General features: G+C 68.8%; 48 protein-coding genes and 1 pseudogene (2 of these 49 only partly in view). 19 read left to right on the top strand and 30 right to left on the bottom strand.

Annotated features, from left to right (window positions below; genetic code table 11):
• The 3 genes from ACAV_RS15115 to nirB form a co-directional block, all read right to left on the bottom strand.
• Positions 1-2,247: the 5' portion of a nitrate reductase gene (locus ACAV_RS15115; protein WP_013595442.1), read on the bottom strand. Its footprint begins 711 nt before the window's first position; 2,247 of the gene's 2,958 nt are visible here — the first part of the coding sequence; its start codon is at positions 2,245-2,247; its stop codon lies beyond the left edge, outside the window.
• 754 nt (positions 2,248-3,001) lie between these two features.
• Positions 3,002-3,391, bottom strand: a complete 390-nt coding sequence (gene nirD / locus ACAV_RS15110) for a nitrite reductase small subunit NirD (protein ID WP_013595441.1) — start codon at positions 3,389-3,391, stop codon at positions 3,002-3,004.
• A gap of 48 nt (positions 3,392-3,439) precedes the next feature.
• On the bottom strand, positions 3,440-5,911 hold the full coding sequence (nirB, locus tag ACAV_RS15105; RefSeq protein ID WP_013595440.1) for a nitrite reductase large subunit NirB: 2,472 nt from the start codon (positions 5,909-5,911) through the stop codon (positions 3,440-3,442).
• Positions 5,912-6,377: 466 nt separating this feature from the next.
• On the opposite strand from nirB, the gene ACAV_RS15100 reads away from it, so the two are divergent.
• The 5 genes from ACAV_RS15100 (at position 6,378) to ACAV_RS15080 (ending at position 11,513) form a co-directional block, all read left to right on the top strand.
• A complete protein-coding gene (locus tag ACAV_RS15100) occupies positions 6,378-6,815 on the top strand; it encodes a GNAT family N-acetyltransferase (protein ID WP_013595439.1) in 438 nt (145 codons plus the stop codon).
• Positions 6,816-7,007: 192 nt separating this feature from the next.
• Entirely contained in the window at positions 7,008-8,669 is a 1,662-nt protein-coding gene (locus tag ACAV_RS24985) for a methyl-accepting chemotaxis protein (RefSeq protein ID WP_013595438.1), read from the top strand.
• A gap of 24 nt (positions 8,670-8,693) precedes the next feature.
• Entirely contained in the window at positions 8,694-10,217 is a 1,524-nt protein-coding gene (locus ACAV_RS15090) for a chemotaxis protein CheW (protein WP_013595437.1), read from the top strand.
• Complete coding sequence (locus ACAV_RS15085; protein WP_013595436.1) at positions 10,210-11,037, top strand: CheR family methyltransferase; 828 nt, start codon at positions 10,210-10,212, stop codon at positions 11,035-11,037. The genes ACAV_RS15090 and ACAV_RS15085 overlap by 8 nt, the downstream gene beginning before the upstream one ends.
• The gene (locus tag ACAV_RS15080) at positions 11,034-11,513 is read left to right on the top strand and encodes a chemotaxis protein CheD (RefSeq protein WP_013595435.1); all 480 of its coding nucleotides are present in this window, start codon (positions 11,034-11,036) and stop codon (positions 11,511-11,513) included. Before ACAV_RS15085 ends, ACAV_RS15080 begins: the two co-directional genes overlap by 4 nt.
• 10 nt (positions 11,514-11,523) lie before the next feature.
• On the opposite strand, the gene ACAV_RS15075 is transcribed toward ACAV_RS15080, so the two are convergent.
• Genes ACAV_RS15075 through ACAV_RS15065 form a run of 3 tightly spaced genes read right to left on the bottom strand, consistent with a single transcriptional unit; the run spans position 11,524 to position 17,667 of the window.
• Complete coding sequence (locus ACAV_RS15075) at positions 11,524-13,098, bottom strand: TolC family protein (protein ID WP_013595434.1); 1,575 nt, start codon at positions 13,096-13,098, stop codon at positions 11,524-11,526.
• Entirely contained in the window at positions 13,095-16,304 is a 3,210-nt protein-coding gene (locus ACAV_RS15070) for an efflux RND transporter permease subunit (protein WP_013595433.1), read from the bottom strand. The genes ACAV_RS15075 and ACAV_RS15070 overlap by 4 nt, the downstream gene beginning before the upstream one ends.
• Before the next feature lie 16 nt (positions 16,305-16,320).
• Positions 16,321-17,667, bottom strand: coding sequence for an efflux RND transporter periplasmic adaptor subunit (locus ACAV_RS15065; RefSeq protein ID WP_013595432.1), 1,347 nt, complete (start codon positions 17,665-17,667; stop codon positions 16,321-16,323).
• A gap of 473 nt (positions 17,668-18,140) precedes the next feature.
• On the opposite strand from ACAV_RS15065, the gene ACAV_RS15060 reads away from it, so the two are divergent.
• On the top strand, positions 18,141-19,793 hold the full coding sequence (locus ACAV_RS15060) for a methyl-accepting chemotaxis protein (RefSeq protein WP_013595431.1): 1,653 nt from the start codon (positions 18,141-18,143) through the stop codon (positions 19,791-19,793).
• A 143-nt stretch (positions 19,794-19,936) separates the two neighbouring features.
• Entirely contained in the window at positions 19,937-20,386 is a 450-nt protein-coding gene (locus ACAV_RS15055) for a CBS domain-containing protein (RefSeq protein ID WP_013595430.1), read from the top strand.
• 39 nt (positions 20,387-20,425) lie between these two features.
• On the opposite strand, the gene ACAV_RS15050 is transcribed toward ACAV_RS15055, so the two are convergent.
• A complete protein-coding gene (locus ACAV_RS15050; protein ID WP_013595429.1) occupies positions 20,426-21,421 on the bottom strand; it encodes an LLM class flavin-dependent oxidoreductase in 996 nt (331 codons plus the stop codon).
• A gap of 61 nt (positions 21,422-21,482) precedes the next feature.
• The gene (locus ACAV_RS15045; RefSeq protein ID WP_013595428.1) at positions 21,483-22,949 is read right to left on the bottom strand and encodes a carboxyl transferase domain-containing protein; all 1,467 of its coding nucleotides are present in this window, start codon (positions 22,947-22,949) and stop codon (positions 21,483-21,485) included.
• A gap of 180 nt (positions 22,950-23,129) precedes the next feature.
• Between ACAV_RS15045 and treF the strand changes: the two genes are divergently transcribed.
• Both treF and ACAV_RS15035 read left to right on the top strand, forming a co-directional pair.
• Positions 23,130-24,890 carry an alpha,alpha-trehalase TreF gene (gene treF / locus ACAV_RS15040; protein WP_041828790.1) on the top strand — a complete coding sequence of 587 codons (1,761 nt, stop codon included), beginning with the start codon at positions 23,130-23,132 and terminating at the stop codon, positions 24,888-24,890.
• Between the two features lie 67 nt (positions 24,891-24,957).
• Positions 24,958-25,161 (top strand): hypothetical protein, encoded by a 204-nt coding sequence (locus tag ACAV_RS15035; protein ID WP_013595426.1) that lies wholly within the window; start codon positions 24,958-24,960, stop codon positions 25,159-25,161.
• A 22-nt stretch (positions 25,162-25,183) separates the two neighbouring features.
• Here the strand turns inward: ACAV_RS15035 and ACAV_RS15030 are convergent, their stop codons facing one another.
• Positions 25,184-26,083 (bottom strand): LysR family transcriptional regulator, encoded by a 900-nt coding sequence (locus ACAV_RS15030; RefSeq protein WP_013595425.1) that lies wholly within the window; start codon positions 26,081-26,083, stop codon positions 25,184-25,186.
• Between the two features lie 132 nt (positions 26,084-26,215).
• Between ACAV_RS15030 and ACAV_RS15025 the strand changes: the two genes are divergently transcribed.
• The 7 genes from ACAV_RS15025 (at position 26,216) to xth (ending at position 33,256) form a co-directional block, all read left to right on the top strand.
• Entirely contained in the window at positions 26,216-26,953 is a 738-nt protein-coding gene (locus tag ACAV_RS15025) for an SDR family oxidoreductase (RefSeq protein ID WP_013595424.1), read from the top strand.
• Positions 26,954-27,079: 126 nt separating this feature from the next.
• Positions 27,080-29,416 (top strand): ATP-binding protein, encoded by a 2,337-nt coding sequence (locus tag ACAV_RS15020; protein WP_013595423.1) that lies wholly within the window; start codon positions 27,080-27,082, stop codon positions 29,414-29,416.
• Positions 29,413-30,210: a methyl-accepting chemotaxis protein gene (locus ACAV_RS15015; protein ID WP_013595422.1), complete on the top strand. Its 798-nt coding sequence runs from the start codon at positions 29,413-29,415 to the stop codon at positions 30,208-30,210. Before ACAV_RS15020 ends, ACAV_RS15015 begins: the two co-directional genes overlap by 4 nt.
• Complete coding sequence (locus ACAV_RS15010) at positions 30,207-30,797, top strand: hypothetical protein (protein ID WP_013595421.1); 591 nt, start codon at positions 30,207-30,209, stop codon at positions 30,795-30,797. The genes ACAV_RS15015 and ACAV_RS15010 overlap by 4 nt, the downstream gene beginning before the upstream one ends.
• Positions 30,798-30,815: 18 nt before the next feature.
• Positions 30,816-31,802 carry a chemotaxis protein CheX gene (locus ACAV_RS15005; protein ID WP_013595420.1) on the top strand — a complete coding sequence of 329 codons (987 nt, stop codon included), beginning with the start codon at positions 30,816-30,818 and terminating at the stop codon, positions 31,800-31,802.
• A 64-nt stretch (positions 31,803-31,866) separates the two neighbouring features.
• Entirely contained in the window at positions 31,867-32,232 is a 366-nt protein-coding gene (locus ACAV_RS15000; protein ID WP_013595419.1) for a response regulator, read from the top strand.
• 115 nt (positions 32,233-32,347) lie between these two features.
• Complete coding sequence (gene xth / locus ACAV_RS14995) at positions 32,348-33,256, top strand: exodeoxyribonuclease III (protein ID WP_013595418.1); 909 nt, start codon at positions 32,348-32,350, stop codon at positions 33,254-33,256.
• On the opposite strand, the gene ACAV_RS14990 is transcribed toward xth, so the two are convergent.
• The 7 genes from ACAV_RS14990 to ACAV_RS25240 all read right to left on the bottom strand — a co-directional run bounded on the left by ACAV_RS14990 (position 33,253) and on the right by ACAV_RS25240 (position 38,695).
• Positions 33,253-34,722 carry a carboxylesterase/lipase family protein gene (locus tag ACAV_RS14990; protein WP_013595417.1) on the bottom strand — a complete coding sequence of 490 codons (1,470 nt, stop codon included), beginning with the start codon at positions 34,720-34,722 and terminating at the stop codon, positions 33,253-33,255. The two genes, xth and ACAV_RS14990, sit on opposite strands and share 4 nt — an antisense overlap.
• A gap of 64 nt (positions 34,723-34,786) precedes the next feature.
• Positions 34,787-35,176 carry a nuclear transport factor 2 family protein gene (locus ACAV_RS14985; RefSeq protein ID WP_013595416.1) on the bottom strand — a complete coding sequence of 130 codons (390 nt, stop codon included), beginning with the start codon at positions 35,174-35,176 and terminating at the stop codon, positions 34,787-34,789.
• Between the two features lie 75 nt (positions 35,177-35,251).
• Entirely contained in the window at positions 35,252-35,893 is a 642-nt protein-coding gene (locus ACAV_RS14980) for a DoxX family protein (RefSeq protein WP_013595415.1), read from the bottom strand.
• A gap of 27 nt (positions 35,894-35,920) precedes the next feature.
• Positions 35,921-37,033: an ABC transporter substrate-binding protein gene (locus tag ACAV_RS14975; protein WP_013595414.1), complete on the bottom strand. Its 1,113-nt coding sequence runs from the start codon at positions 37,031-37,033 to the stop codon at positions 35,921-35,923.
• A gap of 78 nt (positions 37,034-37,111) precedes the next feature.
• Positions 37,112-38,011, bottom strand: coding sequence for an MBL fold metallo-hydrolase (locus tag ACAV_RS14970; RefSeq protein ID WP_013595413.1), 900 nt, complete (start codon positions 38,009-38,011; stop codon positions 37,112-37,114).
• Between the two features lie 46 nt (positions 38,012-38,057).
• Complete coding sequence (locus ACAV_RS25245) at positions 38,058-38,456, bottom strand: DsbA family protein (protein ID WP_353611302.1); 399 nt, start codon at positions 38,454-38,456, stop codon at positions 38,058-38,060.
• A complete protein-coding gene (locus tag ACAV_RS25240; RefSeq protein ID WP_353611301.1) occupies positions 38,402-38,695 on the bottom strand; it encodes a hypothetical protein in 294 nt (97 codons plus the stop codon). The genes ACAV_RS25245 and ACAV_RS25240 overlap by 55 nt, the downstream gene beginning before the upstream one ends.
• A 100-nt stretch (positions 38,696-38,795) precedes the next feature.
• On the opposite strand from ACAV_RS25240, the gene ACAV_RS14960 reads away from it, so the two are divergent.
• The gene (locus tag ACAV_RS14960) at positions 38,796-39,764 is read left to right on the top strand and encodes a LysR family transcriptional regulator (RefSeq protein WP_049791115.1); all 969 of its coding nucleotides are present in this window, start codon (positions 38,796-38,798) and stop codon (positions 39,762-39,764) included.
• A gap of 10 nt (positions 39,765-39,774) precedes the next feature.
• Here ACAV_RS14960 and ACAV_RS14955 read toward each other — a convergent pair whose 3' ends face one another.
• From ACAV_RS14955 to hpaH, 9 genes and pseudogenes are all read right to left on the bottom strand, one after another.
• Positions 39,775-40,830, bottom strand: coding sequence for an MBL fold metallo-hydrolase (locus tag ACAV_RS14955; RefSeq protein ID WP_013595411.1), 1,056 nt, complete (start codon positions 40,828-40,830; stop codon positions 39,775-39,777).
• A 70-nt stretch (positions 40,831-40,900) separates the two neighbouring features.
• Positions 40,901-41,902 (bottom strand): ketopantoate reductase family protein, encoded by a 1,002-nt coding sequence (locus tag ACAV_RS14950; protein WP_013595410.1) that lies wholly within the window; start codon positions 41,900-41,902, stop codon positions 40,901-40,903.
• Positions 41,899-42,843 (bottom strand): fumarylacetoacetate hydrolase family protein, encoded by a 945-nt coding sequence (locus ACAV_RS14945; RefSeq protein WP_013595409.1) that lies wholly within the window; start codon positions 42,841-42,843, stop codon positions 41,899-41,901. The genes ACAV_RS14950 and ACAV_RS14945 overlap by 4 nt, the downstream gene beginning before the upstream one ends.
• A gap of 37 nt (positions 42,844-42,880) precedes the next feature.
• Positions 42,881-44,218, bottom strand: a complete 1,338-nt coding sequence (locus ACAV_RS14940; protein WP_013595408.1) for an MFS transporter — start codon at positions 44,216-44,218, stop codon at positions 42,881-42,883.
• A 44-nt stretch (positions 44,219-44,262) separates the two neighbouring features.
• A complete protein-coding gene (locus ACAV_RS14935) occupies positions 44,263-45,129 on the bottom strand; it encodes a DODA-type extradiol aromatic ring-opening family dioxygenase (protein WP_013595407.1) in 867 nt (288 codons plus the stop codon).
• Between the two features lie 32 nt (positions 45,130-45,161).
• Positions 45,162-46,637 carry an aldehyde dehydrogenase gene (locus ACAV_RS14930; RefSeq protein ID WP_013595406.1) on the bottom strand — a complete coding sequence of 492 codons (1,476 nt, stop codon included), beginning with the start codon at positions 46,635-46,637 and terminating at the stop codon, positions 45,162-45,164.
• Complete coding sequence (locus tag ACAV_RS14925; protein ID WP_013595405.1) at positions 46,634-48,073, bottom strand: FAD-binding oxidoreductase; 1,440 nt, start codon at positions 48,071-48,073, stop codon at positions 46,634-46,636. The genes ACAV_RS14930 and ACAV_RS14925 overlap by 4 nt, the downstream gene beginning before the upstream one ends.
• A 2-nt stretch (positions 48,074-48,075) precedes the next feature.
• Positions 48,076-48,879 (bottom strand): annotated as a pseudogene (hpaI, locus tag ACAV_RS14920) (4-hydroxy-2-oxoheptanedioate aldolase).
• The gene (gene hpaH / locus ACAV_RS14915) at positions 48,879-49,685 is read right to left on the bottom strand and encodes a 2-oxo-hept-4-ene-1,7-dioate hydratase (protein ID WP_013595404.1); all 807 of its coding nucleotides are present in this window, start codon (positions 49,683-49,685) and stop codon (positions 48,879-48,881) included. Before hpaH ends, hpaI begins: the two are co-directional and overlap by 1 nt.
• Before the next feature lie 132 nt (positions 49,686-49,817).
• Between hpaH and ACAV_RS14910 the strand changes: the two genes are divergently transcribed.
• Positions 49,818-50,741 (top strand): LysR family transcriptional regulator, encoded by a 924-nt coding sequence (locus ACAV_RS14910; RefSeq protein ID WP_013595403.1) that lies wholly within the window; start codon positions 49,818-49,820, stop codon positions 50,739-50,741.
• Positions 50,742-50,789: 48 nt separating this feature from the next.
• Here ACAV_RS14910 and ACAV_RS14905 read toward each other — a convergent pair whose 3' ends face one another.
• Entirely contained in the window at positions 50,790-52,058 is a 1,269-nt protein-coding gene (locus ACAV_RS14905; protein ID WP_013595402.1) for an MFS transporter, read from the bottom strand.
• A gap of 426 nt (positions 52,059-52,484) precedes the next feature.
• On the opposite strand from ACAV_RS14905, the gene ACAV_RS14900 reads away from it, so the two are divergent.
• Complete coding sequence (locus ACAV_RS14900) at positions 52,485-54,149, top strand: hypothetical protein (RefSeq protein WP_157768775.1); 1,665 nt, start codon at positions 52,485-52,487, stop codon at positions 54,147-54,149.
• A gap of 28 nt (positions 54,150-54,177) precedes the next feature.
• Here ACAV_RS14900 and ACAV_RS14895 read toward each other — a convergent pair whose 3' ends face one another.
• The 4 genes from ACAV_RS14895 to ntrB form a co-directional block, all read right to left on the bottom strand.
• Positions 54,178-54,813: a TetR/AcrR family transcriptional regulator gene (locus ACAV_RS14895; RefSeq protein ID WP_013595399.1), complete on the bottom strand. Its 636-nt coding sequence runs from the start codon at positions 54,811-54,813 to the stop codon at positions 54,178-54,180.
• Positions 54,810-55,352, bottom strand: coding sequence for a dihydrofolate reductase family protein (locus tag ACAV_RS14890; RefSeq protein ID WP_013595398.1), 543 nt, complete (start codon positions 55,350-55,352; stop codon positions 54,810-54,812). The genes ACAV_RS14895 and ACAV_RS14890 overlap by 4 nt, the downstream gene beginning before the upstream one ends.
• Positions 55,353-55,485: 133 nt before the next feature.
• Entirely contained in the window at positions 55,486-56,298 is an 813-nt protein-coding gene (locus tag ACAV_RS14885; RefSeq protein ID WP_013595397.1) for an ABC transporter ATP-binding protein, read from the bottom strand.
• Between the two features lie 38 nt (positions 56,299-56,336).
• A protein-coding gene (gene ntrB, locus ACAV_RS14880; protein ID WP_013595396.1) for a nitrate ABC transporter permease crosses the window boundary here: on the bottom strand, positions 56,337-56,896 show its 3' portion. 388 nt of this gene lie beyond the right edge of the window; 560 of the gene's 948 nt are visible here — the last part of the coding sequence; the start codon falls outside the window, past its right edge; its stop codon occupies positions 56,337-56,339.

Below are 56,896 nucleotides of genomic sequence, written 5' to 3'. Positions count from 1 at the left end.
GAGCCGCCAGGGCAGGGCGGCCCGCTCGATGTGGACGGCCGCATGCTTGAGCTCGGGCTGCTTCGACGCCGGGCAGAAGGCCGGCGAGGTGACGGCGTTCACGCCCAGGGCGGGAGGCGGTGCATCCGTGCCGTCTGCGGTGCCATCCTGCGAACCGGCATGGCCGCAGAGCATTTCGCCGCCCCAGTGCATGGCGATGAAGGCCTGGGAGAGACCCACGTCGGTGCTGGCCTGCACGGGCACGATGACCGCGCCCCGCCGGCTTTCCACCCGCACCAGCTCGCCTTCGGCGAGCCGGCGGCGCTCCATGTCCTGCGGGTGCAGTTGCACGCAGGGTTCGGGGGTGTGGCCGAAGAGGCGGCCCAGGGTGCCGGTGCGGCTCATGCCGTGCCACTGGTCGCGCAGGCGGCCGGTGGTGAGGCTGAACGGATAGCGGGCGCTGCGCGGCTCGGCGACGGGCTTCCAGGCCGCGGCGGCGAAGCGCGCGCGGCCGTCCGGCGTGGGGAAGACTCCATCTTCATAGAGACGTGCGCGTCCCTGGGCGGCCCCTTCCGGAAACGGCCAGTGCTGTGGCCCCTGGCGGTCGATCAGCGCCCACGACAGGCCCGTGATGTCCAGGTCGCGCCCGCGCGTCGTCTCCCGGTGCTCGTTCCAGACCGCCTCGGCCCCGGCCTCGGCGCAGCCGGTGTCGTAAGGGAACAGGCTGGCGCCTTCCGGGCGCAGCCGATCTTGCAGCCGGCGCGCGAATTCCACCGCGATCGCCCAGTCGTGCCGGGCCTGCCCTGGCGCCGGCACGGCCGGCCGCACCCGCGAAATCCGGCGCTCGCTGTTGGTGACGGTGCCCGTCTTCTCGCCCCAGGTGGTGGCGGGCAGCAGCAGGTCGGCGTAGGCGCAGGTGGCTGTCGTGGAGAAGGCTTCCTGCACCACGACGAACTCCGCGCGCTCCAGTGCGCGGCGCACCGTGGCCTGGTCCGGCAGGCTCTGCGCGGGATTGGTGCAGGCGATCCACAGCGCACGGATCTCTCCGTCGGCGGCGGCCTGGAACATCTCCACCGCCGTCCTGCCCGGCGTGGCGGGCACCTGGGGCACGCCCCAGAGCGCGGCCACCTCGGCGCGGTGCGCGGGGTTCGCCAGGTCGCGGTGGGCGGAGAGCAGGTTGGCCAGTCCCCCCACCTCCCGCCCGCCCATGGCGTTGGGCTGGCCGGTGAGCGAGAACGGGCCCGCGCCAGGACGCCCGATCTGCCCGCAGGCCAGGTGCAGGTTGATGAGGGCCGCGTTCTTGTCGGTGCCGCTGCTGCTCTGGTTGAGGCCCTGGCAGTAGAGGCTCAGTGTCGGGGCACGGGCTCCGGCGCTGCCGACGGGTGCATCGGCACCACCGAGCGCAAACCAGCGCGCGGCCGTGGCGAGCTGCGCCTCGGTGATGCCGCAGACCTCGGCCACCCGCGCGGGCGTGCAGTCGCGCACCGTGGCCTTGAGCGCCTCGAAGCCCGTGGTGTGCGCCGCGATGTAGCCGGCATCCACCCAGCCCTCCCAGAGCATGAGGTGCAGCATGCCGTGGCAGAGCATGACGTCGGTGCCGGGCAGGATGGGCAGGTGCAGGTCGGCCATCGCCGCCGTTTCGGTGCGGCGCGGGTCGGCCACGATGATCTTCAGGCCCGGGTTCGCGGCCCGCGCGTCCTCGATCCGCCGGAAGAGGATGGGGTGCGCCCAGGCCGTGTTGCTGCCCGTGATGAACAGGCACTGCGCCAGCGCGAGGTCTTCATAGCAGGCCGGGGGGGCGTCCGCGCCCAGCGTGGCCTTGTAGCCTGCCACGGCGCTGCTCATGCACAGGCGGGAATTGGTGTCGATGTTGTTGGTGCCGATCAGTCCCTTGGCCAGCTTGTTGAAGACGTAGTAGTCCTCGGTGAGCAACTGGCCCGACACATAGAACCCGACCGCATCGGGGCCGTGTGCCTGGATGATGCCGGCGAACTTCCCGGCGGTCATGTCCAGCGCGGCATCCCAGCCGATGGGGGCCGGCGCCTGGCCGCGCTGTGTGCGGTGCAGGGGCGTGAGCAGGCGGGTCTGCAGGGTGACGGGCTGCGTGGCGGTGAGGTGCAGCGTGGATCCCTTGGTGCAGAGGCGGCCGAAATTGGCGGGGTGGGTGGGGTCGCCGCGCACGCCGGTGATCCGGTCGCCGGTGGATTCGATGATGACGCCGCAGCCGGTGCCGCAGTAGGGGCAGGTGGATTTTGTTTCTTTGTGCATGGCGGGGGGGCTGCTGGTTGGTTGGTTCCCGGGGCCGGGGTGTGCGCCCGGCGGCGCACCTACTTTCTTTTGCTTCGCCAAAAGAAAGTAGGCAAAGAAAAGGCGAGCCCTGGTGTCTGCGTCCCCCTTCGCCCCGGAGGGGCGAAGGGGGCAGCCTGCGGTGCTCGGACGCGGGGCGGCGCCGTGGAACTCGCTTCGCGCACTTTGTGCGCTGCGCTCGGACAACCACGGCGAGTCAGATCACGAAGCAGGCGTGTCCTGCGGCACGCCTGCCCGCCCCGCGCCCTGCGCTCCTCGGCGCAGCCACGAGGGCGGGGTGCAGCATACGGGCCATTGCTTCGCTCGGCCTGTGGTGCGCGAGTGCGTTGCACCGCGCACGGTGTTTTTGGAAGGCCGAGCGCAGCGACGGCCCGGATCACCCCTTCTGGATGCGCCTGGGGCGCGCAGGGGGTGGGGTGGCGGGCGTGCCGCAGGACACGCCCGCATCGTGAACTGACTTGCCGTGGTTGTCCGAGCGGAGCGCACGGAGTGCGCGCAGCGAGTTCCACGGCACACCCCACCCCCGAGCACCCCAGGTTGCCCCGTTCGCCCTGCGGGCGAACGGGGTCGCATCCAGCAGGGTCGCCCTTTCTTTGGTTACTTTCTTTCGGCGAAGCGAAAGAAAGTGACTCGCCCGCCGGGGCGAAATCCCGGCTCCGGGAGGAAAACACAACACAACGGCTCATGGCGCCACCAGGCAGACGAGGCCGAGGCCCTAGGCCCCCGCCGCCACTCCCCGCCTCGCCGGCCCCGCCACCGGCCTGGTCTCCCCCACCGCATGCCCCGCGAGCTCTCCCGCATCCAGGAACACCTCCCCGTCCTCCACCTTCACCGCGAACCGCGGCGTGCAGCCTTCGTCCGGCGCGGCGGCCTGTCCATCGCACAGGCCGATGCTCCAGTTGTGCAGGGGGCAGGCGACGCTGCGGCCGAAGACGATGCCTTGCGAGAGCGGGCCGCCCTTGTGCGGGCAGCGGTCGAGGAGGGCGAAGACTTCTCCGGCGTCGTTGCGGAACACCGCGACGTCAAGTCCGTGCGGCCGGGCGACGCGGCGCGCGCCGAGCACGGGGATGTCGTCCACGCGGCAGATCGGGATCCATTGGGTCATCGGGGGCCTCTCGTGGGTATGGGGGAAAGGATCGGGACGTTCACGGAATCAACGGGGGGTTGCCGTTGCGGCCGCGGCAGGCGCCAGCGGGACGAACTGCCGCGTGTCCACCGCGGCCTTGTCGAACTCGAACCAGGGGTCCGGTTCGCCGTCGAGCGCGAACTGCAGCTGGGCCCAGAGCGCCTTGCGGCCTTCGTGGTCTTCGAGGATGCGCTTCTTCACGTAGTCCAGGCCCACGCGGTTCACGTAGTGCACGGTGCGCTCCAGGTACCAGCCCTCCTGGCGGTAGAGCTCGCAGAAGGCGCCGGTGTATTCGAGCACTTCCTCGGCGGTCTTGAGCTTGGTGAAGAAGTGGGCCACTTCGGTCTTGATGCCGCCGTTGCCGGCGATGTACATCTCCCAGCCGGAGTCCACGCCGATGATGCCCACGTCCTTGATGCCGGCTTCGGCGCAGTTGCGCGGGCAGCCGCTCACGGCGAACTTGACCTTGTGCGGGGCGTACATGCGCCACATCGCGCGCTCCAGGTCCTTGCCCATCTGGGTGCTGTCCTGCGTGCCCATGCGGCACCATTCGCTGCCCACGCAGGTCTTCACCGTGCGCAGCGCCTTGGCGTAGGCGTGGCCGCTGGGCATGCCGATGTCCTTCCAGACGTTGACGAGGTCTTCCTTCTTCACGCCGAGCAGGTCGATGCGCTGGCCGCCCGTGACCTTCACGGTGGGGATGTTGTATTTGTCCACCGCGTCGGCGATGCGGCGCAGTTCGTCGGCGGTGGTCTCGCCGCCCCACATGCGCGGAATCACGCTGTACGTGCCGTCCTTCTGGATGTTGGCGTGCGAGCGCTCGTTGATGGCGCGGCTCTGCGGGTCGTCCTTCGCCTCCTTGGGCCAGGTGCTGATCAGGTAGTAGTTCACGGCCGGCCGGCATGTGGGGCAGCCGTTGGGGGTCTTCCATTCCAGGAAGTGGAAGACGTCCTGGATGGTGAGCAGCCGGTGCGTGCGGATCGCGTCGCGCACGGCCTGGTGGCCGTGGTCGGTGCAGCCGCAGACGGCCTTGGTCCGGGGCGTGGCGGAGTAGTCGCCGCCGGCGGTGAACATGATGATCTGCTCCACGAGGCCGGTGCAGGAGCCGCAGCTCGCGCTGGCCTTGGTGTGCTTGCGCACGTCCTCCAGCGTGAACAGGCCCTTGTCCTTGATTGCCTTGCAGATCGCGCCCTTGGTCACGCCGTTGCAGCCGCAGACCTCGTCGGCGTCCTGCATGGCGGCGGCCTTGCTCTGGCCCTGGTGGCCGGTGTCGCCGAGGTGGGATTCGCCGAACATCAGCTTGTCGCGGATGTCGCCGATGGAGCGGCCCTCGCGCAGCAGCTTGAAGTACCAGCTGCCGTCCACGGTATCGCCGTAGAGGCAGGCGCCCACCAGCTGGTCGTCGCGGATCACCAGCTTCTTGTACACGCCGCCGAAGGGATCGCTCATCACGATTTCCTCGGTGCCTTCGCCGCCCTGGAAGTTGCCGGCGGAGAACAGGTCGATGCCCGTCACCTTGAGCTTGGTGGAGGTGAGCGAGCCCTGGTAGCGCGCGATGCCGTACTCGGCCAGGTGGTTGGCCAGCACCTTGCCCTGCTCGAAGAGCGGCGCCACGAGGCCGTAGGCGATGCCGCGGTGCGCGGCGCATTCGCCCACGGCGTAGATGCGCGCGTCGGTCACCGTCTGCAGCGTGTCGCTCACCACGATGCCGCGGTTCACGTGCAGGCGCATGCTCTCGGCGAGCTGCGTGCTCGGGCGGATGCCCACGGCCATGACGACGAGCTGCGCGGGCACCTCCGTGCCGTCCTTGAAGCGCACGGCGGCCACGCGGCCCGAGGCGTCGCCCACCAGTTCCTGGGTCTGCGCCTTCATGAGGAAGCCCATGCCGCGCTCCACCAGCGACTTCTGCAGCATCCGGCCGGCCACGTCGTCGAGCTGGCGCTCCATGAGCCATTCGCTCGCATGCACCACGGTGACGCGCATGCCGCGCTTCATGAGGCCATTGGCGGCCTCCAGGCCGAGCAGCCCGCCGCCGATCACGACCGCGTCGCGGTAGGTGGCGGCCGCGTCGATCATGGCCTGCGTGTCGGCGATGTCGCGGTAGGCCAGCACGCCCTGCAAGTCCTTGCCGGGAATGGGCAGGATGAAGGGGTTGGAGCCGGTGGCGAGGATCAGCCGGTCGTAGGGCGCCTCGATGGTGCGGCCCGCGGCGTCCGTGCCGCGCACGATGCGCCGCGTGCGGTCCACTTCCTGCACGGTGCAGCCCGCGTGCAGCGTGATGCCGTTGTCCTCATACCAGGACCAGTCGTTGAGGACGATCTCCTCCAGCGTCTGCTCGCCGGCCAGGACGGGCGACAGCAGGATGCGGTTGTAGTTGGGGTGCGGCTCGGCGCCGAAGACGGTGATCTCGTACAGATCGGGCGCGATCTTCAGCAGCTCCTCGAGCGCGCGCACGCCGGCCATGCCGTTGCCCACCATCACCAATCTGGATTTCTTCATCGTGACCCCCACGGGCGGTTCGGAAAACAAAAAAGGCGTCCGCACCCTGCATGCGCCGCAACAGCGGGCCGCTCGCACGGGTGGGGACGCCTTCGTCCTGGGCCCGTTCCGCCTGCGCCATTGCAGGAGGGACGGACCACGTGGCCAGCCTTGGCCACGCGAAGCCTGTTGCAATGCGCGTGCCAGGATGCGGGCACCATCGGCGTGCGGGTACGGTCGGGAGGGCGTCCAGCGAATCTACTGCGCGGGCTACTGCAATTTGCATGGTTTTCGTTATGGAATCCATAACGCTTGATTGCGACGTGGCATGCGGGCGTGAACCGCTTCGGTGCACCGCCCCGCACTGGTGCATGCGGGCAGGCCGCACGGGGCCGTTCGCGTGCCGGCACGGCACTTCGGAGCGGGGCGTGCGAACGCCATGGCGGGGGGCGATGCTGCGCGGCATCGATATTTCCTGGAGCTCCCCATGGGCCTGCAGAACGCCACCGCGCAAATGGGCATGCTGCCCGCCCACCCGCCGCGCTTCGATACCGAGCGCTTCGTCGTCGTGCCCCTGCAGCCCGCCAAGGCTCGCGAACTGCTGGAGGTACTGCTGTGCGATCCCCGGTTGGCGGGGCAACTGCCCTGGCTGGCGGACAAGTCCGCCGACGGAGCGCGGTCCGAGGCGCTGCTGGCCAGCATGCAGTGCGCAGCCGGCACGGCCATCGTCTGGGGCATCGTGGAGCGGGCGCGAGCGGCCTGCATCGGCGCGGTGATCGCCCGCCACAGCCTGGAGGGCATCGACGTGGAGGTGCTCTGCGCGTCGCAGTTCTTCGGACAGGGGGTGGCCGACGAAGCCGGCGAACCCGTCATGGCATGGCTGGACGATGCGATGGAAGTGACGCTGCTGCCCCTGGATACCTGAGCACCATCGGCACTGGCCGCTGGGGGGCGCTTGGCGGGGGTGTAGGACAAATACCCATTCTGCAATCACTTGTAGCAATTTGTGAGATATTGCCGGCTCTTCCCGTCGCGGGAAGCGTGCCATGCAGGTCAATGTCGCAAAAATGACAAACCTTTGCGTGGGAATTTGTCAATACCCGATCACGAAAATTCCATGTCCGATCTGCCCACGACCGCCGCCAACTCCTCGCAGCCGCCTTCCACGCTCGAGCAGGAACTGGCTGAAGCCCTCACCCGTTTCGATCTGGTGAACCAGAGCGCCAGTGAAGGCCTCTGGGACATGCGCTACCCGGCCAATGGCAATGTGGAGCCGAGCACGCCGTTCTGGTGGTCGGATCAGTTTCGCAAGCTGCTGGGCTACCAGAACGAGACCGACTTCCCGAACGTGCTCGACAGCTGGGGATCGCTGCTGCACCCCGAGGACAGCGGCCCGACCTTCGACGCCTTCGCTGCCCACCTGACGGACAAGACGGGCAAGACGCCCTATGACCTCGAGTACCGCTGCAAGGTGCGCTCGGGCGAGTACCGCTGGTTCCGCGCCCGCGGCACGACGCTGCGCGATGCGGAAGGCAACCCGCTGCGCGTGGCCGGGTCCCTCAAGGACATCACCGAAGAAAAGAAGCAGAAGGAAGAACTGGACAGCGCGCTGATCCGCTTCGACCTGGTGAACCAGAGCGCCAGCGAAGGCCTGTGGGACATGGCGTACCCGGCCGACGGCAATGTGCAGCCGCAGACGCCGTTCTGGTGGTCCGACCAGTTCCGCAAGCTGCTGGGCTACCAGGACGAGACCGACTTCCCGAACGTGCTCGACAGCTGGGGCTCGCTGCTGCACCCCGACGACAAGGACCCGACGTTCGAGGCCTTCGCTGCCCACCTGATGGACAAGACGGGCAAGACGCCTTACGACCTCGAGTACCGCTGCAAGGTGCGCTCGGGCGAATACCGCTGGTTCCGCGCCCGCGGCACCACGCTGCGCGATGCGGAAGGCAACCCGCTGCGCGTGGCCGGGTCGCTCAAGGACATCCATGAAGAGAAGCGGCGGGCCGAGGACCTCGACAAGTCCATCGGCTCCCTGGTCGGAAGCCTGTCGGAGCAGACCCGCGGCATCCTCGGCAAGTCGGGCGCGGTGGCGACCGGTGCCCAGGCCCTGTGCGCGACCACCGAGGAAATGAATGCCTCGATCGAGGAGCTCACGGCGTCGATCCACTCCATCGCCCAGAACGCGAAGGGCACGGATGCCGTCGCGCGCCATACGCAGGAAGAGGCGGAGCAGGGCGCCCAGGCGATCAACAAGGCGATCGAGTCGATGGAAGTGCTCGGCCGCTCATCGGAAGACATGTCGGAGATCGTCAAGGTCATCAGCGAGATCGCGAGCCAGACGAACATGCTGGCGTTCAACGCGGCCATCGAGGCCGCCCGCGCGGGCGAGCACGGGCTCGGCTTTTCCGTGGTGGCCGACGAGGTGCGCAAGCTGGCCGAGCGCTCGTCGCAGGCGACGAAGGAAATCTCCAAGCTCATCAACGGCTCGGTGAAGCTCATCGTCCAGGGCAGCGACGTATCCAGGCAGGCCGGCGATGCCTTCACGAAGATCGTCAAGAGCATCCGCCAGACCGGCCAGGCGATTTCCGAAGTGTCCAGTGCCGCGGAGGAGCAGCTCGGCGCGGTCAAGATGATCGGCGACGCCATCCAGCACATCGCCGAGGAAACCGAGAAGTCGGCCTCCGCTTCCGAAGGGATCGACATGGCGTGCCGCGATCTCGACGGCGGCGCGCAGCAGCTGGCCGCGGCCTTCGCCGACTTCAAGGCCAAGGGCTGATCCGCCCGGCACAGGAGAGCCGCCTTGAGCCATCCGCAAGCCACCGCGCCTGTGCTGCCGGCCCCCGCCGGGCAGGCCGCGGTCTATGCCTCCTTCACGCTGGGCGACGAAGAGTTCGCCATCGACGTCCGGCACGTGCAGGAGGCCGTCAACCTGCCCGGCAGGATCGTCGCCATGCCGCTGGCGCCCGACTTCGTGGTGGGCGTCTTCAACCTGCGCGGCACCATCGTGCCCATGCTCGACATGCGCCGCCTGCTGGGGCTGGGCGCTGCCGATGACCCCGCGGCTGCCAAGGTGGTGATCGTCCAGCACCGCGGAGTCCGCCTGGGGCTGCTATTCGACGACACCCGGCGCGTGATGCGCCCCCGCGGCGACGAGCAGGCACTGTTCGGCTACCAGGACCAATCCACCCACCGCGTGGTGGCAGGCGTGCTCAAGATCGGTGGCGATCTGGTGCGCGTGCTCGATCTCGACCGGCTGGTGGCGATCGAGAACGTGCCCCGTGCCGGCATGGCCGCGGGAGAGGGTGACGCTTCCCGGGCCAAGCGCAACCGCACCCGCTGCATCACCTTCCGGGTGGGGGACCTGCTGCTGGGCTTCGGCATCCACGGGGTGCACGAGATCGTGCAGGCCCGGGGCATCGAACGCTCCCCGGTGCAGGACGCGCTGTGCGCGGGCGTGATGCACATCCGGGACAACGTGGTCCCGGTGGTGCGCTTCGGGGACCTGCTGCAGACCGGTGCCGGCACGGAGGGTGAAGATACCGCCGAGCAGCGGATCGTCGTGCTCCAGGCCGGAGCGATGCACGTGGGGCTGCTGGTGGACAGCGTCGAGGCGATCGTCGCCTATTCCGAGGACGACGTGATGCACGTGCCCGTGCTGACGCGCCACCGCGCCAGCATGTTCGCCGGGTGCCTGGACCTGGGCGAGCGGGGCCACGTGTTCCTGCTCGACAGCCAGGGGGTGCTGGACCACGGCGAGATCGGCCGCATCTCCGGCCAGCACAGCAGCCTGTTCGCTTCGCGGGACCGCAAGGCGCATGCTTCCTCGCGGCAGGCGGGCGTGCGCCAGACCTTCCTGTGGTTCGACTCCCGGCAGGCGTTCGGCCTGCCGATGCAGGACGTGCGGGAAATCATCGATTGCGGCGACGGGCTGATCCCCGTGCCGGGCGCGCCGGAATTCGTCTCGGGCATGTACAACCTGCGCGGCAAGCTGGTGACGGTGGTGGACATCCGCCGCTATTACCAGCTGGGCGAGCCCGGACCCGACGATGTGCTCGAGCCGAAGGTGGTGGTGCTCCAGCAGGGCGACACCCTGCTGGGGCTGCAGGTGGACCGGGTACGCAGCATCGTGCACATCGACGCCGCGGGCAAGTACCCCATTCCCTCGCTGATGCGCAATGCCCTGACGCCCCGGACGCGCCACCACGTCTCCGAGGTGCTCGAAACCCAGGGCGAGGGCAGCACGCCCACGCATGTGCTGACGCTGGATGCGGCCCGCATCTTCGCGTCCATCGGCGAGCTGGAGGCCGAGATGGCCGATGCCTGAGTTCGGCGACATGGACGGCGCGACCCTGCTGCGGCTGCTGCAGCGGGTGCGCGGGCACACCGGCATCCACATGGTCGAGGCCAAGAAGACCATGCTGCAGGCCCGGCTGCGCCCGCGCATGCGCCACCTGGGCATCGATTCCTATGCCGGGTACGTGGAGCACCTGGACCGCAACGAGGACGAGCGCCAGCCCTTCGTCGATGCGGTGACGACCCACCAGACCTCCTTCTTCCGCACGCCCAAGGTCTGGCAGTACTTCCGCGACGTGTTCCTGCCAGGGTGGGCCCGGGAGGAGCGGGAACGGCCGCTGCGGGTGTGGTCGGCCGCGGCCTCCACCGGCGAGGAGGCCTGCACGATCGCGATCTGCTGCGAGGAGGTGCGCCGCCAGCAGCCCGGGTTCTCCTACGAGATCCTGGGCACGGACATCAGCACCGACGTGCTGGCGCATGCGCGCGCGGGCCGGTACTCCGGGTCTTCCGTGGCGGCGTTCCGGGCGGGCCACCCCGAGATCTTCGAGCGCTACGACGCCGCCCGGCGGCCCGGGCAGTTCATGCTGGAAGACGCCGTGCGGCGCTGCATCGCCTTCGAGCCGCACAACCTGATGGAGCCGGTACCGTGGCAGGACCGCTTCGACGTGGTGTTCCTGCGCAACGTGCTGATCTACTTCACTGCCGACGACATCCGCCGCGTTGTCCACCACCTCGCGCCGTCGCTGCGCCGGCAGGGGAAGCTGGTGATCGGCGAGTCGGAATCGCTGACGTCCTTGAACGTGCCGTTCCAGTTCGTGCAGCCGCAGATCTACGAGAGAGCAGCGGCATGACGTATCGCGCCGAGCAGGTCCATGTGCGCATGGGCGAGCTGGCCCTGGGGCGCAGCCCCGAGCTGCTCAAGGCCACGCTGGGTTCGTGCGTCGGCATCGCGCTGCTCTGGAAGTCCCGTGGCCTCTACGCCATGGCGCACTGCCTGCTGCCCTGCGCGCCCGCACCATACCCGCCGGGCGGGGCGCGCTATGTGGACCAGGCCGTGGAGGCGATGCTGCAGCGCCTGCAGGCCGGGCCAGGGGATTGCGTGCAGATCGAGGCCCACCTGGCGGGCGGCGCCAGCATGCGGGAGGGCGCTGCCGGCGCCGGGCGCGTACCGCCGGTCGGGGCGCTCAATACCGAGGCCGCGCTGCGCCTGCTGGAGGCCCGGGGCATCGCCGTGCGTTCGAGCGACACCGGCGGCACGTGCGCCCGCCAGATGCGCCTGGACTGCGCCGCGGCGATCGTCAGCGTCATCCGCGTCGCGGCACCTTGAAAGGGCGCCGTCACGGCTTGCCGGCGTCCGGCTCCCCGCCCCATCCGCCGAGTACCTTGTAGAGCGTGACCCGGTTGGACTGGTCGGCCAGTTGCACGCCGATCAGCCCCTGCTGCGCGGTGTAGAGCGAGCGCTGCGCATCCAGCACGGCCAGGTAGCTGTCGGCGCCCAGCCGCCACCGCGCGAGGGTCAGGTCGAGCGCGCGCTGGCTGGAGTCCACGAGGGATTGCTGCGCCTGCAGGCGCTCCTGCAGCGTGGCGCGCTCGGCCAGTGCATCCGCCGCCTCGCGGAAGGCCGCCTGCACGGTCTTCTCGTACTGGGCGAGGGCGGTTTCCTGCGCGACCTCGGCCACGCGCAGGTTGGCCTGGTTGCGTCCGCCGTCGAAGATCGGCAGGCGGATCTGCGGCGCGAAGCTCCAGATGCCGTTGCCCGCGCCGAAGAGGCCCGATAGCTCATTGCTCGCCGTGCCCACGCTGGTGGTGAGCGTGATGGAGGGGAAGAACGCGGCGCGCGCCGCGCCGATATTGGCGAACGAACCCCGCAGCGAGCGCTCGGCCGCCTGCACATCCGGGCGGCGCAGCAGTGCCGAGGACGGCAGCGAGCCCGCGGGCACCGCCAGGGCCTGCGCCACCGACACCGTGGGCCGCTGCCAGCGCGCCGGATCGGGGCTGCCGGCGCGGTCGCCGCCCGGCGCGGAGGCCCCGGTCTCTGCAGGCGGCGGCGCCAGCGCCTCCACGGCTGCGGGCGGCAGCAGGGCATCGTCCACGGGGCGTCCTGCCAGCAGGTGGAGCGCGTTGCGGTCCTTGGCGAGCTGGGTGGCGGCGCTGGCGAGGTCGGCGCGCGCCGTATCGACCGTCGCCTGCGTCTGCGTGAGCGTGAGGCCCGAGGTGGCGCCCTGTTCATAGCTGCGCCGCGCGAGGGCGAGCGACTGCGATCGGGTGCGCAGCGTCTCGCGCGCGAGCAGCAGGCGGCGCGCGTCGGCGTCGAGCGTGAGCCAGGCGCCGGCCACGTCGGACACCAGGCTCAGGCGCACGCTGCGTGCGTTGTCGCCCACGCGCAGGAACTCCTGCAGCGCGGCATCGTTGAGGTTGCGGATCCGCCCGAAGAAGTCGATCTCGTAGCTCGTGAACCCGATCTGGGCGCTGTACTGCGAGGTGGTGTTGGCGCGGCCGGCGGCGGTGAGGTCGTCGGCCGTGCGCGCACGCGTGCCCGCACCCGTGGCGGCCACGGTGGGGAAGAGGTCCGCGCGGCTCACGCCGTACTGGGCCCGGGCGCGCTCGATGGCCAGCACCGCCATGCGCAGGTCGCGGTTGGCTTCGAGCGATTGCGTGATCACGCCGCGCAGCCGCGGCTCCGTGATGAACGACTCCCAGGGGCCCAGGCCGATGTCCACCACGCCTGTCATCGTCACGCTGTCGGTGCCGCGGGTGGACGGGGTGCCGACCTCCTCCGGCACGGGCAGCGCGGGCTTCCAGAAGGGTGGCGCGAGGTTGGTGCAGCCCGCCGCGAGCAGCGCGGCGGCCAGGGCCGCCCCGATGGCGAGGCGCGGGCGGGGAAGGAGGGGGGCGAAGGGCACGCGCGTCATGCGGAGGCTCCGGGGGCAGGGCTGGAGGGCGGGGTGCCGCCGGTGCCCGCAGGCGGATGCTCCGCGGCGGGCGCGGCCTGCGCACCACGCCGGGCGAAGAAGCCGCGGATCAGCACGAAGAACACGGGAACGAAGAATACGCCGAGCACGGTGGCCGCCACCATGCCGCCCAGCACCGCGGTGCCGATGGCCTGGCGGCCCCCCGCGCCCGCACCGGTGCCGATGGCCAGCGGCAGCACGCCGAAGCCGAAGGCCAGCGAGGTCATCAGGATGGGGCGCAGCCGCAGCCGCACGGCCTCGAGCGTGGCGTCGATCACGCTGCGCCCGGCCGCCTGCAGCTGGGTGGCGAATTCCACGATCAGGATGGCGTTCTTGGAGGCGAGCCCCACGGTGGTCAGCAGCCCCACCTGGAAGTACACGTCGTTCGACATTCCGCGGATGCCGATGCCCAGCAGGGCCCCGACGATGCCCAGGGGCACCACCAGGATCACCGAGAACGGCACCGACCAGCTCTCGTACAGCGCGGCCAGGCACAGGAACACGAACAGGATGGAGATCGCGTACAGCAGCGGCGCCTGCGAGCCCGATAGCCGCTCCTGGTAGGAGGCGCCCGTCCATTCGTAGCCGATGCCCGGGGGCATCTGCTTCATGATCTCGTCGATCGCGCCCATGGCCGCGCCGGAGCTGACGCCCGGCGCCGCATCGCCCACGAACTCATAGCTGGGGCTGCCGTTGTAGCGTTGCAGCTGGGGCGAGCCGTAGGTCCAGTAGGTGCTGGAGAAGGCCGAGAAGGGCACCATCTGGCCCTGGTTGTTGCGCACCGTCCAGGGGCCGATGTCCTGCGGCAGCATGCGGAAGGGCGCGTCGCCCTGCATGTACACGCGCTTGACGCGGCCCTTGTTCAGGAAGTCGTTCACGTAGGTGCCGCCGATGGCGCTGGAGAGCGTGCTGTTGATGTCCGCGGTGGCCAGGCCCAGGGCCCCGGCCTTGGCATCGTCGATGGTCACGCCCAGCTGGGAGGTGTCGTCGGGGTTGTTGGCGCGCAGGTTGGAGACCTCGTGGCGGTCGCGGGCGAGCTGCAGCACCTTGTCGCGCGCCGCCACCAGCGCCTCGTGCCCCAGGCCGTTCAGGTCCTTGAGCTGGAAGTTGAAGCCCGCGTTGGCCCCCAGGCCGCGCACAGCCGGCGGCAGCACCACGAAGATGCGCGCATCGCGGATCCGGCGCAGGTCGCGCGTGGCCTTGCGGGCGATCGCATCGGCGCTCTGCTCGGGCCGCGGGCGCTCGCTCCAGTCCTTCAGCCGCACGAAGCCGCGCGCGGAACTCTGGTCGCCGTTGGCGCCGGTGATGGAGTTGAAGCTCACCACGTCGGGCTGTGCCGCGAAGTACTTCTGCACCTCGGCCATCACGGCCTGCAGGCGCGTGTTGGACGAGCCCGCCGGCAGCGTGATCTGCACCTGCACCGCGCCCTGGTCCTCATTGGGCAGGAAGGAGGTGGGCAGGCGCATGAACAGCACCGCCATGCCGCCCACGATGAGCGCGTAGACCAGCATCATGCGGCCGCCCCGGCGCACGATGCGGCCCACGCCGCGCTGGTAGCCGTCGGCCGTGCGGTCGAAGCGGTGGTTGAAGCCCGTGAAGAACCGGTCCACCCAGCCCAGCGGGCCGCGCCGCGGTGCGCCGCCGTGCGGGCTGTGCGCGCCTTTCGGTATCGGCTTGAGCAGCGTGGCGCACAGGGCGGGCGTGAGCGTCAGGGCCACCAGCACCGACAGCACCATGGCCGAGACGATGGTGATGGAGAACTGCCGGTAGATCACGCCCGTGGAGCCGCCGAAGAAGGCCATGGGAATGAACACCGCCGACAGCGTGAGCGCGATGCCCACCAGGGCCGGCGTGATCTCGGCCATGGACTTGCGGGTGGCTTCCTTGGGCGGCAGGCCTTCCTCGCTCATCACGCGCTCGACGTTCTCCACCACCACGATGGCGTCGTCCACCAGCAGGCCGATGGCCAGCACCATGCCGAACATGGTGAGCGTGTTGATGGAGTAGCCCGCGGCCGACAGCACGCCGAACGTACCCAGCAGCACCACCGGCACGGCGATGGCCGGGATCAGCGTGGCGCGGAAGTTCTGCAGGAAGAGGTACATCACCAGCACCACGAGCGCCATGGCCTCCACCAGCGCCTTGATGACCTCTTCGATGGAGGCTTCCACGAAGGGGGTGGTGTCGTAGCTCGTGAAGGGCTTGAGCTGGTAGGGGAAGAAGGGCCGCAGCTCGGCGACCTTGGCGTTCACCGCCTCGGCCACCGCCATGGCGTTGGCGCCGTCCGCCAGCACCACGCCCATGCCCGCACCGGGCTGGCCGTTCAGGCGCGAGGTGATGGTGAGGTTGTCCGCGCCCAGCTCGATGCGGGCCACGTCCTTCAGGCGCACGATCGAGCCGTCGGTGGCGACCTTCAGCACGATGTTCTCGAACTCCTCGCGGCTCTGCAGCTTGCTGCGCGCGGTGATGGTGGCGTTGAGCTGCTGCTGGCCCACGGCGGGCAGGGCGCCCAGCTGCCCGGCCGAGACCTGCGCGTTCTGCGCGTTCAGCGCGTTGCCCACGTCGGAGGGCATGAGCGCGTATTTCTCGAGCCTGGCCGGGTCCATCCACACGCGCATGGCATAGCCCGTGCCCAGCGTGGCCACGTCGCCCACGCCGTCGATGCGGCTGATGACGTCCACCAGGTTGCTGGAGATGTAGTCGCCGATGTCCACCTGCGTCACCGACGGGTCGGGCGAGGTGAAGGTGACGATCATCAGGTAGTCGTTGCCGCCCTTGGTAACGGTGACGCCGCGGCTCTGTACTGCCGGGGGCAGGCGCGACATGGCCTGCTGCAGCTTGTTCTGCACCTGCACCTGGGCCACGTCGATGTTGGTGCCGGCATTGAAGGTGAGCGTGGTGCGCGAGTTGCCCGAGGCATCGCTGGTCGAGCCCATGTAGATGAGGTTGTCCAGCCCCTTGAGCTGCTGCTCGATCACCTGCGTGACCGATTCCTCCACCGTCTTGGCCGAGGCGCCGGTGTAGGTGGCGCTGATGGACACGCGCGGCGGCGCGATGTCGGGGTACTGCTCCAGCGGCAGGTTGCGGATCGACATCGCGCCCGCGAGCATGATGACGATGGCGATGACCCACGCGAAGATGGGCCGGTTGATGAAGAACTGGGCCATGGAGGGGGCTCCTGCGTCAGCGCGAGGCCGCCGGAGCCTGGGCCGAAGCCGGGGCCGCGGGCGCGGAGGCCCTGGCCGCAGCGGCGGCCGCGCCCTGTTGCGGGATCTTCACCTCCACGGCGTGGATGGCGTCGCCCGGCTGGATGCGCTGCAGGCCGTCCACGATGATGCGGTCGCCGGCGGCGAGGCCCACCGTGGCCACCCAGCGGTTGCCCACGGCCGCGCCCACCTGGATGCCGCGGCGCTCCACCTTGTCCTGCGCGTTGGCCACCAGCACGCTGGCATTGCCGGCTGCGTCGCGCGCCACCCCCTGCTGGGGCACGAGCAGGGCCTGCTCGTTCACGCCGGTCTCCAGTACCGCGCGCACGTACATGCCGGGCATCAGCAGGCCGTCCGGGTTGGGCACCACGCCGCGCAGCGTGACCGCGCCGGTCGTGGGGTTGACGGTGATGCCGCTGAACTGCAGCCGGCCCGCGTGGGCGTAGGTGCTGCCGTCCTCGAGCTTGAGCCGCATGCGCGCCTGCCCCTCGCCGGCACGCTGCAGGCGGCCCTGCGCCAGTTCGGTCTTCCAGCGCAGCACATCGGTGCTCGACTGGGTGACGTCCACGTAGAGCGGATCGACCTGCGACACGGTGGTGAGGGCCGTGGTCTGGTTGGCCGTGACCAGCGCGCCGGGCGTGACGCTCGACGTGGTCGTGCGGCCGGAGATCGGCGACTGGATGCGCGCATAGCCCAGGTTGATGCGCGCGGTGGCCACCGCGGCGCGGGCCACGGACACGTCCGAGCGCGACTGCTGCGCCGCCGCCTGGCTGTCGTCCGCCACCTGTCGGCTCACGGCCTCGATCTTCGCCAGTTCGGCGTTGCGGCGCGCGTTCGATTCCGCCGATGCGGCCGTGGCCTGGGCGCGGCTGAGCGAAGCCTCGGCACTGGCGAGGGCGGCCTCCAGCGGCGCCGGATCGAGCTGGTAGAGGGCCTGGCCCGCCTTCACCTCCGCGCCTTCCGTGAACAGGCGCTTCTGCACGATGCCGCCCACCTGCGGCCGGATCTCGGCCACGAGGTAGGCACTGGTGCGCCCGGGCAGTTCGGTGGTGACCGACTGGCGCTCGGGCTGCAGCGTGACCACGCCTACCTCCACCGGGCCGCGTGGCGCGGGGGGCGGTGCCTTGTCCGAGCAGCCGGCCAGGGCCGCAGCCAGGCCGATGCCCAGCCCGAGCCACAGCGTGCGGGCCCGGCGGCCGGGCGCCTGGCAGGCACCGCCGGGGGCGGCACCGGGAGCGTCTGCGCACCCTGCCGGCGGGGGCGGGCAGGCGGAATCGGGCGGGGCGGGAAGTCGGCGAGCGGAGCGGAAGGGCGTGGGATTCATGGCAGGCGCTGCGGGGAGAGCCGTGCATTCTCACCGCCGATTGAAAACGGCTTGTGAAGCGGGCCCCTCCGCGCGGGCGCATTCCGTTTCCGGAGAGCCGGACCGCCCCGTCTCGTGGGGGCGCAGCGACATCTATCGCCGGGAGCTTTCAGCAGGCTTGCACCGTGGAGGCGGCGCGACTCGGCCGTGGCGATCTCTCGGGATTCCACAGGCCGGTCCACCGCTACCTTGCCGGAACTTGACCAAGGGACTTCAAGAAAAACCTGTGGCGGAGCGGGTTTATGGCCGGTATGGTGTGCAGGAGCCTCGCATGGCCGAGCCAGGCATTGGATGTGCATGCAGGTTTTGACGGTTGCAGGGATGTGTTAAATTGCATCAAATTTGCCATATCGCCGTAGTATTTTTTCAGGGCGCCGTCCGGAGGGGCCGGACGGGCCCGGTTCGCGAAGAAACCACCCAGCCGAGGAGAACCCATGCGCGTCAACCTTCCCGTCACCGCCCAGGAATACCCTTTCCCGCGGGGCGAGACACTCGTTTCCACCACCGATCTGCAGGGGCGCATCCTCTACTGCAATCCCATGTTCGTGGAGGTGAGCGGCTACGAGCGCGCCGAGCTGCTGGGCCAGCCGCACAACATGATCCGCCATCCGGACATGCCGGAAGAGGCGTTCCGCGACATGTGGGAAACCATCGCCGCCGGGTGGCCATGGTCCGCTGCGGTGAAGAACCGCCGCAAGGACGGGACTTACTACTGGGTCATGGCCAACGTCACGCCGCTGATGGAGGACGGGCGCCCGGTGGGCTACATGTCGGTGCGCACCGAAGCCTCGCGCGAGCAGATCGCGGGCGCCGAGGCGCTCTATGGCCGCATGCGCGCCGAGAAGCAGGCCGGCCGCATGGTGCATGCACTGCAGCGCGGACGGGTCGTGCGCAGGACGCTTTCGGGGCGCATCCGCCAGGCGCTGGACATCGGCCTGGGCGGGCAGGTGGCCATGGCCTTCGCGTCGGTATGGCTGGCGGCGTTCCTCGCGGGGCTTGTGGACCAGGAATCGGGCGTGTTCTCCGCGCTGGCGTGGCTGGCCGTCGCGGCGGTGGCTGTCGGGGGATTCGCATGGGTGCGCCGGGCCGCCGTGCTGCCGCTGGCCGCCATGGTGGGCGCGGCCAACCGCATGGCGGCCGGCGACCTGACGCAGAGCGTCACCGTGACGCGCACCGGCCTGACCGGAGAACTGCAGCGCGCGCTCGCGCAGCTCAATGTCAACCTGCTGTCGATCGTGCGCGATGCTCGCCAGGAGAGCGACAAGATGCGCATGTCGAGCCGCGAGATCGCCCAGGGCAACCAGGAACTGTCCTCGCGCACCGAGAACCAGGCGAGCAATTTGCAGCAGACGGCTGCCTCGATGGAGGAGATCACCGGCACCGTCAAGCAGACCGCAGACTCCGCACGCCAGGCCAGCGAACTCGCCCAGCAGGCCACGGGCGTGGCCGAGCGCACCAGCGGCGCGGTGGACGAGGTGGCCGCGACCATGCGGGAGATCCAGACCTCGTCCGGCCGCATCGGCGAGATCACCGGGCTGATCGACTCCATCGCCTTCCAGACCAACATCCTCGCGCTGAACGCGGCCGTGGAGGCGGCGCGCGCCGGCGAGCACGGCCGCGGCTTCGCCGTGGTGGCCGCGGAAGTGCGCAGCCTGTCGCAGCGCACCCAGTCCGCCGCCAAGGAAATCCGCCAGCTGATCGAGGAATCCGCGGCGCGGGTGGGGGAGGGCCACGCGCGCACCGACGGTGCCCGCCGGACCATGCAGGAATCGCTCGAACTGGTGCGCCGCGTCGGCGTGTTCATCGGGGAGATCCACAGCGCCTCGAACGAGCAGCTCTCGGGCATCTCGCAGGTGAATGCGGCCGTGGCCCAGCTGGACACCATCACCCAGCAGAACGCGGCGCTGGTCGAGGAGAGCGCCGCCCTGGCCATCGAACTGGAGCGCCAGGCCCAGACCGTGTCGGAGTCGGTGCAGGTGTTCCGCCTGGACCGGGGACCCCGCGCCGCCGCGCCCGATGCCGTCGCGCTGCGCAAGGCGGCCAAGGCCGGCCGGACCGGCGCCGCCGCGCTGCCTGCGCCGCGCTGACGCCCGCTGCGGCAGCGGCTTTTTGCAACCTTGTGTATCCCGCCCGGCCATGGCCGGGCGCAGCCCCGTTGCGGACCGCGCGGCTTGCATGGACACTGGCGCCAGGCCAGATGCCGTTCACCATCCAGCACCGGGAGGCTTCCATGACCGCTGTCGCAGACATCCTCAGATCCAAGGCCCACCAGGAGGTCTTCACCATCGCGCCGTCCGACTCCATGCTCGACGCGCTGCGCCTGATGGCCGACAAGGGCATCGGCGCGCTGCTCGTGATGGACGGAAAGAGCATCGCAGGCATCGTCACCGAGCGGGACTACGCGCGCAAGGTGGCGCTGCTGGGCCGTACGTCGGGCGACACCCGCGTCGCGGACGTGATGACCCGCGCCGTGCGCTTCGTGCGGCCCGTGCAGACCAGCGGCCAGTGCCTGGCGCTCATGAGCGAAAACCGCCTGCGGCACCTGCCCGTGGTGGAGGAGGACGGCACGCTCGTGGGCCTCATCTCCATCGGCGACCTCGTGAAGGACGTGATCTCCGAGCAGCAGTTCATCATCGAGCAGATGGAGCAGTACATCACCGGGGGCGGACGGCCCGCGTAGGCGGCTCGCCGGTGCCGCTCCGGAACACGGCGCTCCCCGTCAAAGCGCAAGCGAGGCACGCTGCTTGCCGAAGTGCCTCCCGAGTGCGGGGATGACCTGCAGGCCATACAGCCGGTAGGACATCAGCAGGGCATTCCTGTCCAGGGTATTGCCCGTGAAGAAGCCCACCATGTGGCCAGCCCCGGTGCGGCGCGCCTGCTCCACGATCTGCTCCACGACATCGGCAGGCGACCCGGCGATGGTGTCCTGGTCGAGGATGGAGGGAATGCGGTGGCGCGCGATGTCGGCTTGTTCCAGCGCCTCGGCCCGGCCCGGTGCCACGAAGATGCACCGTCTTATCGCGAGCCGGGAAGACACTTCGTCTTCGGACCCGGCATGGATGGCGTTGCGGTATTCATCGAAGAGTGCGCAGACCTCGTCCACGGAGAGGAAGCCCGTACAGACCTTGTGTCCCTCGCGGGCGGCTTCCTGCGCGGCCCTGGCGCTGCGCACCGTCGCCCAGACCGGCGGGAACGGCCTTTGCAGCGGCGAGGGAAGAGCGTGCAGGTTCCTCATCGTCCAGTAAGTGCCTGCGTGGTCCAGCGGGGCCGTGTCCATCGCTTTCCGGATGATCTGCCGGGCCTCATCGAACATCGGTTGCAGATGCTCCCGGTCCATGCCCAGCGCAACCGCCTCTTCGGGATTGGACCCGCGTGCCAGGCCGACCTCCAGCCGCCCCCCGCTCAGGTGGTCGAGTACGCCGATCTCCTCCAGGACACGCCACGGCTGGCTGAGCGGAAGTACCCATCCCAGGATGCCGATCCTCAACCGCTTCGTCAGTGCCGCGGCCGTGGCTGCGACCAGGGCGGGCGCCGGAGAAACCCGTGCGCCGCCGAAATGGTGTTCGCTGAAGAAGATGCCTTCGTACCCGAGGGCTTCCGCATCGATCCAGCTCTTTCTTCGCCAGGCGAGTTCCGCCTGATAGTTGGCCGGGTCGAAAGCGGCAGGGTTTTCGTCAGCGGAAACGTTGAATTGTTCGAAGATCCAGGATTTCATCGGTGCAGGGTTTTTCACTTTCTAAGGGGGATTCATGGGGCGCCGGGTGGGCGGTTGCAGGTCATGCACGCTTGCGCAATGGAGCGGAGACCTTGGAAACGCCGATGGGCCCGGAGCGCGGGGCAGATTTCCTGGCGGGGGCCGCGGGCTGTCCGGATGGGGCCTCTGCCGCGAGAAACAGGGCGAGGTGGTGCAGGATTCTTTCCCGCGTGTCTGCAGGGTCGATCACTTCCGTGACGAGGCCTTTCTCGGCCAGCCGGGCCGGCGCCGAGATCTCCCGGCGAAGCAGTTCCACCACCTGCCGCTTTTCGGGTGGAGCGCTTTCCAATATCGCTTCCATCGTTTTGACGCCGAAAACGCCAATATTGGCATGCGGATAGGCAAGGATCGCCACGGGGTCGAAACCGGGGCCGTGCATGGCGTACAGGCCGCCGGTATAGGCCTTTCGCACGACGATGAGGATTTTGGGGACGGTGCTTCGCACATGCGCTGAAAACAATTCGGCCGCTGCGGAGAATATGCCGCTGCGCTCGGCTTCCCTGCCTATCATGAAGCCCGGTACATCCGCGAAGAAAACAATGGGAATGCGGAGCTTGTCCGCAAGGCGGATGGCGCGGACCATTTTCCTGGCCGACGGTCCCTGGATGGCGCCCGACTGGTGCCTGGGATTGTTGGCGATCAGCGCCATCGGGTGTTTACCCACAGTCGCGAAGCCAGTCAGCACTTCGGGTGCGTGGTGGGGGCTGATTTCCACCAGGCTGTGTGCATCGGCGACCGCCTCGATCAGGGAATGCGCGTCGTAGGGCCGACCAGGGTCGCGCGGGATCAGCCTGCCGATATGCAGTGGCCTCGGCCTGGGACCCCTCGCGCGCCTGCGGGGGACCTGCCTGCGGCCCAGGCTTATCAACTTTCGCGCGCAGGCGAACAGCGCCTGCTCGTCATCGAAAACCAGCTGCACCGAACCGGCTTCGCTGTGTACTTGCGGGCCCCCGAGCGACTGCAGGTCGCAGTCCTGTCCCAGCATGGCCCGGACCATGTCCGGACGGCCCATGCACAGGGCTCCTTTGCGGGTCATCATCACGAGGTCTGCCAGCATGAGCGGCAAGGCGAGGGGACCGGAGGTCGGTCCCAGAATGGCTGAGACCATGAGATGCTGTTGTGCGAACCTTGCCAGGCAGGCACTGACCCGTCCCATGCCGGAAGGCGACAGCAGCAGGGTGGAAAGATCTGCCGTGACCACGCGGGTGGTATCGAATCCTCCTTCCGGATCGCCCAGCTGGTCCTGTACATAGAGCAGGGGCGCTTCTTCCTGCGCTGCCTGCTCGATCGTGCGGGTGATATGCAGCGCGGTGTTCCGCTGCAGTCGGTCTTCGAATTCACAATCACGTCCCCGGTTCATTATCAGGAAAACTGTGAGTGAATCGATCAGGCCCTTGCCGCAGATGAAATGGCTTTCTATGGAAGGTTGCGTCTCTGTGAATGTTTCGGCATCGAAAATCAATCCTGTCCTGGCTGCGGCAATCGACAAGGGTTTCTCCTTGTGTTTTTTCGCTATTGTTGGGTAAATAATTCCTGATGATTTCGATCTAAAAGAAATTTAATTTCTGCAGGGATTAATTATTTTGTATGCGGATGCGAAGCCACGGCGCAGCGTCCGACGTGCTGCCCGGGCATTTCCGACAGGAAGTGGGTAGGCCGCGGTGGTCCAATGCGAGAACTCGGCCGTGGCCCATCCACTGTCGCGATGTCCGAAGGCTCCACCCAACCGACCCTGACCCGCCGCATGTCCGCATTGCCCTCGCACACTTCCACAGCAGAGCCCCGACCGCACCAGGCGGTGGTGCCCATCGAAGGCGCCGGCCCCATCGACGCCACTCCGGCCGCCCGTGCCGCCGCGGCCCGCAGCGTTCCGCCGCCGGATACGCGCTCCCCGGCCGACCGCTATGAGGAGCTGTTCGTGGAAGTGCAGCGCCAGCGTGTCTTCGAAGACTCCAAGACCTTCGTGGACTGCGCGCCCCGCATGCCGCCCGAAGACATCCTGGCCGCCTACCGCGCCGAGCGTGGCGGCCCCGGCTTCGACCTGGCCGGCTTCGTGCACCGCCACTTCGCCCCGCCGCGCAGCGGCTGCGAGCGCTCCACCGCGCCGCAGGGCCTGCCGCTGGCGGCACACATCGACGCGCTCTGGAACGAATTGGCGCGGCATCCGGCCCACCATCCCCGGCGTGGTTCCCTGCTGGAACTCCCGCATGCCTACGTCGTGCCAGGCGGCCGCTTCGTGGAGATGTACTACTGGGATTCGTACTTCACCATGCTGGGCCTGGTGCCCAGCGGGCGCCCGCGGCTGCTGCATGCGATGACGGACAACTTCGCCTACCTCATCGACACCTACGGCCATGTGCCCAATGGCACGCGCACCTATTACCTGAGCCGCTCGCAGCCGCCGGTGTTCGCGCTGATGGCGGGCCTGTGCGAATCCACCCGGGGGCAGGGCGCGCGCCGCTACCTGCCGCAGATGCTGCGCGAATACGCCTTCTGGATGGACGGCGCGGACGGCCTCGCGGAGGGCGGCGCCCACCGCCGTGTGGTGGCGCTGCCGGGCGGCCACGTGCTCAACCGCTACTGGGACGACCGCGACACCCCCCGGGAGGAATCCTGGCGCGAGGACATGGAAACCGCCGCCGCCTGCACGCGCCCTGCTTCGGAAGTGTTCCGCAACCTGCGGGCAGCCGCCGAATCGGGGTGGGACTTCAGTTCGCGCTGGCTGGACGACCTGGACGCCGCCGCCACGCGCACCGCCTGCCTGGCCGGCATCTGCACCACGCGCATCCTGCCCGTGGACCTGAACGCGCTGCTGCACGCGAGCGAGACGATGATCGCCCGCCTGAGCCGCGAGGCCGGCGATACCGCCACTGCGGAGGATTTCGAGGGCCGCGCCGCGCGCCGGGCCGAGGCGATCACCCGTTTCCTCTGGAACGACGAGGCGGGGGCCTTCCTGGACTACGACTGGCAGAACCGCGTGCCGCGGCCCGCCCTCACGGCCGCGACGGTGGCGCCCCTTTTCACCGGTACCGCCACGCTGGAGCAGGCGCGTGCGCTCGCGGCCACCGTGCGGCGACGCCTGCTGGTGCGCGGCGGCCTCGCCACCACCGAGATCGCGAGCGGCGAACAGTGGGACCGGCCCAATGGCTGGGCACCGATGCAATGGATGGGCGCGCAAGGCTTCGCGCGCTATGGCGACCGGGACAAGGGCTGCCGCCAGCTGGCCAGCGACATCCGCGAGCGCTGGCTCGCCACCGTGCGCCACGTGTACGACCAGGAAGGCCGGCTGGTGGAGAAATACGCGCTGTGCGAGAACGACTGCGATGCATCCGCGGGTGGCGACGGGGGCGAATACCCGCTGCAGGACGGCTTCGGCTGGACGAACGGCGTGGTGCGGGCCTGGCTGGATGACCCGGCGTGGAAGGGGTAACCTCCAAGGATTGCCATTCCTTGAACGCGCTGATGCTGCCAGGCAGGTGTCGTCCTGTTGCCATTCCATGAATGAGATATTCGACCTGCTGTTGCTCTTGGTGCTCCATTGGCGCATCGGAGTCGCTGTTCTTGCCGCTTTGATCACCGCCGTGTTCCTCGCAGCGACACTGCATTGGTTCACGGGGTGGTACGGCATCCTCCTGGTGCTGCTGGGATTGGCTGGCGGAATGATGTGGGAGGCGGAGTGGAAGCGCAGCAGTCCCCGGTAGGCATGCGCGAGGCCCGCGGCAGTCAGCCCGCTCTGTCCACCCACGCCCTGACATGCTCCACCAGCGCCCGCAATTTGCGCGGCGTGTTCCTGCGGCTCGGGAAGTAGAGGTAGAAGCCCGGAAAACGGGGCAGGAACTCCTCCAGCACCGGCTCCAGCTCTCCGCGCGCGATGTAGGGCGCGAAGGTCTCTTCCATGCCGATGGTGATGCCCGCGCCTGCGAGCGCGGTGCGGATCATCAGCAGCATGTCGTTGGTCGTGATCCGCGGCTCCACCGCCAGGTCGAAATCCCGGCCATCCTCGCGGAACTCCCACCGGTAGGGGGCCACGCCCGGCGCGGGGCGCCAGCCGATGCAGGCATGCGCGAGCAGGTCTCGCGGGTGCCGTGGCCGGCCATGTGCCGCGAGGTACTGCGGGGTGGCGACCACCATCTGCCGCTGCGGCCCGGTGAGCGGCACGGCCACCATGTCCTGCTCGATGACCTCGCCCAGCCGCACGCCGGCGTCGAAGCCCGCCGCGACGATGTCGGACTCTTCATCCGTCACGGTGATGTCCAGCGTGACGCCGGGATGCGCCTGCGCGAACGAGGCGATCAGCGGTCCGGAGAGGAAGCGTTCCGCGATCGAGGTGGCGGCCACGCGCAGCAGTCCGCGGGCCGGTCCGTCGGTGGCGGCTTCTTCCAGCGCCGCGTGGACGGCCGAGAGGGGACCGGCGATCTGTCCGTGCAGCCGCTCCCCCGCTTCGGTCAGGCGAACGTGGCGCGTGGAGCGCTGCACGAGCGCGACGCCCAGGCCGTCCTCCAGCCGCCGGATGCCCTGGCTCACGGCCGAGCGCGTGACGCCCAGGTGATCGGCGGCCGCACGGAAGTTCTGCTCCTTCGCGACGGCGAGGAAGAAGCGCAACAGTTGGAGGTCGGCGGGCATTGGCAAAAAATTCTAAACACCCCGGTCAGCGCCCGGGGAGTTCCGGCCGCCGCGGTGCGTCCCTAGATTCCGTGCAGGGCCGCCAGCGGCTCCTTCCCTCCCTCCACCTGCAAGGACCCAAGGAACTTCCCCATGCAAGACAACCCACTCTCCAAAATCGTCCTCATCACCGGCGCCAGCAGCGGCATCGGCGAAGCCACGGCGCGGCTGCTCGCGGACAGCGGCGCCACGGTGCTGCTGGGCGCACGCCGCACCGACCGGCTCGAGCGCATCGTGGCCGACATCACGGCGCGTGGTGGCATCGCGGAGGCCCGCGCGCTGGATGTGACGCGCCGCGCGGACGTCGAGGCCTTCGCCGCCCATGCGCTCGAACGTTTCGGACGCATCGACGTGATCGTCAACAATGCCGGCGTGATGCCGCTGTCCCCGATGGCCTCGCTGCGGGTGGACGAATGGGACCGCATGATCGACGTCAACATCCGCGGCGTGCTGCACGGCATCGCCGCCGTGCTGCCGGCGATGCAGGCGCAGCGCTCGGGCCACGTGGTGAACGTCGCCTCCATCGGCGCCCATGCGGTATCGCCCACCGCCGCCGTGTACTGCGCCACCAAGTACGCGGTCTGGGCCCTCTCCGAAGGCCTGCGCCAGGAACACTCGGACATCCGCGTGACCACGATCAGCCCGGGCGTGACCGCATCGGAACTGGCCGAGAGCATCGCCGACGAGAAGGGGCGCGAGGAAATGAAGGCGTTCCGCCGGGTGGCGATCGGCGCGGACGCCATCGCCCGCGCGATCCGCTTCGCCATCGAACAGCCCGGCGACGTGGACACCAGCGAGATCGTCATCCGGCCCACGGCCAGCGCCCATTGACGCAAGGACGGACACCGACGCCGCATCGGGCGTGCGGACGGCACCTCCGCGGGGCTTTGTCATCCCCGCGCCATATGGAGATTCCATACTTGATGCATCTTGTTACATGCGTGGATCGCCCTTGCCATGACCGTCCGCTTGCGCATCACCCTGTTGATCGTTCTCGCCTTTCTCGCGCTCTGCTCCGTCGGGGGCTTCGCGCTCTACCAGTCGGCCGAGGGGGCCCGGCAGGTCAAGCGGGTGACGGAGGGCGTCGTGCCCAGCGCCATCCATTCCGTGGAGCTCATGGGCCAGCTCAAGGATGTGCAGATGGCCGCGCTGGGCATGGTGTCCGCGAACGACGTGGAGGCCGCGCAGAAACTGCACGAGCAACTGGTGGAGCGCAAGGCGGTGCTGCAGAAGGCGCTGGACCAGCAACTGCGGGAAGCCGACAGCGATGCGCAGCGCGGCCTGGTGAAGGAGGCCGCCATGAGCCTGGAGAACTACTTCGCGGCCATCGACGACACGGCGCGTTTCAAGCTCGCCGGCCAGCAGGACGCGGCCGAGGCCTTCATGGCCGCCACGGTGGACCAGTACCTGCGCGAGCAGGGCCAGATGATCGAGGCCATCCAGGTGGAGAAGCGCCGCAGCAAGGACGAGGCCATCGGCTCGCTGAACGCGCAGCTGGAGCACACCACGACCACGCTGCTGGCCGTGGCCGCCGTCGCCATCCTGGGCCTGGCCGCCGCGGGCTACCTGCTCTACCGCCAGATCGTGCGCCCCATCCGCGAGATGGAGCTCAAGATGACCGAGATCGCCACGAGCCAGGATTTCTCGCACCGCGTGCCCGTGACCCGCATGGACGAAATCGGCCGCTCGCTCACCGCCTTCAACGCGATGGTGGAGAAGATCGAGGAAAGCTCCGAGCTGGTGCGCCGCAAGACCGCCGACATCCAGGCCATGCTGCACACCATTCCGCAGGGCATCCTGACCCTGCAGGCCGGGCGCACCATCCACCCCGAATACTCGGACCACCTCGCGCGCATCCTGGAAGAGGACGACATCGCCGGCCGCACGCTCGACGCGCTGCTGTTCGACCGCTCCGACCTGAGCGCGGACGCCCGGGCCCAGACCCTGGCCGCGATCGACGCCTGCATCGGCGAGGATGAACTCAACTTCTCCTTCAACGCGCACCTGCTGCCGCAGGAGTTGCAGGTGCGCTTCGATGGGGACCGCGTGAAGGTGGTCGAACTGGGCTGGTCGCCCATCACCGCCGCCGACGGTACCGTGGAGCGCCTGCTGCTGAGCCTGCGCGACGTGACCGAGCTGCGTGCGCTGGCCCGCGACGCCCACGCCCGCAAGGAGGAGCTGGCCATGGTCGGCGAACTGCTGGCCTTCGACCCCGACAAGTTCCCGGCGTTCGCAGACAGCGCGGACCACCTGCTGCGCGACATCCATGCCCTGCTCGACGCCACCGCGGCCCGGCCTGATGCGCGCGCCGATGCAATCGCGGCGATGTTCCGCCACATGCACACGATCAAAGGCAACGCCCGCACCTACGGCCTGCTGCGCATCGCCGACGCCGCCCACGTGGCCGAGCAGCGCTATGCCGCCCTGCGCGACGATCCGTCGGCCTGGGACGATGCGGCCCTGCAATCCGAACGCGACGCGGTGGCCGCTGCGCTGGCGGCATACGTCCGTGTGAACACCGAAACGCTGGGCCGCGGCGCGGCACCCGTGGCCGGCGATGCCGAAACCGTGCGCATCCCGCGCGCCCGCATCGAAGCCCTGCGCTCGCGCATCGCGGCGCTGTCTGGCGACGAGCGCTGCGCGCCGGACCACCGCGCCACGCTGGATCGCATCGCCGAGGCACTCGCGAACGCCGACGCACCGGGGCTGGGCGACGTGATCGGCGGTGTGGCCGCCTCGCTGCCAGCGTTGGCGCACGACCTGGGCAAGGAAGCGCCCGAGGTGGTGATGCACGAAGAGGCCCCCGTGGCCGTGCAGCCCGAAGCCGCCGAAGCCCTGCGCAATGCCTTCGTCCACCTGCTGCGCAACGCGCTCGACCACGGCATCGAGCCGGCGGCCGAACGCACGGCCCACGGCAAGGCGCCTGCAGGCCGCATCCGCATTGCCACCCAGTTCGTCGCATCCGGGCTGGAAATCCGCCTGGCCGACGACGGGCGCGGCCTGAACCTGGACCGCATCCGTGACAAGGCGCGCGCCCAGGGCCTGCTCGCCGAAGGCGCCTCGCTGTCGCCCGCAGAGACCGCGCAGCTGATCTTCGCGCCGGGCTTCTCCACGGCCGGCGAAGTGACCGACGTGTCCGGCCGCGGTGTGGGCATGGACGCGGTGAAGGCGTTCGTCGAATCGCTCGGCGGGGACATCACCCTGGTGCTGGCCGACGGCGCCCGGCCGTCCGCCACGCCCTTCGAAACCGTGCTGCGCCTGCCGGCCCGCTGGGCTGTGGCGGTGGCGGCATGACCTGGGGCATGGAGTACACGATGGCACAGGAATGGATGTGGCTGGCGGCAGGCTGCCTGCTGGGCGGCGGGTTGACCGCGGCGATCGCCGCGTGGCGCGCGGCGCACCGCAGGGCCGGGGAAGACCGTGCACGCTCGCAGGCCCTGGCCGTGCAGCAGGCCGCAGACGCGTCGCGCCATGCGGCCGAGGCGCTGCAGGAGCGCTGCGCGCAACTGGAGGCCGAGCTGGTCCAGGCGCAACGGCAGTTCGATGATGCCGCGGCCGAGTGGCAGCACCGGCTGGGTGAAAGCGACCAGGCCTCCGAGCAGCGCACCCGGCAACTCGGCGAGAACACGCTGCACCACGCCCTCACCCAGGCCGAGGCGCTGCGCGAGCTGCAGGGCATCGGCAAGACCTTCGAGCGCTGGCATGCGGACATGAGCACCCTGGTGGCGCACAACCGCAGCCTGCACGACAAAAACGACGCGTTCTCGCAGATCGTGCGCAAGATGGTGATCGTGGCGCTCAACGCCTCGATCGAGGCGGCGCGCGCGGGCGTCGCGGGGCGCGGCTTCGACGTGGTCGCCACGGAAATGCGCGAACTCTCGGCCAGCGCCGAGCGCCTCTCGCGCGACTACCGCACCAGCCTCTACGAGAACGACCTGATCGCCACCACCACCTTCCAGGACATGCAGGCCGGCGGCAAGATGGTCATCAACGCCGCGATGGGACTGGAGCTGGCGAACCGCCGCATCCAGGCCGCTCTCGGCGGGGGCGACGGCGACGGGCAGGGCAGCCTGCTGGAGACCGCATGACGGCACCGGTCCCTTCCGCCACCCTCGCGACCGGGTTCATCAGCCCGCGGGCCCAGGGCAGCCTCGACCGCATGATGGTCTCCGCCCTGCGCCAGAGCGTGGTGCGCAGCGACGCCGTCGCCGTGCAACCCATGGATGCGCTGCCCGCCACCGGCGCCACGCATATGGCGGTGCTCTCCATCGCCTCGTTCTCGTTCCGCGTCGTCGCTGCGCTGCATTTCGACCACAGCCCGGCCTGGCGCGGCTGGGTCGCGGAGATGAGCGGGCAGGAGGCGGGTCCTTCAAGCGACCAGGCGTTTCTCGACCGCGTCTGCGAGATGGGCAACCTCTGCAGCGGCGCCATCAATCGCGACCTGGGCGGCTTCCAGGCGTTCCTGGGCCTCTCCACCCCGCAGATCCTGGACGCGCGCTGCGCGCCGTACTTCACGCGCGCCGGCTTCGAGCACGTGCGGCATTTCCGCATGGACGTGCGGCCGGACCTGTCCCTGCACGCTTCGCTCTGTGCGCGCGCCTATGCGCCTCTGGACTTCCACTGGGCCGGCCCCGAGCCGGAAGCGGTGGAGTCCGGCGAACTCGAAATGTTCTAAGCGACGAAAGACCATCCCATGAACACCCGCGACCCTTACGAAGCCATCGCCCCGGCCGCCCTGGAAAGCAAGGTGCTGGTCATCGAGACGGACGCTGCCGTGCTCGACGCCATCCGCGCCTTCTGCGGCGACAACGCCCTGCAGGGGCACCGCGTGCATCCCCTCAACGTGGCCGGCGTGCTGCGCTCACGCATCGACCTGGGCGCGGTCTTCGTCGGCGGCCGGCTGCAGGGCGCCGTCAGCGACGGCATCGAACTCTCCCGCGAGATCGCCCGCCTGCGCCCCGAACTGCCGCTCTTCCTGCGTACCGACGGCGTGGAGCTGCCCGACCTCGGCGCGCTGCCCTCCATCGTGCCCTACACCCTGGCGGACATCGGCGCGCTGCGCGGCGAACTCGACCGCAAGATCTTCGACCGCGTCTACCCGACCTCGCTGGTGCGCGCACTCGGCGAGATGACGCAGTCGGCCCTCGCCAGCCAGTTCAAGGACATGGACGTGCGCATGGACCCGCCCTACGTGGTGCGCGACCGCCTCATCCATGGCGAGATGTTCACCCTGATCCCGATGGAAACGCCCTGGTGCCGCGGCTTCATGACGCTGCAGACCGATGCCGAATCGCTGCGCCGCGTCGTCTCCGCGGGGCACACGGTGTTCTCCGCCGAAGACGGCGCGGACTTCCGCAACCTGAACGCCCTGCTGGGCGAACTCACCAACCTCATCTGGGGCGGCTTCCGCAACCGCTACGGCACCGAAGGCGCGGGCGGCACCTTCGGCGTGCAGGTGCCCATCATCGTCAACCACCTGCACCGCTACATCAGCTTCGGCACCGAGAGCCCCCAGCTCTGCTTCAAGTGCCAGGCCTGGTCGCCGGACGACCCGGAAGGCACCACCGTCACGATCTACCAGCGCTTCGCCTTCAGCCTGAGCTGGGCACCCGAGCTCTACCGCGAGAGCGAGACGCTGCTGAGCGGGTTCGTCGAATCGGGCGAGCTGGAAATGTTCTGAGCGGCGTCGTTTTCCTTTCTCTTTCCTTTGTCTTTTCCCTGTTTTTTTCGAGGAGCATTCCACCATGGCCAACGTTCTTGTCGTCGACGATTCGAGCACCGTGCGCAGCGAAGTGGGCAACTTCCTGGGCAGCAACGGCTTCCAGGTCGCGCTGGCCGTCGACGGCCGCGACGGGCTCGCCAAGCTCAAGCAGCACAGCGGCATCAAACTCATCGTGTGCGACGTCAACATGCCCAACATGGACGGCCTCACCATGGCCGAGCGCGTGCGCAGCGAACTCGGCAACCAGCGCGTGAACATCGTCATGCTCACCACCGAAAGCTCCCCCGCCATGAAGGAACGCGGCAAGGCCGCGGGCGTGAAGGGCTGGATCGTGAAACCGTTCAACGGGCCGGCGGTGCTGGGGTCGTTCCAGAAGCTTGCGGCCTGAGAGGCGCCTTTCCACCACTTCGTGCAGGGCTGGCGAAAGAACAGGGCGGTCGCCTACCGCCATCGCGCAGGCACGGCGTAGGCTTGGGGCCTCGAAAGAGCCCCATCCGCCCGCCATGAAAATCGCCACCTTCAACGTCAACAGCATCCGCGCCCGGCTGCCGGCGCTGCTCCAGTGGCTGCAGGAAACCCGCCCCGGCGTGGCCTGCCTGCAGGAACTCAAGTGCACCGACGACGCCTTCCCGGCCGAGGAAATCCGGGCCGCGGGCTACGGCGCCCTCTGGCATGGGCAGAAGGCCTGGAACGGCGTGGCTATCCTCGCGCGGGGTGCCGAGCCCATCGAGGTGCAGCGCGGGCTGCCCGGCGATGCGGCCGATACCCAGAGCCGCTATCTGGAGGCCGCCGTGGACGGCGTGCTCGTCGCCTGTCTCTACCTGCCCAACGGCAACCCGGCCCCGGGCCCCAAGTTCGACTACAAGCTCGCTTGGCTCGGCCGCCTCGCGCGGCGGGCCGATGTGCTGCGCTCCCGTCCCGAACCGGTGGTGCTGGCGGGGGACTTCAACATCATTCCCACCGAGCGCGACGTGTACAAGCCCGATGCCTGGGTTGAGGATGCCCTGTTCCGCACCGAAGTGCGCGATGCCTTCCGCGCCCTGGTGGACAGCGGCTGGACCGACGCGCTGCGCGCGGTGCATCCCGGCGAAACGGTCTATACCTTCTGGGACTACCTGCGCCAGCGCTTTCAGCGCAATGCCGGCCTGCGCATCGACCACCTGCTGCTCAACCCCGCGGCGGCGCGCCGTCTGCAGGACGCCGGCGTGGACCGCGACGTGCGCGGCCGTGCCCGGCCCAGCGACCATGCCCCGGCCTGGGCGGTGCTGGCGCCCGAGCCCCAAAAGCGCCGACCCGGTCCCTTCCCGCTAATCGCCCGCATAGCGGACCGTCACGGACAGACCGGCGCGCGAGCGGCAACGACGCGGTGCCTCGCCAGGACCGCTTCACCGGGTCGTGTCAACCGTTCTTAAAAGGCAACGCCGTTCCAGAGGCCGCGCGTCGTCCTTTCCGGATCCAGGACGACGGAGCAGGGGGCATCGAAGCGCTTCGTGGCCCTCCGGGCGAGGTCGTACGCGGGCCATCCGGGATCGCCGGTCCTGGCGAACGCCACCCAGGCGCTGTGCATCGCATCGGCCAGTGCGTCGGGCGGGTCATCGCCGAGCAGAGACCTGGCCTGGCCGGAGTGCTGCGTGCCGAAGGCGAAGGGCACGTCCACGAAGTGCGCGGCCCCCAGTTGGCCGCCGAAACCCGGTGACTTCCAGGAAAAGTGGTAGTGCCACGCCATGCCGCTGCGGCTTCTCGTTTCCGCGATGCGCAGCGCCGGCTTGCGGAAGGTGTAGTCGGACTGCAGGGCGGTATGGACCTCGCCCGGCGATGGGTCTCTCGACACACGCCGGTAGATCTCCAGCGTGCCCGGGGGCAGCTCCAGATCGCCGACGAACCGATCGACGTCCGCGGGCGTGATGCGGTGGATCGCTCCGCCGGGCACCATGTAGATGCGCGCCTCCTCGTCGGTGCTGCCGACGACCACCGGCACGCGGGGCCGGAGACCGCGCGCCAGCATGTCGAGCGGCGGGGCGTCCAGCAGGCCGCCATCGACCACCGGCAGGAAGGCCGTGCCGCCCAGCGACAGGCGGCCCCAGGCGGCGCGGTCCTGGAGCACGCCCGCGAGAGCCGGGCTGGCACCGATGAGCTCGCCCATGGGGACGGCGGTGAGGCTTCCGGCCGTTGGTGCGGCGCCGAGCCCCCGGGCAAAGACCGCTGCCAGCCGACGGGCATCGCCGTGCTGCATGGACTGCATCGGCGGGCTCTGCAGGATGGCGCGATGGAACAGTCCGTCGGCGCGCGGCGACGCCAGCAGGATCGCAATGCTTTCCGCGCCGGCGGACTGGCCGAAAAGGGTGACGTTCGCCGCATCGCCGCCGAAGGCCGCGATGTTGTCGCGAACCCACTGCAGCGCCGCGATCTGGTCGAGAAGGCCCCGGTTGGCGGGCGCTCCCTCGATGGCCATGAAGCCATCGACGCCCACGCGGTAGTTGACCGTGACCAGGACGATGCCGCTGTGCGCGAAGCGCGTGCCGTCGCAGGCGGCTTCGCCGGCATCGGCGCGGATGAAGGCGCCGCCGGGAATCCACACCATGACCGGCAGACCGCTGGCGTGCGGATCCGGCGTCCAGACGTTGACCGTCAGGTCACCGGTGCCGCCGTGCATCGAGGCCTTCGGGTCCCGGCCCGGCTGGGGCGGCGGCGGACCCAGCGCGCCGGCGTCGCGGATGCCCTGCCACGGCGCGGCCGGCTGCGGCGCCTGGAAACGCCTTTGCGGCGTGAACGGATCGGCCGCATAGGGAATTCGCTTGAACGCGGCCACGCCCCGCGAGCGGGTCCCGCGCAGGCGGCCGGAGCGCAGCGCGACCACGGGCGTGCTATCCGCGTCCATGGCATGGCCCCCGGCGGGGCATGGAACGTGCAGCATGCAACGGGGCCACGGCGCGTCGCCCCCTTCAGGACAGCGCCTTGGCGACCAGCACGGTATCGACGTACTGGTTCATGCGCACGATCTTTCCGTCCCGGATCTCATACAGATGGGCGAAGGGGGCCTGCATCGACTTGGCCGTAGCCTTGTAGGTCCCCGAATAGACACCGAAGGCGGCCACGCGGTCGCCGTCGGCGAGGTAGGTGTGCACCTGGGCACGGTAGTCGATCCACTCGCCGGCCAGGCGCGAGAACACGCCCGCCATCAGCGCCTCGACGCCCACGTAGGTGCCCGCATAGGGAAACCCTTCCGCCTCGGTCCACTCGACCTGCGGATGGAGCACGGCCAACAGGTTGCGGCCGTTCTCCTCGGACGATCCCTCGTAGGTGCGGCGTATCAGTTCCAGATTGCTGCTCATCCCGACTCCTGTCTGTTGCGAATGCTGCGGTGGCGGCCCAATGTGAAATTGCCGGCCTGCGTACGGTACCCTGTTTCAGAACGACTTCTTCAAGAGCCGATCGACCGACCAGAGGCCGCCGCCGAAGGCCGCGAAGAACAGGCAGCCGAAGGCCCAGATGCTGGACAGCTGAACGGCCTTGCCCTGCAGGAGGTCGGTGAACGCGATACCCGCGTCCATGAGCCGCTTCGAGCCGTTGGCGGTCAGGAATTCCGGATGGGCCCTGATCGCCTCCAGGCCGGCACTGCTCAGCAGCGGTTCGGCGTTGTAGGGGTAGTGGAAGTGGAACCACACCGTCACGAACAGCATCACCGCGTTGGCCAGGGCGAACGGCCGTGTCAGCAGCCCCAGAACGAGGGCGATACCGCCGACGACCTGCATGACGGCCAGAAGCGGCGAAAACAGCCATCCCGGGTGGAAGCCGATCATTTCGACGAACTGCACCTGGCCCATGGGCGCGAGGATCTTCGGCCAGCCTTCATGCACCAGCCAGCCTCCGACGGCGAGCCGAAGCAGCAGCCAGCCGGCCGGCTGGGCGAACTTTTCGTAGATGCCGGCCAATGCGGGAATAACCAGCCTGTCTCTGGAAACACTGAAATCAAAGGGGTTGCGCATGAGGAGATGCCCCGTAAAAGCGTTCGAGGAGGAGTCGCCGTGCCCGTTGGCGTGCTGTTGCATCGCGCGGGCACGGCGGTCTGCAATCGCTCAATCCTTGAGCGGCGAGATACCCTGCACGGGCCCGATCAGCCGCTCGAACAGGCTCTTGAGGCGCTCGACACGGGCACGGTCGCGCATGAACGCCACGAAGTCCTCCGGGCTGGTGTTGTAGTGCTCCAGGGACTGGTAGCCCGGCAGCGGCGCCACGTCCTTGCGGATCGGGAACTGCCGCGGGTGGGAGGCCACCGGCAGCGACAGCTGCCAGCTCATGTACAGCCTGGCGGCATTCGGGTGTTTCGCGTCCTTGAAGATGGCCCCCGTCTGCGCCCAGGTCAGGAAAGGATCGCTCTTGGGCAGCACGAAGCGCAGCGGGGAAGACTCCACCGGCACGAAGCTGCCCGACGTGCCGGTCGAGACGGCGTACTTGCCGGCCTCCACCGCGTCGCGGGGCGTCTGCGTGCCGCGCACCCATTGCACGCCGTTGGCCTTGAGCTGGTCGATGAACCCGATGCCGTATTTCTGGATGATCTTGTCGAACACGTACAGCACGGCGTCGTCGTCGTTGGGGTAGGCGATGACGATGCGGTTCTTGAACTCGGGCTTGAGGAAGTCGGAGTAGTCGCGCGGCGCGTTCTCCGCCGACACATAGTTCTTGTTGTAGCTGTTGGCGAAAGTCAGCATGAACAAGCCGGAGAAGCGGCCGGCCGGGTCCTTGTAGGCCGCAGGAATCTGGTCCCAGCCGATGGGCTTGTACGGCAGCAGCAGCCCGCGGGCCGCCCAGTCGTCGAAGTCGTGCAGCGTCTGCAGGTGCGCCACGTCCACCTCGAGGTTCTTGCGCAGCAGCTGCTCTTCGATGCGCGCGTCGTGGTACTTGCTCAGGTCCACCACGATGTGGAGCTTCATGCCGGGAAAGCGTCGCTCGAAGTTCGACTGGATTCCGAAGCCCTGGGTCACCTCGTCGCCGCCGGCGTACACCGTCAGCTCGCCGCCTTCCTTGAGGGCGGCCTGGTAGAGGTCGTCGAGCGACTGGCCCGCGCCGTCGCGTTCTACGGCGGCGGCAGCTTGCGGCTGCGGCGCCTGTGCCAGGCTCTGGGTGGAGAAACCCGTGGCCGCGAGTGCGAGCGCCAGGCAGGTGAGGCGCAGAGGCAAAAGCATCTTCATGTGTTTTCTTTCGAGGTCGTTCAACAATTCATCGGCAGAGCCGCCCGGGCGCCGGATCGACGGGCCCGGGCGATTCCATCAGCCCCACTTCATCTCGCCCTTGGCGACCTTCGCGCCCAGTTGCAGCGCGACGGGCAGGCCTGCGTCGGGGTAGCGCTTCGTCATCGCCGCGATCACGGCATCGCTATTGGCCGCCCTGGCGACTTCCTGTTCGAAGGCCAGCAGGTATTCGCGGGTGTAGTTCACGGCCGAGACGTCCAGCGCGCCGCCCGCCGCCATGTGGCCGGGTACCACCACGGCTGGCTTGCGCGCTGCGATGGCTTCGAGGTTCCGCACCCAGGCCGCACGCGCGGCGGGCGTCGCGGTGTCGGCCGTCCACACGTGCAGGCCCGAGAAGACCAGCACGCCGCCGAACACCGCGTTCAGCGAAGGCACCCACAGGTAGCGGCGCGCGCCCAGGTCCTGCGCCTTGACGATCTCGATCACATTGCCTTCCAGGCTCAGCGAGGGGCCGTCGAAGGGCTCGGGGAAGACGATGTCCGCCAGCTTCTGCGGGCCGTTTTCCTTGAGCTGCGGCGACCAGGTATCGATCTTCTTCTGCACGTTGGCGCGGATGGCGGCGATGGTGTCGGATGCGGCCAGCACCCGTGCGGCGGGGAAGGCGGCCTTGATCGCGCCCAGGCTGAAGTAGTAGTCGGGATCGCTCTGGCTGATGTAGATGGTGGTCAGCGTCTTGCCCGATGCCTGGATCGCCTCGGCCACGGCGCGGCCGTCGGGCAGCGAGAAGCCTGCGTCGATGAGGATCGCCTCCTTGCTGCCGGAGAGCAGCACGGGAGCGCGGAAGAAGCCCTTTTCGCCGGCGGGGAAGTGCTTCCACTGCAGCGGCGCTGCCGTCGCTGCCGGGGTAGCGCAGCCCGACAGGGCGGTGGCGGCGCCGGCGGCTGCGGCGGTCTGAACGAAGTCTCGGCGGGTCATCATGAGGGTCCTTGGGTAGTGAAAGAGGAAAGGGAAAGAGGCGATGAGGTCAGGCGCCGGCCACCTGTGCCAGGAAGGCCTGCGGGTTGGAAAACACGGCGCTGGAATGCAGCAGCTGCTGTTGGCCGCCCTGCTCCAGGACGAAGGCGGGCACCCCGCGTGCGCCGAACTGCTGCGACAGCGCCTGCGCCCGGGCGATGCGCTCCCGGTTGGCATCGAGCAGTCCGGCATCCGGCCGGGCCAGCCGGTCCGCGGCATCGCCGAGACCGATGTCTTTCAGCGTGGCCACCAGCGTGTCCAGTTGCGTGATGTCCTGGCCGTGGACGTAGCGGGCCTGCTGGATGGCCTTGAGCGCCTCCAGCTCGCGTTCGGGCGCGGTCAGCGCCACGGCCGTCAGTGCGACGGTGGCGGGGCCGCTGTCGAACATCTGCCGGTGGTCGCCCAGCACGTCGCTGCGGTACTGCTCCGTGAAGGCTGGCCCGTGAGGCGCTCGATGCGCTGGTCGTTGCTCCAGGCGTAGTCCGCGAAATCGGCGCTCATCGGGCGGGCACCTTCGCCGGAGAACAGGCCGCTGGGCAGCAGCCGCAGGGCGACGCCAGGCAGGGCGGCGAGTTCCGCCACCGTGCCGCCGGCGCCGTAGCACCAGCCGCAAAGCGGGTCGAAGAGGTAGTGCAGTGTCTTGGTCATGGGACGCTTCGGAGGGCTCGGGAGAGTCCGGATGTGTTCGATGCATTGATGGTAGGCAGCCCTGATTGACAAATAAATCACGTCAAGACTGATAATCTGTATGCCAATGGCAAACAATGATCTGGAACCGGGTACCAGCCACCTCGGCAACCTCAAGCGCATGGCGTATTTCGCGGCAGTGGTCGAGACGGGCAGCTTCACGGCGGCCGCCGAGCGGCTGGGTATCACCAAGGCCGTCGTCAGCCAGCAGGTGGCGCGGCTGGAGCGGGAATTCCGCACGACGCTGCTCACGCGCACCACGCGCAGGGTGACGCCCACGGATGCGGGCAGGGCTTTCCATGCACGCTGTGCGTTGGTCCTGAAGGAAGCGCACGATGCCTTCGATGAACTCGGCGAGGGGGTGACGGAGCCTTCCGGCACGTTGCGCCTGACGGCCGCGCTGGATTACGGCATCACGACCGTCGTGCCGGCCGTCACCGAATTCACGCGCCGGTATCCGCAATGCAGGGTGGATGCGATCCTGAGCGACCAATCGCTCGACGTGATGTCCGGCCAGGTGGAACTGGCGATCCGCGTGGGGTGGCTGACGGACCCGGCCGTGCAGGCCCGGCAGATCGGCGCATTCCGGCAACTGCTGGTCGCGGCGCCCGCGTGGCAAGGCCAGGTGGACGCACTGGAAGACCCGCAGGGCGTCGCCCGGCTGCCGTTCGTCGCCAATACCGCTTTGCGCGAGCCCACGCGCTGGAGCTTCTCGCGGGGCGAACTGGAGCGGCAGGGCGTCTCCGTGCATGCCGTGATGTCCATGGATGCGACGCTGGCGGTGCGCGAGGCCGTGCGCCTCGGTGCCGGGCTGTCCGTACTGCCGGACTATGCGGTGGCCGAGGACCTGGCGGCAGGCCGGCTGGTCCACGTGCTGCCGCAATGGTCCCTGCCGTCCGGGGGCATCCACGCGGTGTTTCCCCCGGCGCGCTTCCGGCCCGCGAAGGTGAGGGCGTTCGTGGACCTGCTGCAGGAGACGGGCCCGATGGGCGCGCAAGCGGGCCGGGCGGCACCCGGGGCCGTTCCCTGAACTCGGCGCTTCAGGCGCTCCAGACCACCTGCGTGGCTCGCGCGCATTCATTCATCACGGTCAATGCCCGCACGACGTTGGCCGTGCCCAGGACGAACGGATTGCGGCCGCCGCCGCCCCGTTGCCTGGCCTGCAGCTTGTTCACTGCCTCGTCGAACAGGTCGTGGTTGGAGATGAACACGTCCACGCCCTGTGCTTCCACCAGGCGGCGCACGCGGTCGGTCTGGTCGATGTAGGCCTGCAGCCTTTGCATGCGGTCGGGGCTGCGCTGGAAGTTGAACGCAGTGCCGCCCCAGAGCAGTGCACGGTGGCGGCGCGCGCCTTCGCGCACGTCGAACAGCAGCGAGACGGTGCCCATGGTGTGGCCGGGCGTGAGCAGCACGTCGATCTTCGTGTCGCCCCAGGTCAGTGTCTGGCCTTCCTTGAGCACCAGATCGCGCTTCGGTGGGCGGCCCCAGTCGGACCGGTCGAACTCCAGCTGGGTTTCCGTCATCGTCCAGTCCGCCTCGCTCATGGCGGCGCGCGCGCCGGAGAGGGACTTCAGATGGGCGAAGCCGCCGTAGTGGTCGCCGTGCCCATGGGTGATCAGCACGGCGCGGATCGTGGCCGGATCCTGGCCCAGCGTGCGCAGGCCTGCGGCCACCAGCGTGCGGGCTTCCTCGTCGTTGTCCATCGCGTCGATCACGACCAGGCCGTCCGGCGTGGTCAGGCCCCAGGCGCTCACCCACTTGTTGCCGACGAAGCACAGGTTGTCGAAGGCCCAGCCCGGGGCCGGCGCGGGCAGGGCCATCAGCGCCTCCGGCGACACGGGCGGCGCGCTGGGTGTGGGCGCGATGCCGTCGCCCAGGCGCATGTACGCGAGCAGGTCGTTGCCGGCAGCGCGCCGGGCGGCGTCCAGATGGGCCTGGGCCGCGGCCGGCAGCGGTCCGGTGGACTGTGCGCGGGCCAGGGGCAGGGCGCAGCAGAGGCAGCCGGCCGCCAGCAGGCGCCGCCGGCTCAGCGCCGCGCCTTCGGGCGGGGCCGGCGTGTCGGCGGCGGTACGCAGGAAGTCGAAAAGCGATGACATGGTGGATCTCCTCAGGTCAGGCGGGGTTGCAGTATCGGCTGCCAGGAACGTGTTCACGATCCCGGCACGGTCATGCGGCATGGGCTTCGGGATAGAGGCCATGCACGCGGCCGAAGAGCCGGGCCATGCCCAGCAGGGCGCCGATCGCGGGCGTCGCCAGTCCCAGGCGCTCGCCGATCTCATGGGTGGCACCCACGATGGCGTCCAGCTCGATCGGCCGGCCGGCCTGGGCGTCCTGCAGCATGGAGGTGCGGAAGGCCCCCAGCCTGGCCGTGACCGCGTGGCGGGCCTCCGGGGCCTCGTCGATGGGGCAGCCGATCTGCCGGCCGATGAGGGCGGCTTCCTGCATGGCGGTGGAGCAGAAGCCGCGCACCAGCGGGTCGGCCAGGATGCGGTCCACCGTGGCGCCGGTGAGGGCGCTGACCGGGTTCATCGTGAGATTGCCCCACAGCTTGTACCAGATGGCCGAGCGCACATCGTCGCTCCGGGTGGCGTCGAACCCCGCATGCGCCAGCAGGGAAACGACGGCCCCGGCCCGCTCGCTGGGCCCGCCGCCGGGTTCGCCCACGATCAGGCCCCGGCCCATCTGGTGGCGGACCACGCCGGGCTGCAGGGTGGACGCGCTCGCATGCACGACGGCACCCAGCACGCGCTCATGGCCGATGGCCGCGGCGATGCGGCCTTCGGGGTCGACGCTGCGCAGGTCCGTCCCGGCGAAACCGGGAATGCGCTGGCAGAACCACCAGGGCACGCCATTCATGGCCGGCAGCACGATGGTGTCGGGGCCGAGCAAGGGCGCGAGCGTCGGCGCGAGGCCGGCGAGAGCGGGCCCCTTGACCGCGATGACGACCAGGTCCTGCCGGCCCAGGTCGGCCGGCCGGTCGGAGGCACGCGTGGGCACCTGCAGACGCTGGCCGTCGGCGCTTTCCAGCTGCCAGCCGCCGTGCCGCAGGGCTTCCAGGGTGGCGCCGCGCGCCAGGGCGCAGACCTCGGTCTGTCCGGCTGCTGCCAGCCGGGTGCCGATCAGGCCGCCGATGGCGCCCGCGCCGACGATGCAGACCTGGCCGATCATTGGCCTTTGGCCTCGCGCAGGTTGGCCTTGAAGTGCTCCGGCACGCGCTCGTCGAAGCCCAGCGCCACGCGCCGCACCTCGGGGCTGTCGGTGGGCGCATGGCCCACGCCCAGCGCCGCCGCGCGCGGAGCCTCGATGCCCACCACCGTGCCTTCCACGCGGCCGATGCCGGTGATCTCGCAGGCCACCACGTTGCCGGGATCGACGCTGCGCGAATGGCAGGGCGTGCCCATCAGGATCACGTCGCCGGGCATGAGCGTGATGTGGCGCGCGATGTCGGCGATCACGTAGTGCGGGCCCCAGATCGTCTCGTCGCCGATGTGCGCCTCCTGCACCACGCGGCCGTTGACCAGCGTGCGCAGCGTCTGCGCGAACAGGTCCACGCCGCGCACGATGCCCGGTCCGATGGGCAGCAGCGTGTCCGCGCCCTTCACGCGCAGCATGCTGCCCTGGTCGGTGTCGCGGAAGTCCTGCAGCCCCATGTCCAGCGCGGGGCAGAAGCCCTCGATGTAGTCCCAGGCTTCGTCGGGCGTCACGTTGCGGCAGGTGCGGCCGATCACCACCGCGTACTCGCCTTCGTAGTTGAGGTACTTGCAGTCCGCCGGCTTCAGGATCTGGCCCTTGTGGCCGTTGAGCGCGGTCGGCGGCTTGGTGAAGTAGGTGGGCGTCTCGGTGGGCTTCGGCTTGTTGCGGGTCTCGAAGCTGCGCGAGCTGTAGGAGATGTGGACCGCGATGATCTTGCCGGGGTTGACTGGCGGCAGGTAGGTCTGTGCGTCGGCATCCAGCAGGCGGCCATCGTCCAGGCGCAGGCGGCCCGCGTCGGTGCCTTCTTCCACCATCGTGCCCCAGAAGGCGCTGCCGCCGATGAGCACGCGGCGGCGCTCGACGCGGGGGCCGCACATCACGGCGGGCTGGGATTGGAGAGGGAATTCGAAGTTCATGGCAGCCTCGGGGGTGACAGGCAAAGGAAGAAGGGGATCAGCGGCGCGGTTCCGGGCGCACGCACAGCACGACCAGCGCGCCGGCCAGCAGCAGGAAACCTGCGATCACATACATGCCGGCGGCCGTGGTGCCGGTCGTGTCCTTGACCCAGCCGACCAGGTAGGGACTGACGAAGCCGGCCAGGTTGCCGATGGCATTGATGACGGCGATGCCCGCGGCGGCCGCCACGCCGCCGAGCACGCCGGTGGGCAGCGTCCAGAACACGGGCGCCAGGCATTGCAGGCCCATGCTCGCGAAGGTGAGCGCGACCATGGCGATGGCCGTGTCGTGGCTCCACACGACCGCGCCGACCAGGCCTGCCGCGGACACCAGGGCCGACAGGCCGTAGTGCCAGCGGCGCTCGCCGGTGCGGTCGGAGTGGCGCCCGACCAGGATCATCGCGACGATGCCGAAGGCATAGGGAATGGCGGACAGCAGGCCGATGTGCAGCGGGCTGGACACCCCCGTGGCCTTGATGATGGAAGGCAGCCAGAAGCCGAAACCGTACTGCCCCATCGAGCTGCCGAAGTACACCAGCGCCAGCAGCCACACCAGCGGGTGCCGGAAGGCCGAGCCGACGGACACGTGGGCCTTGGTGGACGATTCGGCGTCGATACGCTGCTGCAGCAACGCCTTCTGCGCCGGTGTCAGCCAGCGCGCGGCGGCGATGCCGTCGTCCAGGTAGAACAGCACGCAGATGCCCACGATCAGCGAGGGAATGCCTTCCAGCACGAACAGCCACTGCCATCCGGCCATGCCGTGCACGCCGTTCATCGACTGCAGGATCCACCCCGAGCCCATGCCGCCCAGCACGCCCGCGATGGGAATGGCGGTCATGAACAGGGCGGTGATGCGGCTGCGTCGATGGACCGGGTACCAGTAGGTGAGGTACAGGATCATGCCGGGGAAGAAGCCGGCCTCTGCCGCGCCCAGCAGGAAGCGCACCACGTAGAAGGCGGTCGCGCTCTGCACGAACGCCATCGCGCAGGTCAGCAGGGCCCAGGTGATCATGATCCGCGCGATCCAGCGCCGGGCGCCCACGCGGTGCATGATCAGGTTGCTCGGCACCTCGAACAGGAAGTACGCGATGAAGAAGATGCCCGCGCCCAGGCCATAGACGGTCTCGCTGAACTGCAGGTCCTGCAGCATCTGCAGCTTGGCGAAGCTCACGTTCACGCGGTCGAGGAAGGCGATCACGAAGCACAGGCACAGGAAGGGAATGATGCGGCGCGTGACCTGCGCGTAGGTGGCTTCTTCCGCGGCGGGGGGATCGAGGGGCGTGCCTGTGCCCGCGTGCGCGGGTGTCGTGCCGGCGGTGGCGCTGGTCGGGGTCATGGGGCTTGTCTCCTGGTCGTTGTTCTATGGTGTGCGCAGTGCGCTCAGGCCGGGAACCACATGTGGATGTTCCCGGTGCCCCGCGCGTTCTCGTAGGCGGACAGGGCCTCGCCCTTCGCCCGGCATTCCGCGCCGCCCAGGGCGCCCAGCATCTGCAGGTAGTGCGCGCCGAAGGCCTCCCAGGGCTTGCGGCGGTATTCGCCGTCCCAGCGCTCCAGGATCTTGTCGTGCCGGCCTTCGGCCATCAGCGCGATGGCGCCCTTGTCGCTCTCGATGTTCTCGGGCGACGAGACGTTGCTCTCGTGGAAGATGCGCGGATGGTTCGGCTTCCAGTCGATGCCGTTGAACTTGTGGCTGAGCGCGCCCGAGGCCAGCAGCACCACGCGCAGGTCGCTGCGGCGGATGGCCTCGCCGATGGCCTCGCCCGACTTCAGGAAGTGCGGCCATTCGCAGTTCTGGCAGGAGCTCGCCGTGACCACCGGGATGTCGCTCAGCTCCAGCTGGAGCAGCTTGATCAGGTTCACCGTCGCGTAGTGGCGGCCCAGGTCCGGATGGCGGATGGCGCGGTTGTAGCCACCCTGCTCGCGCGAGACCGCCTCGATGGCCAGGGCCAGGCCGGGATGGCCGCGGTAATCGTACGGCACGCCATTCAGGTACCAGGGCATCTCGTCCGAGATGTAGGTGCCGGTGTAGCGCGCGCCGCCGTCCACCAGGTGGTAGCCGGTGGTGAACCAGTGGCTGTCGAAGATCATCACCACATCCGGTTGCGCCGCTTCGATGCGTGCCTTCAGCCGGGCAAAGCCGGCGATCAGGTCCGAGTCTTCGCCCGCGCCCTGCAGGCGGCGGAATTCCTCGCACTGCATCAGGCCGGGGTGGTGCGATACGAGGGCAGAGCCGACGATTTGTCCCATGGATATCTCCTTACGATCGGTCAACCGTGGGGTCAACGGTGGCTGAAGCTCGCCTTGAACGGCTTCTTGGGAACCACGACGTCCTTGATGTCGCAGAAAAACTCGAAGCTCCAGTCGCCGCCTTCGCGGCCCACGCCGGAGCGCTTGATGCCGCCGAAGGGCGCGGCCAGGTCGCGGATGCCGAAGCTGTTGACCCAGATGAAGCCGGTGCGCACCTGCCTGGCGATCTCGGTGGCGTGCCCGGTCTCGCCGTAGCAGACGCCGCCCAGGCCGTAATCGGTACCGTTGGCCAGTTCGATGGCCTCTTCGTCGCTGGCGAAGGTCTGCAGCGTGAGCACCGGGCCGAAGACCTCGTTCTGCACGATCTCGCTGTCCTGCTTCACCTTCGTGACCATGGTCGGCTTGAAGTACTGGGCGCCGAAGCCGTGGCGCTCGCCGCCCCACAGCAGCTCGGCGCCGGCCGCGACGGCGCGCTGGACGAAGCCTTCGACGCGCTCCACCTGGCGCGGATGGATGATGGGACCCACCTCGGTGGCCTCGTCGCGCGGGTCGCCCACGTTGAGCTTCTCGACGTGGCTGCGCATCGTGGCGATGAAGCGCTCGGCCACCTTCTCGTGCACCAGGAAGCGCGTCCCCGCCAGGCAGACCTGGCCGGCATTACGGTACATCAGCGCGCCGGTGGCCGCGGCACCATCCAGGTCGGCATCTTCCAGCACGATGAAGGGGCTCTTGCCGCCCAGCTCCAGGCTGCAGGGCACGAGGTTCGCGCCGGCGGCCTGCGCGATGGACCTGGCCGTGGGCACGCTGCCCGTGAAGGAGATGCGTGCGATGCGTGCATCGCCCACCAGCCGTGCGCCGGTGCTGGCGCCCGTGCCCTGCACCACGTTGAACACGCCCGGCGGCAGGCCGGCCGCGTCGGCGCAGTCGGCCAGCAGCGAGCAGGTGAGCGGCGCCCACTCCGGCGGCTTCAGCACGCAGGTGTTGCCCGCGGCCAGGGCCGGGCCCAGCTTCCAGGTGGAGAGCATCAGCGGCGCGTTCCACGGCGTGATGATCACCACCACGCCGGCCGGGTCGTGGCGCACGATGTGGTGGGCCTGCTCGGTGTCGATGGGCCGGTTCTGCAGCTCCAGCGCATGCTGGGCGAACCAGCGGATGTTGAGCATGGCGCGCGGCACCACGCCGTGCCGCATGCGCGAGAGCAGCACGCCTGCATCGGTGCTCTCCAGCCGGCAGAAGTCGTCGGCGCGCTTGCCGATCTCCTCGGCGAAGCGCTCCAGGCAGGGCAGGCGCTCGGCCGCGGTCAGGGCGCTCCAGGCCGGGAAGGCGCGCTGGGCGGCCTGGATGGCGGCCTCGGTGTGGTCTTCGAGGCCTTCAGCGATGCGGCCCAGCCGCTGCTGGTCGATGGGGCTGAACAGCTCGAAAGTGGTGGCAGAGGGTACGCGGCGGCCGTCGATGTAGTGGTCGGGCGAGACCTTGACGCCCGCCACGTCCAGCAGGGAAGTGGTCATTCGGAATGCTCCTGGTTGGGTGGCAGCAACTTGCCGGGATTCATGAGGCCGTGGGGGTCGAGAGCGGCCTTGACGGCCTGCATCAGGCGCAGCTCCACGGGCGACTTGTGGCGCGCGGCCTCGTCGCGGCGCAGCACGCCCAGCCCGTGCTCCGCCGAGATCGAGCCGCCATGGGCCGCGACCGCGTCGTGCACGCACTGGTTGATGGGTTGTTCGAGTGCCTCGAAGGCGGCCCGGTGCTCCGCGCCCAGCCGGTCGGCGGCGGGCGAGAGGTTGTAGTGCAGGTTGCCGTCGCCCAGGTGGCCGAAGACGACCAGCCGCTCGCCCGGCCAGCGGCGCGCGATCTCCGTGCCCGTGGTGTCGATGAAGTCGGCGATGCGCGAGATCGGCAGCGCGATGTCGTGCTTGATGGTGCGGCCCTCCGCGCCCTGCGATTCGGAGATGTCCTCGCGCAGCGCCCACAGGGCCTGGAACTGGGCCAGTGTGGCGGACAAGGCCGCATCGGTGGCCAGTTCCTGCTCCAGCGCGGCCTCCAGCAGGCCTTCGATGGCGGCGCTGGCATGGGCCTCGTCCACGTTGTCGCTGACTTCCAGCAGCACGTACCAGGGCGAGCGCTCGGCCAGCGGCAGGCGCGCGCTGTCCACATGCTTTTCCACCAGCGCGATGCAGGTGTCGCTCATCAGCTCGAAGGCCGTCAGCCCGGCGCCCAGGCGCGACTGGGCCAGTTGCAGCAGTTGCAATGCGGCGGCCGGATCGGGCACCGCGACGAAGGCGGCCACCTGCGCGGCTGGCAACGGGTGCAGCTTCAGCACAGCGGCGGTGATCACGCCCAGCGTGCCTTCGCTGCCGATGAACAGGTCGCGCAGGTCGTAGCCCGTGTTGTCCTTGCGCAGGCCGCGCAGGCCGTCCCACAGCTCGCCCTGCGCCGTCACGGCTTCGATGCCCAGGCACAACTCGCGGGCGTTGCCGTAGCGCAGCACCTGCACGCCGCCGGCATTGCTCGCCAGGTTGCCGCCGATGGTGCACGTGCCTTCGGCGGCCAGGCTCAGCGGGAACAGCCGGCCGGCTTCGCGTGCGGCGTCCTGCACCTGCTGCAGCGTGACGCCGGCTTCCACCGTCAGTGTGTTGTTGATGGTGTCGATGGCGCGCACCTTGTTCAGGCGCGTTAGCGACAGCACCAGCGTGCGGCCCGACGTGTCGGGCGTGGCGCCGCCCGACAGGCCAGTATTGCCGCCCTGCGGCACCACGGCGATGCGGTGCTGGGCGCACCAGCGCACGACGGCCGCCACGTCGGCGGCGCTGTCGGGCTGGGCCACGGCCAGGGCCTGGCCGGTCCACTTGCGGCGCCAGTCGGTCAGAAAGGGGGCCTTGTCCGCCTCGTCCACCAGCAGGCGGCCGGCGAAGGCCTGGCGCAGTTCGTTCAGTTCGGCCTGCATGCTCAATAGCCCGACGTGCTGCCGGCGGCGGGCGCCGGTGCTTCCTTGAAGCGGCGTGCCAGGGCGCGGCTGGCCTGGGCCAGCAGCGTCGCTTCCACGCCCACGGCGACGAAGCGCGCGCCCCGGCCGATCCAGTGGCGTGCGAACGTCTCGTCCGTGGCCAGGATGCCCGGCGCCTTGCCGGCGGCCTGGATGCGGGTGAACGCATGCTCGATGGCCGCCCGCACGTCCGGGTGGCCGGGCTGGCCCAGCAGGCCCATCGAGGCCGACAGGTCCGCAGGCCCGATGAACACGCCATCGACGCCCTCCACGGCCGCGATCTCGTCGATGCGCGACAGGGCGGACGCCGTTTCCACCTGCACCTGCAGGCACATCCGCTCGTTGGCGGTCTGCAGGTATTGCGCATCGGCGCCCCAGCGCGAGGAGCGCGCCAGGCCGCTGCCCACGCCGCGGATGCCCTGCGGCGGATAACGCATGGCCTGCACCAGGCCACGGGCCTGTCCGGCGTCTTCCACCATCGGCACCAGCAGCGTGGTGGCACCGACCTCCAGCACCTGCTTGACCTGCGTCGCATCGCCGCGCGGGATGCGCACCACCGGATGGGCAGGGTAGGGCGCCACGGCCTGTAGCGTGCCCAGCATCGTTCACAGGTCGTTGGGGCCGTGCTCGCCGTCCACCAGCAGCCAGTCGAAACCGGCCGTGGCGCACAGCTCGGCGGTGTAGGGCTCGGCCAGGCCCAGCCACAGGCCGATCTGTGCGCCGGGCGCGGCCAGCGCCGCCTTGAAGGTGTTCAGGGTGGAGGGCATCAGACGAACTTCAGGGAGATGGCGCCGAGCGGGCCGTAGTCCGCATGGAAGGTGTCGCCCGCCGCGCAATGCACCGGCCGCGTGAAGGAGCCGCCCAGCACGATCTGCCCGGCCTCCAGCCCGTCGCCGTGCGGCGCCAGCTTGTTGGCCAGCCAGGCCACGCCGTTGCCCGGGTGGTTGAGCACCGCGGCGCCCAGGCCCGATTCCTCGATCACGCCATTCTTGAAGAGCAGCGCACCGGCCCAGCGCCAGTCCACCTGGTCGGGCCGCATCGGCCGGCCGCCCATCACGATGCCGGCGCTGGCGGCGTTGTCGGCGATGGTGTCCAGCACCTTGCGCGGCGCCTTGGTCACGCGGTCGAACTGCTCGATGCGCGCGTCGATCAGCTCCAGCGCCGGGATCACGTAGTCGGTGGCGTTGAGCACGTCGAACAGCGTGGCGTTGGGCCCGCGCAGCGGTTTGGCGAGGATGAAGGCGAATTCGACTTCGAGCCGCGGCACGAGGAAGCGCGCGGCTTCCACCTCGGTGCCGTTGTCGATCACCATGCTTTGCAGCAGCACGCCGTAGTCGGGTTCGGTGATCTGCGAGGCGATCTGCATGGCCCGCGATGTCAGGCCGATCTTGCGGCCCACGATGGTGTCGCCCGCTGCCAGCTTGAGCGCCGTCCATTCACGCTGGATGGCGTAGCTGTCGGCAATGGTCATGCCGGGCAGGCGCTTGCTGAAGTGCTCCACGGGCTGGCGGCTGCGCTCGGCCTCGATGAGTTCACGGGCCAGCGCGCGGTGGTGCGCGTGTGCGTCGGTCATGGTGTTGTCTCCTGCAGGCCCTGCCACGCAATGGCGGGCCGTTGTTTGATGGAAACCGAGTCTCCGGAAGATGGCGGCCCTGCACAAACAATGAATCGGAGGGATTTATCAACCATTCGTTGATAATCGGGCGTGGCCCTGACCCGATACACCCTGCGCCAGCTCGAAGCCTTCGTCGCCGTGGCGGAACACCGCAGCTTTTCCGAAGCGGCCCAGCGCCTCAGGCTGACGGCCCAGGCCGTCAGCCAGCTGGTGGCCGAACTGGAGGCCGTGCTCGGTTTCCGCCTGTTCGACCGCACCACGCGCCGGGTCAGCCTGTCCAGCGCGGGACAGGACTTCCTCGGCCCGGCGGACACCGTGCTGCGCCACGTCCGGGCGGCCGACAGCGCGGCGTCGGACGTGCGCAACCGGGCTGCGGGCATCGTGCGCGTGGGGGCCCCGCTGGTGCTGGCCAGCGCCGCCATCCCGGCGGCCATCCTTGCGTACCAGGCGCAACGGCCCCGCGTGGTCGTGCGCGTGAAAGACCTGTCCGTCGATCACCTGGTGGACGCCGTGCTGGCCGGCGACGTGGATCTGGCCGTGGGCCCCGACCGGCCCTCCGGCGAGGGCGTGCGGCGCGTGCCGATGTTCGACAGCCTGTGGGTGCTGTGGTGCGCGCCGACGCATCCGCTCGCCCGGCATTCGCCGTTGCGGTGGGACGATCTGCGCGGACACGCGCTCGTGGCGGCCGGGCGCGACCACGAGCGCAGCGTCGCGCAGATGCACGTGAACGCGCCCCAGGACGACCGCGTGGTGCCGGTGGACGTCGTGGACAACATCTCCACGGCGCTGGGCATCGCGGCCCAGGGCCTCGCCGCCACGCTCGCCCCGGCCTACGTCGCGGTGATGGCGCGGCCGCTCGGCCTGGTCATGCGCCGCGTGGTCGAGCCCGAGACCGTGCGCAAGGTCTGCCTGTACCGGCCGCTCGCGCGCACGCTGTCGCCGGCGGCGGAGGGCTTCGCCGAGCACCTCGAGCAGTGGCTGCCCCGCTGGCCGTCCGCGGCCGGGGATTCCTGACCAGGCGGCCTCGCCCCTCCCGCAGCGGGGCCATGGCTCGCGCCAGCGTCAGGAAACCCGTGCCTTGCGGCGCGTATCGGGCAGGAACGCCGTCGCCAGCCCCAGCAGCGGCAGGAACGACGTCACGCCGTACACCCACACGATGCCGTGGATGTCCGCCAGGTCACCCAGCCCGGCCGCGCCGATCCCGCCGATGCCGAACATCAACCCGAACATCAGGCCGGACACCAGCCCCACGCGGCCTGGCACGGCCTCCTGCGCATACACCACCAGCGCGGCGAAGGCGGAAGACATCACCAGCCCGATCACGACGGCGAACACCGCCGTCCACGCCAGGCCCACATGCGGCAGCGCCAGCGCGAACGGCGCCACGCCCAGGAACGATATCCAGATCACCGCCTTGCGGCCGATGCGGTCGCCCACCGGCCCACCCGCGAACGTACCCGCCGCCACCGCCGCGAGGAACAAAAACAGGAACATCTGGCTCGTCTGCACCCCCACGTGGAAGCGCTCGATCAGGTAGAACGTGAAGTAGTTGGTGAACGACGCGATATAGACGAACTTCGCGAACATCAGCACGCAGATCACGGCCACGGCGCGCACCACGCCGGCCCGGTCCAGCCCCTCGCTGCCGCCGCGCGCCAGCCCCCGGGCCTTCGCGGCCCCATGGTGCCGCACCCACGTCGTGAGCCGGTACAGCACGAAGATCGCCAGCAGCGCCGCCACCATGAACCACGCGACCGCCGGTTGCCCGTGCGGGATCACGATCGCCGCCGTCAGCAGCGGCCCGATCGCCGTGCCCGTGTTGCCGCCCACCTGGAACGTGGACTGCGCCGTGCCGAACCGCCCGCCCGACGCCAGCCGCGCGATGCGCGAAGCCTCCGGATGGAACGTGGCCGAACCCACGCCCACCACCGCCGCCGCGACCAGGAGCATCGGATAGCTGTGCGCCATCGCCAGCAGCGCGATGCCCAGCAGCGTCATGCACATGCCCGCCGGCAGCAGGTAGGGCTTGGGATGTTTGTCGGTGTAGAAACCGATCCAGGGCTGCAGCAGCGACGCCGTCACCTGGTAGACCAGCGCGATGATCCCGATCTGCCCGAAGCTCAGCGAGAAATTCGCCTTCAGCATCGGGAAGATCGACGGCAGCATCGCCTGGATCATGTCGTTGAGCAGGTGGGCGAAGGCTGCGCCGCCGACGATGGCGAGCAGGAAGCCGTGGGGGGTGGAGTCCTGCGTGGTTGGGGCGACAGTGGCAGTGGCGGTGGGCGAGGGGAGGTGCGCGGGCTGCGCGGGATCTGCGGTCGTAGCGGTCATCGTGGGGTGCGGGAAGGGCTCTGGAGGCCGGAAGCTGCTGCACTCCGTGAGGAGGGGCAGAGCGGTATCAGCGGCGAAGACCGGTAGCGTACGCCGTCCGCCCATGGCGGGTTCGCGCGCTTCTGCCAATGTCTGTCGTGATCCTGCCATGGAGAAGCGAACAGGACTGGCTCTTGCCTATCGGATCGGTAGGGTGTGCCGGGCGACCGGGAGAAGCCATTCTTGAGAATCCGTACCGGCGCGGCATGTAGGCAAGTGACCGCCGTTGCTTCGACCTCTGTGGCCAATAGAAGAACTGGGAATTTCAGCCGATACCGAGCGTCTGGGGTTTACGCGATGCGCCATGCAATCTGCTTGCTAAAGCCCGACTGTATGTATACCCTGGCGGCTATAAGCAGGGGGGGATTCAGCATGAAATGCTGCAGAATGATCAGCATATTAAAAGGGCTGGAGGCCAGTTTCACAGGCATCGGCCGTTGCGCAAATCGACTGTACAACCTTGATCGCGATGTCCAGGTTGTCGTGGACGGCGGAAGGCACAGAGGCCGTCGAGAGCCCATCGGCAGCTTTCTGCGACGAGTACAGCTGCAAGTCCTCGCCGGCATGCATTGGGAACAGCCGCTTATAAAGTCGAAGTTTCTTGCCTTGACACTCGTGATGGTGTCTCTGGTGGGCTGTGCCAATACGTCGCGACGCCTTGAGACGGAAGAGGTTGCGCTGAGCACCGATGGGCCTATCACTCGCCAGTTTCATAGTGCGCTCTACTATCCGTTCGAGATCGCACCGCGTTTCGACGGCTACTTGATCGGGATCGAGAAGGTGCGGCGCCCGAAGGACGGTGTCGTCGTAAAAAATCGCCCCGAGTACGGCTTGGCGGACGAGGCGCTCCAAGCAAAATTCAACGATGGCAAGGTGATGGCTGTCACCCATGTCATCCGGCATCATGCCGACGCGCTTCGATCAGGAAATTGCACGCTCTTCAATGCCTATGTGCAGTCGCCCGAGTCGGCGGCCCGGCAGCTGGTCCCGGCATGTAGCGATCTGGCCCCAACCATTTGGCATCCGAGTGAAGTGTTTTCCAATAGCTGGAAGGCGCTCGATGGGTTGGCCAACGACATGCAGCGCCGCATTCAGACCCGGCAGAAACCGACCGCAGCACAGCCCTCGGTCGGTAGCTCGAAGCCTGATTCCGGCAGCGGCCCAGCCTACACGCACATCGTTGTGATCGTCATGGGTTGGAATACCGTGCAGGAAGAGGCAGTACGGAATATCAATTCGCTGGTCTGGAACATGAGTCGGGCAAGCGACGAGCAGCCGTCGTCTCCCGAGCGCTTCAACCCATTGGTAATCGGTGTCACATGGCCCAGCCAGTGGAGTAGCGATTGGATCGATCCGGCAGTGAAGATCCTCAGTTTTCCGACGAAAGCGGGCGATGCCGACGAGGTCGGAATGTCTTGGCTCGGCGTGCTCCTGCACGACACGTTGCCCACCGTGCGCGAGAAACTGCACGAAAACCTGCCAGACATGCCGCCCAAACCAGTGGTCGTGCTGGGCCACAGCTTTGGCGCCAAGGCGAGTTCCGTGGCGGTCTGCGCAGGCCCTGCCGTCGTTCGCCCGAAAGAGGCCTCTGTCGCACCACTTGCTGAGATCGACGTCCTTGTGAATTTGCAGCCGGCTTACCTGTCCGAGCGGATCTTCGGCCGCACCAGTGTGCTGCAGAACGTTGTCTATCCCAAAGGATGTCCTCAAGCCAAACGTTTCGTCATTACCGCCTCGGCAGGCGACACCGCGGTGCCCCTGCCGTTCTGGGGCACCTACCTGGGCGAGGAAAAGAGTCACAGGAAGTTTTGCGGACCCTATCACCAAGGTCCACGCCTTGCTCATTGCGCGGTCGCCCGGGCCAGCGGACACATCGAGGCAAAGCAGCCCGGGACTTCCAATATTTACTACATCGACGCGTCCGAGCTGATTTCAGAAAGCGCTTACGGTACGGGTGGTGGAAGCCATAGCGATATCTACCGCCTGGAGCACGGGCGGTTGATTAACGCGGCGGTGATGGGGGAAGGTATTTGGGCGAAGTCCGGCAGATGAGATAGCCCCTTGATTCCCCAGCCCCGTCCTATCGCTTATCTCTGGGGATAGGAACAGGATCGTGCATATGACTAGCCAACGGCGACACGTGCCCATGTGTGCCGGCCCGTTCCTTTTCCACCAGGTGATTGAGCAAGCGATCGAGGGCCAGTCGATATTGCTCCTGCAGTGCCTCAGCCTGCTCATGTCTCACGGAGGCCAGGGCCAGGCCACTGCCATGGGCATGGTCAACCAGAATGTCACGCCACAGGACGGGCTCGGCCGTGAGCCCTGCAAGCAAGGTTGTCAGACGATCGGTGATCTGGCGGGTCACCCCTGCAAAGGCTTCCGGCGTCGTGAAGATCGCCAGTGTGAGCTGCGGATGGCGGCCCACGGCACGGTAGTAGCGAAAGAGTAGTTCCTGGATTTCTGTCCGACGGTCCGGCAACTCGTCCACCGCGGCCATGACTTCCGCGTACACCCGGTCCGACAGCGCGCGCAGCAACCCGGCATGGTCGCCAACGTGGTGGTAAAGGCTCATCGGCGTGACGCCCAGCCGTGCGGCCAGGGTGCGAAGCGTCAAGCCGTGACCTCCACTTTCATCCAGCAGCTGCAGGGCGGCGGCGAGGACGTCGTCTCGCGTCATTCCCTTCCCGTGCGTCGGGCGCCCGCGCGGGCGGGTCATGGCGCCAGCTGGTAGGTGGATTGCACCAAACCCGAAGGGAAGCTGCGGCTGGACACCAGCTTCAGACCGATGTCACGGGATAGCGCACCGAACAGTGGCCTGCCCGATCCGATCAGCACGGGGATGGTGGTGATCACCATGTCGGCAATCAGCCCGTCGCGCAGAAACGACTGCACCACCTGGCCGCCATCGACGTACACCCGGTGCACGCCCTGCCGAGCCAGCTCCTGCATCTCTTCTCTGGGCGTTCGACTGGAGAACCGGACCTTGCCCTCCAACGCCTCGGGAACAGCGGCACCGACCAGCTGCCTGGACAGCACCACGACAGGTCGGTCGTAAGGCCACGGGTCCAGGGTCAGTGCTTTCTCATAACTGCCGCGCCCCATCACGATCGCGCCTTTGTCCGCAATGAACGCCGGGTAGCCATGGTCCTCTACCGGATCATCGCGCTGCAACAGCCAGTCGATGTCTCCATCGTTCCGGGCAATGTAGCCGTCCAGGCTGATGGCTATGAAAACGTGAGCGGTGATCGTTGGCATCCCTCAAATATATACGATGTATATATTTGGGTGATCCCGGAGGGGATTCCGGGCGAGGACGGAGCAGCCGGGGAAGCCTGGGTTCGGCCGGGTGCTCTCGACGCTGACAGTGCCACGGAGGCAGGCAACACCCTCAAGCCGCCTTCTCCACATGCCCCTGCCGCGTGTACAGAAAATCGATCACCGCCTTCCGGCACTGCAGGTACACCGCATCCTCCGCCAGTTGCACCCGGCTGCGCGGCCGCGGAATCTCCACCGCCAGCACCTCGCCGATGGTGGCCGCCGGCCCATTGGTCAGCATCACGATCTTGTCGGAGAGCAGCACGGCCTCGTCCACGTCGTGGGTCACCATCACCACGGTGCTCTGCGTGCGCGCCACGATCTCCAGCAGCTCGTCCTGCAGCTTGGCGCGGGTGAGCGCGTCCAGGGCGCCGAAGGGTTCGTCCATCAGCAGCACCTGGGGCTCCATCGACAGCGCCCGGGCGATGCCCACGCGCTGTTTCATGCCGCCGGAGATTTCGCCGGGGCGCTTGTGCGCGGCGTGGCTCAGGCCCACCAGCGCCAGGGCGGCGGCGGTGCGCTCCTTCAGGCGCGCCTTGGATTCGGTGGCGCCGAACACGCGCTCCACGGCCAGGTACACGTTGCCTTCGCAGGTCAGCCAGGGCAGCAGGGAGTGGTTCTGGAAGACGACCGCGCGATCCGGACCCGGGCCCTTGATTTCCTTGTTGGCGCAGATCAGCGCGCCGGCCGTGGGCGTGGCCAGGCCCGCGATCAGGTTCAGCAGGGTGGATTTGCCGCAGCCCGAGTGCCCGATAAGCGAGACGAACTCGCCCTTGGCGATCGCCAGGTCGATGCCGCGCAGCGCGGGGAACAGGCCCTTGGTGGTCTTGAAGGTCTGCTCCACGCCCTGGATTTCGATGAACTTGGTGTTGAGGGAGGCATGCATGGGGAACTCCGGTGTGGGGTGGATCGGGTCGGACCGGATCAGGCCTTGACCTCTTCGAACGAGAAGGCCGTGGCGAGCTTGACGAGGGCGTATTCGAGCAGCAGGCCGACGATGCCGATCACGAAGATCGCGATCAGGATGTTCTTGACGTTCAGGTTGTTCCACTCGTCCCACACCCAGAAGCCGATGCCCACGCCGCCGGTCAGCATCTCGGCGGCGACGATCACCAGCCACGCGGTGCCGACGGCCAGGCGCACGCCGGTGAGCATGTAGGGCAGCACCGAGGGGAAGAGGATGGTGGTGGCGATCTTCCATTCGGAGAGATTCAGCACGCGGGCCACGTTCATGTAGTCCTGCGGCACGCGCTGCACGCCCACGGCGGTGTTGATGATCATCGGCCAGATGGAGCAGATGAAGATGGTCCAGATGGCCGCGGGGTTCGCGCCCTTGAAGACCAGCAGGCCGATCGGCAGCCAGGCCAGCGGCGAGACCGGGCGCAGCAGGCTGATGAGCGGGTTGAACATGCGCGAGAGGAAGGTGAAGCGCCCGATCACGAAGCCGGCCGGGATGCCCACCACGGCGGCGAGGCCGAAGCCGA

Origin of the sequence: Paracidovorax avenae ATCC 19860, from assembly GCF_000176855.2 — a bacterium.
GTDB lineage: Bacteria > Pseudomonadota > Gammaproteobacteria > Burkholderiales > Burkholderiaceae_C > Paracidovorax > Paracidovorax avenae.
This window is presented reverse-complemented; position numbering and strand designations above follow the sequence as displayed.

What these genes read in the sequence shown, in the direction of transcription:
- ACAV_RS14900 (WP_157768775.1), top strand. Translation starts at nt 52,485, where the DNA reads ATGATCAGCATATTAAAAGGGCTGGAGGCCAGTTTCACAGGCATCGGC.
- ACAV_RS15050 (WP_013595429.1), bottom strand. Translation starts at nt 21,421, where the DNA reads ATGAAATCCTGGATCTTCGAACAATTCAACGTTTCCGCTGACGAAAAC.
- nirD (WP_013595441.1), bottom strand. Translation starts at nt 3,391, where the DNA reads ATGACCCAATGGATCCCGATCTGCCGCGTGGACGACATCCCCGTGCTC.
- ACAV_RS15055 (WP_013595430.1), top strand. Translation starts at nt 19,937, where the DNA reads ATGACCGCTGTCGCAGACATCCTCAGATCCAAGGCCCACCAGGAGGTC.
- ACAV_RS14975 (WP_013595414.1), bottom strand. Translation starts at nt 37,033, where the DNA reads ATGAAGATGCTTTTGCCTCTGCGCCTCACCTGCCTGGCGCTCGCACTC.
- ACAV_RS15075 (WP_013595434.1), bottom strand. Translation starts at nt 13,098, where the DNA reads ATGACGCGCGTGCCCTTCGCCCCCCTCCTTCCCCGCCCGCGCCTCGCC.
- ACAV_RS24985 (WP_013595438.1), top strand. Translation starts at nt 7,008, where the DNA reads ATGTCCGATCTGCCCACGACCGCCGCCAACTCCTCGCAGCCGCCTTCC.
- ACAV_RS15070 (WP_013595433.1), bottom strand. Translation starts at nt 16,304, where the DNA reads ATGGCCCAGTTCTTCATCAACCGGCCCATCTTCGCGTGGGTCATCGCC.
- ACAV_RS14935 (WP_013595407.1), bottom strand. Translation starts at nt 45,129, where the DNA reads ATGGGACAAATCGTCGGCTCTGCCCTCGTATCGCACCACCCCGGCCTG.
- ACAV_RS14980 (WP_013595415.1), bottom strand. Translation starts at nt 35,893, where the DNA reads ATGCAACAGCACGCCAACGGGCACGGCGACTCCTCCTCGAACGCTTTT.
- nirB (WP_013595440.1), bottom strand. Translation starts at nt 5,911, where the DNA reads ATGAAGAAATCCAGATTGGTGATGGTGGGCAACGGCATGGCCGGCGTG.
- ACAV_RS25240 (WP_353611301.1), bottom strand. Translation starts at nt 38,695, where the DNA reads ATGACCAAGACACTGCACTACCTCTTCGACCCGCTTTGCGGCTGGTGC.
- ACAV_RS15030 (WP_013595425.1), bottom strand. Translation starts at nt 26,083, where the DNA reads ATGCCCGCCGACCTCCAACTGTTGCGCTTCTTCCTCGCCGTCGCGAAG.
- xth (WP_013595418.1), top strand. Translation starts at nt 32,348, where the DNA reads ATGAAAATCGCCACCTTCAACGTCAACAGCATCCGCGCCCGGCTGCCG.
- ACAV_RS15080 (WP_013595435.1), top strand. Translation starts at nt 11,034, where the DNA reads ATGACGTATCGCGCCGAGCAGGTCCATGTGCGCATGGGCGAGCTGGCC.
- ACAV_RS14990 (WP_013595417.1), bottom strand. Translation starts at nt 34,722, where the DNA reads ATGGACGCGGATAGCACGCCCGTGGTCGCGCTGCGCTCCGGCCGCCTG.
- ACAV_RS15015 (WP_013595422.1), top strand. Translation starts at nt 29,413, where the DNA reads ATGACCTGGGGCATGGAGTACACGATGGCACAGGAATGGATGTGGCTG.
- ACAV_RS14925 (WP_013595405.1), bottom strand. Translation starts at nt 48,073, where the DNA reads ATGCAGGCCGAACTGAACGAACTGCGCCAGGCCTTCGCCGGCCGCCTG.
- ACAV_RS15010 (WP_013595421.1), top strand. Translation starts at nt 30,207, where the DNA reads ATGACGGCACCGGTCCCTTCCGCCACCCTCGCGACCGGGTTCATCAGC.
- ACAV_RS15000 (WP_013595419.1), top strand. Translation starts at nt 31,867, where the DNA reads ATGGCCAACGTTCTTGTCGTCGACGATTCGAGCACCGTGCGCAGCGAA.
- ACAV_RS14930 (WP_013595406.1), bottom strand. Translation starts at nt 46,637, where the DNA reads ATGACCACTTCCCTGCTGGACGTGGCGGGCGTCAAGGTCTCGCCCGAC.
- ACAV_RS15020 (WP_013595423.1), top strand. Translation starts at nt 27,080, where the DNA reads ATGACCGTCCGCTTGCGCATCACCCTGTTGATCGTTCTCGCCTTTCTC.
- ACAV_RS14890 (WP_013595398.1), bottom strand. Translation starts at nt 55,352, where the DNA reads ATGCCAACGATCACCGCTCACGTTTTCATAGCCATCAGCCTGGACGGC.
- ACAV_RS14945 (WP_013595409.1), bottom strand. Translation starts at nt 42,843, where the DNA reads ATGAACTTCGAATTCCCTCTCCAATCCCAGCCCGCCGTGATGTGCGGC.
- ACAV_RS14905 (WP_013595402.1), bottom strand. Translation starts at nt 52,058, where the DNA reads ATGACCGCTACGACCGCAGATCCCGCGCAGCCCGCGCACCTCCCCTCG.
- ACAV_RS14895 (WP_013595399.1), bottom strand. Translation starts at nt 54,813, where the DNA reads ATGACCCGCCCGCGCGGGCGCCCGACGCACGGGAAGGGAATGACGCGA.
- ACAV_RS14985 (WP_013595416.1), bottom strand. Translation starts at nt 35,176, where the DNA reads ATGAGCAGCAATCTGGAACTGATACGCCGCACCTACGAGGGATCGTCC.
- hpaH (WP_013595404.1), bottom strand. Translation starts at nt 49,685, where the DNA reads ATGACCGACGCACACGCGCACCACCGCGCGCTGGCCCGTGAACTCATC.
- ACAV_RS14960 (WP_049791115.1), top strand. Translation starts at nt 38,796, where the DNA reads ATGCCAATGGCAAACAATGATCTGGAACCGGGTACCAGCCACCTCGGC.
- ACAV_RS14950 (WP_013595410.1), bottom strand. Translation starts at nt 41,902, where the DNA reads ATGATCGGCCAGGTCTGCATCGTCGGCGCGGGCGCCATCGGCGGCCTG.
- ACAV_RS15085 (WP_013595436.1), top strand. Translation starts at nt 10,210, where the DNA reads ATGCCTGAGTTCGGCGACATGGACGGCGCGACCCTGCTGCGGCTGCTG.
- ACAV_RS14885 (WP_013595397.1), bottom strand. Translation starts at nt 56,298, where the DNA reads ATGCATGCCTCCCTCAACACCAAGTTCATCGAAATCCAGGGCGTGGAG.
- ACAV_RS15100 (WP_013595439.1), top strand. Translation starts at nt 6,378, where the DNA reads ATGGGCCTGCAGAACGCCACCGCGCAAATGGGCATGCTGCCCGCCCAC.
- ACAV_RS15060 (WP_013595431.1), top strand. Translation starts at nt 18,141, where the DNA reads ATGCGCGTCAACCTTCCCGTCACCGCCCAGGAATACCCTTTCCCGCGG.
- ACAV_RS15035 (WP_013595426.1), top strand. Translation starts at nt 24,958, where the DNA reads ATGAATGAGATATTCGACCTGCTGTTGCTCTTGGTGCTCCATTGGCGC.
- ACAV_RS15065 (WP_013595432.1), bottom strand. Translation starts at nt 17,667, where the DNA reads ATGAATCCCACGCCCTTCCGCTCCGCTCGCCGACTTCCCGCCCCGCCC.
- treF (WP_041828790.1), top strand. Translation starts at nt 23,130, where the DNA reads ATGCGAGAACTCGGCCGTGGCCCATCCACTGTCGCGATGTCCGAAGGC.
- ACAV_RS14955 (WP_013595411.1), bottom strand. Translation starts at nt 40,830, where the DNA reads ATGTCATCGCTTTTCGACTTCCTGCGTACCGCCGCCGACACGCCGGCC.
- ACAV_RS15005 (WP_013595420.1), top strand. Translation starts at nt 30,816, where the DNA reads ATGAACACCCGCGACCCTTACGAAGCCATCGCCCCGGCCGCCCTGGAA.
- ACAV_RS14970 (WP_013595413.1), bottom strand. Translation starts at nt 38,011, where the DNA reads ATGATGACCCGCCGAGACTTCGTTCAGACCGCCGCAGCCGCCGGCGCC.
- ACAV_RS15025 (WP_013595424.1), top strand. Translation starts at nt 26,216, where the DNA reads ATGCAAGACAACCCACTCTCCAAAATCGTCCTCATCACCGGCGCCAGC.
- ACAV_RS14940 (WP_013595408.1), bottom strand. Translation starts at nt 44,218, where the DNA reads ATGACCCCGACCAGCGCCACCGCCGGCACGACACCCGCGCACGCGGGC.